The organism is Mycobacterium montefiorense (genome assembly GCF_003112775.1).
In the GTDB taxonomy this organism is placed as follows: domain Bacteria; phylum Actinomycetota; class Actinomycetes; order Mycobacteriales; family Mycobacteriaceae; genus Mycobacterium; species Mycobacterium montefiorense.
In genome coordinates, this window is the sequence record NZ_BFCH01000018.1 from 610,362 (window position 1) to 668,032 (window position 57,671).

The 57,671-nt window shown below is 64.4% G+C and carries 45 protein-coding genes and 7 pseudogenes (1 of these 52 only partly in view); 26 read left to right on the top strand and 26 right to left on the bottom strand.

All coding sequences use genetic code 11. From position 1 onward, the window contains the following. From DB708_RS15315 to DB708_RS15345, 7 genes and pseudogenes are all read left to right on the top strand, one after another. A pseudogene (locus tag DB708_RS15315) lies at window positions 1-1,366 on the top strand (ATP-binding SpoIIE family protein phosphatase); the annotation flags it as partial. Then, on the top strand, window positions 1,366-1,692 hold the full coding sequence (locus DB708_RS15320; protein ID WP_108924289.1) for an STAS domain-containing protein: 327 nt from the start codon (window positions 1,366-1,368) through the stop codon (window positions 1,690-1,692). The pseudogene DB708_RS15315 and the gene DB708_RS15320, both read left to right, overlap by 1 nt. 50 nt (window positions 1,693-1,742) lie before the next feature. Further along, complete coding sequence (locus tag DB708_RS15325; RefSeq protein ID WP_235616776.1) at window positions 1,743-2,078, top strand: hypothetical protein; 336 nt, start codon at window positions 1,743-1,745, stop codon at window positions 2,076-2,078. 112 nt (window positions 2,079-2,190) lie between these two features. Beyond that, window positions 2,191-2,931 carry an SDR family NAD(P)-dependent oxidoreductase gene (locus DB708_RS15330; protein ID WP_108923148.1) on the top strand — a complete coding sequence of 247 codons (741 nt, stop codon included), beginning with the start codon at window positions 2,191-2,193 and terminating at the stop codon, window positions 2,929-2,931. A 347-nt stretch (window positions 2,932-3,278) separates the two neighbouring features. After that, window positions 3,279-4,595, top strand: coding sequence for a cytochrome P450 (locus DB708_RS15335; RefSeq protein WP_235616777.1), 1,317 nt, complete (start codon window positions 3,279-3,281; stop codon window positions 4,593-4,595). A gap of 71 nt (window positions 4,596-4,666) precedes the next feature. Then, on the top strand, window positions 4,667-6,136 hold the full coding sequence (locus DB708_RS15340; protein WP_108923153.1) for an MFS transporter: 1,470 nt from the start codon (window positions 4,667-4,669) through the stop codon (window positions 6,134-6,136). Between the two features lie 93 nt (window positions 6,137-6,229). After that, a pseudogene (locus DB708_RS15345) lies at window positions 6,230-7,251 on the top strand (epoxyqueuosine reductase). Here DB708_RS15345 and DB708_RS15350 read toward each other — a convergent pair. Further along, a pseudogene (locus DB708_RS15350) lies at window positions 7,248-7,941 on the bottom strand (DUF899 domain-containing protein). The pseudogenes DB708_RS15345 and DB708_RS15350 overlap by 4 nt on opposite strands. 238 nt (window positions 7,942-8,179) lie before the next feature. On the opposite strand from DB708_RS15350, the gene DB708_RS15355 reads away from it, so the two are divergent. Beyond that, window positions 8,180-8,944, top strand: a complete 765-nt coding sequence (locus DB708_RS15355; RefSeq protein ID WP_108923155.1) for a class I SAM-dependent methyltransferase — start codon at window positions 8,180-8,182, stop codon at window positions 8,942-8,944. A 376-nt stretch (window positions 8,945-9,320) separates the two neighbouring features. On the opposite strand, the gene DB708_RS15360 is transcribed toward DB708_RS15355, so the two are convergent. Continuing rightward, window positions 9,321-9,992, bottom strand: coding sequence for a cysteine peptidase family C39 domain-containing protein (locus DB708_RS15360; RefSeq protein WP_108923157.1), 672 nt, complete (start codon window positions 9,990-9,992; stop codon window positions 9,321-9,323). Between the two features lie 393 nt (window positions 9,993-10,385). Between DB708_RS15360 and DB708_RS15365 the strand changes: the two genes are divergently transcribed. Beyond that, a complete protein-coding gene (locus DB708_RS15365) occupies window positions 10,386-12,563 on the top strand; it encodes a glutamine synthetase III family protein (RefSeq protein ID WP_108923159.1) in 2,178 nt (725 codons plus the stop codon). 168 nt (window positions 12,564-12,731) lie between these two features. Continuing rightward, window positions 12,732-13,862, top strand: a complete 1,131-nt coding sequence (locus tag DB708_RS15370; RefSeq protein ID WP_108923161.1) for a hypothetical protein — start codon at window positions 12,732-12,734, stop codon at window positions 13,860-13,862. On the opposite strand, the gene DB708_RS15375 is transcribed toward DB708_RS15370, so the two are convergent. The 3 genes from DB708_RS15375 to DB708_RS15385 form a co-directional block, all read right to left on the bottom strand. Continuing rightward, a complete protein-coding gene (locus tag DB708_RS15375) occupies window positions 13,863-15,422 on the bottom strand; it encodes a serine/threonine-protein kinase (RefSeq protein WP_108923163.1) in 1,560 nt (519 codons plus the stop codon). A gap of 283 nt (window positions 15,423-15,705) precedes the next feature. Further along, window positions 15,706-17,517: a serine/threonine protein kinase PknE gene (locus tag DB708_RS15380; RefSeq protein ID WP_108923165.1), complete on the bottom strand. Its 1,812-nt coding sequence runs from the start codon at window positions 17,515-17,517 to the stop codon at window positions 15,706-15,708. A 175-nt stretch (window positions 17,518-17,692) separates the two neighbouring features. Next, window positions 17,693-18,031: a hypothetical protein gene (locus tag DB708_RS15385; RefSeq protein WP_108923167.1), complete on the bottom strand. Its 339-nt coding sequence runs from the start codon at window positions 18,029-18,031 to the stop codon at window positions 17,693-17,695. A 347-nt stretch (window positions 18,032-18,378) separates the two neighbouring features. Between DB708_RS15385 and DB708_RS15390 the strand changes: the two genes are divergently transcribed. Beyond that, entirely contained in the window at window positions 18,379-18,864 is a 486-nt protein-coding gene (locus DB708_RS15390; RefSeq protein WP_108923169.1) for an SRPBCC family protein, read from the top strand. A 41-nt stretch (window positions 18,865-18,905) separates the two neighbouring features. Here the strand turns inward: DB708_RS15390 and DB708_RS15395 are convergent, their stop codons facing one another. The 3 genes from DB708_RS15395 to DB708_RS15405 all read right to left on the bottom strand — a co-directional run bounded on the left by DB708_RS15395 (window position 18,906) and on the right by DB708_RS15405 (window position 21,399). Next, window positions 18,906-19,625, bottom strand: a complete 720-nt coding sequence (locus DB708_RS15395) for a pyrimidine reductase family protein (RefSeq protein ID WP_108924293.1) — start codon at window positions 19,623-19,625, stop codon at window positions 18,906-18,908. Between the two features lie 35 nt (window positions 19,626-19,660). Then, window positions 19,661-20,101 carry a flavin reductase family protein gene (locus DB708_RS15400; RefSeq protein ID WP_409347612.1) on the bottom strand — a complete coding sequence of 147 codons (441 nt, stop codon included), beginning with the start codon at window positions 20,099-20,101 and terminating at the stop codon, window positions 19,661-19,663. 170 nt (window positions 20,102-20,271) lie between these two features. After that, window positions 20,272-21,399 (bottom strand): FAD-dependent oxidoreductase, encoded by a 1,128-nt coding sequence (locus DB708_RS15405; protein WP_108923173.1) that lies wholly within the window; start codon window positions 21,397-21,399, stop codon window positions 20,272-20,274. Between the two features lie 232 nt (window positions 21,400-21,631). Between DB708_RS15405 and DB708_RS15410 the strand changes: the two genes are divergently transcribed. The 3 genes from DB708_RS15410 (at window position 21,632) to DB708_RS15420 (ending at window position 23,847) form a co-directional block, all read left to right on the top strand. Beyond that, complete coding sequence (locus tag DB708_RS15410) at window positions 21,632-22,351, top strand: C39 family peptidase (RefSeq protein ID WP_108923175.1); 720 nt, start codon at window positions 21,632-21,634, stop codon at window positions 22,349-22,351. A gap of 120 nt (window positions 22,352-22,471) precedes the next feature. Further along, entirely contained in the window at window positions 22,472-22,930 is a 459-nt protein-coding gene (locus tag DB708_RS15415; protein ID WP_108923177.1) for a DUF1003 domain-containing protein, read from the top strand. Window positions 22,931-22,995: 65 nt separating this feature from the next. Then, window positions 22,996-23,847, top strand: a complete 852-nt coding sequence (locus DB708_RS15420) for a hypothetical protein (protein WP_108923179.1) — start codon at window positions 22,996-22,998, stop codon at window positions 23,845-23,847. Here DB708_RS15420 and DB708_RS15425 read toward each other — a convergent pair. The 4 genes from DB708_RS15425 to DB708_RS15440 all read right to left on the bottom strand — a co-directional run bounded on the left by DB708_RS15425 (window position 23,844) and on the right by DB708_RS15440 (window position 30,713). Beyond that, the gene (locus DB708_RS15425; protein ID WP_108923181.1) at window positions 23,844-24,767 is read right to left on the bottom strand and encodes a TIGR03564 family F420-dependent LLM class oxidoreductase; all 924 of its coding nucleotides are present in this window, start codon (window positions 24,765-24,767) and stop codon (window positions 23,844-23,846) included. The two genes, DB708_RS15420 and DB708_RS15425, sit on opposite strands and share 4 nt — an antisense overlap. 32 nt (window positions 24,768-24,799) lie before the next feature. Then, window positions 24,800-28,309 carry a carboxylic acid reductase gene (car, locus tag DB708_RS15430; RefSeq protein WP_201263550.1) on the bottom strand — a complete coding sequence of 1,170 codons (3,510 nt, stop codon included), beginning with the start codon at window positions 28,307-28,309 and terminating at the stop codon, window positions 24,800-24,802. Window positions 28,310-28,441: 132 nt separating this feature from the next. Continuing rightward, a complete protein-coding gene (locus tag DB708_RS15435; protein WP_261859448.1) occupies window positions 28,442-29,491 on the bottom strand; it encodes an alkene reductase in 1,050 nt (349 codons plus the stop codon). A gap of 301 nt (window positions 29,492-29,792) precedes the next feature. Beyond that, entirely contained in the window at window positions 29,793-30,713 is a 921-nt protein-coding gene (locus DB708_RS15440) for a TIGR03619 family F420-dependent LLM class oxidoreductase (protein WP_165839826.1), read from the bottom strand. 210 nt (window positions 30,714-30,923) lie between these two features. On the opposite strand from DB708_RS15440, the gene DB708_RS15445 reads away from it, so the two are divergent. Next, window positions 30,924-31,535 carry a PadR family transcriptional regulator gene (locus tag DB708_RS15445; protein WP_108924297.1) on the top strand — a complete coding sequence of 204 codons (612 nt, stop codon included), beginning with the start codon at window positions 30,924-30,926 and terminating at the stop codon, window positions 31,533-31,535. On the opposite strand, the gene DB708_RS15450 is transcribed toward DB708_RS15445, so the two are convergent. Next, window positions 31,532-33,235, bottom strand: coding sequence for a 3-ketosteroid-delta-1-dehydrogenase (locus tag DB708_RS15450; RefSeq protein WP_108924299.1), 1,704 nt, complete (start codon window positions 33,233-33,235; stop codon window positions 31,532-31,534). The two genes, DB708_RS15445 and DB708_RS15450, sit on opposite strands and share 4 nt — an antisense overlap. 101 nt (window positions 33,236-33,336) lie before the next feature. Between DB708_RS15450 and DB708_RS15455 the strand changes: the two are divergent. Continuing rightward, window positions 33,337-34,466 (top strand): annotated as a pseudogene (locus DB708_RS15455) (Rieske 2Fe-2S domain-containing protein). Then, complete coding sequence (locus tag DB708_RS15460) at window positions 34,466-34,771, top strand: ferredoxin (RefSeq protein WP_108924301.1); 306 nt, start codon at window positions 34,466-34,468, stop codon at window positions 34,769-34,771. The pseudogene DB708_RS15455 and the gene DB708_RS15460 overlap by 1 nt, the downstream one beginning before the upstream one ends. A 10-nt stretch (window positions 34,772-34,781) precedes the next feature. Here the strand turns inward: DB708_RS15460 and DB708_RS15465 are convergent, their stop codons facing one another. Beyond that, a complete protein-coding gene (locus DB708_RS15465; protein WP_108923187.1) occupies window positions 34,782-35,792 on the bottom strand; it encodes a methyltransferase in 1,011 nt (336 codons plus the stop codon). A 230-nt stretch (window positions 35,793-36,022) separates the two neighbouring features. Next, window positions 36,023-37,369: a nucleotide disphospho-sugar-binding domain-containing protein gene (locus DB708_RS15470; protein ID WP_108923189.1), complete on the bottom strand. Its 1,347-nt coding sequence runs from the start codon at window positions 37,367-37,369 to the stop codon at window positions 36,023-36,025. A gap of 53 nt (window positions 37,370-37,422) precedes the next feature. Between DB708_RS15470 and DB708_RS15475 the strand changes: the two genes are divergently transcribed. After that, window positions 37,423-38,082, top strand: a complete 660-nt coding sequence (locus tag DB708_RS15475) for a TetR family transcriptional regulator (RefSeq protein ID WP_108923191.1) — start codon at window positions 37,423-37,425, stop codon at window positions 38,080-38,082. A gap of 10 nt (window positions 38,083-38,092) precedes the next feature. On the opposite strand, the pseudogene DB708_RS15480 reads toward DB708_RS15475, so the two are convergent. The 5 genes and pseudogenes from DB708_RS15480 to DB708_RS15500 form a co-directional block, all read right to left on the bottom strand. Continuing rightward, a pseudogene (locus DB708_RS15480) lies at window positions 38,093-38,910 on the bottom strand (SDR family NAD(P)-dependent oxidoreductase). Next, complete coding sequence (locus DB708_RS15485) at window positions 38,907-39,755, bottom strand: IclR family transcriptional regulator (RefSeq protein WP_108924303.1); 849 nt, start codon at window positions 39,753-39,755, stop codon at window positions 38,907-38,909. Before DB708_RS15485 ends, DB708_RS15480 begins: the two are co-directional and overlap by 4 nt. A gap of 143 nt (window positions 39,756-39,898) precedes the next feature. Then, a complete protein-coding gene (locus DB708_RS15490; protein WP_108923193.1) occupies window positions 39,899-41,365 on the bottom strand; it encodes an FAD-dependent oxidoreductase in 1,467 nt (488 codons plus the stop codon). Next, complete coding sequence (gene bphC / locus DB708_RS15495) at window positions 41,362-42,270, bottom strand: biphenyl-2,3-diol 1,2-dioxygenase (protein ID WP_108923195.1); 909 nt, start codon at window positions 42,268-42,270, stop codon at window positions 41,362-41,364. Before bphC ends, DB708_RS15490 begins: the two co-directional genes overlap by 4 nt. Before the next feature lie 10 nt (window positions 42,271-42,280). Further along, the gene (locus DB708_RS15500; protein WP_108923197.1) at window positions 42,281-43,465 is read right to left on the bottom strand and encodes an acyl-CoA dehydrogenase family protein; all 1,185 of its coding nucleotides are present in this window, start codon (window positions 43,463-43,465) and stop codon (window positions 42,281-42,283) included. Between the two features lie 150 nt (window positions 43,466-43,615). Between DB708_RS15500 and DB708_RS15505 the strand changes: the two genes are divergently transcribed. Genes DB708_RS15505 through DB708_RS15520 form a run of 4 tightly spaced genes read left to right on the top strand, consistent with a single transcriptional unit; the run spans window position 43,616 to window position 47,331 of the window. Then, window positions 43,616-45,214, top strand: a complete 1,599-nt coding sequence (locus tag DB708_RS15505; RefSeq protein WP_235616779.1) for a flavin-containing monooxygenase — start codon at window positions 43,616-43,618, stop codon at window positions 45,212-45,214. Continuing rightward, window positions 45,211-46,014 (top strand): mycofactocin-coupled SDR family oxidoreductase, encoded by an 804-nt coding sequence (locus DB708_RS15510; RefSeq protein WP_108923201.1) that lies wholly within the window; start codon window positions 45,211-45,213, stop codon window positions 46,012-46,014. The genes DB708_RS15505 and DB708_RS15510 overlap by 4 nt, the downstream gene beginning before the upstream one ends. Further along, the gene (locus DB708_RS15515) at window positions 46,011-46,844 is read left to right on the top strand and encodes a mycofactocin-coupled SDR family oxidoreductase (protein ID WP_108923203.1); all 834 of its coding nucleotides are present in this window, start codon (window positions 46,011-46,013) and stop codon (window positions 46,842-46,844) included. Before DB708_RS15510 ends, DB708_RS15515 begins: the two co-directional genes overlap by 4 nt. 10 nt (window positions 46,845-46,854) lie before the next feature. Next, window positions 46,855-47,331, top strand: a complete 477-nt coding sequence (locus tag DB708_RS15520) for a nuclear transport factor 2 family protein (RefSeq protein ID WP_235616780.1) — start codon at window positions 46,855-46,857, stop codon at window positions 47,329-47,331. Here the strand turns inward: DB708_RS15520 and DB708_RS15525 are convergent. The 3 genes from DB708_RS15525 to DB708_RS15535 form a co-directional block, all read right to left on the bottom strand. Beyond that, window positions 47,328-48,206 (bottom strand): alpha/beta fold hydrolase, encoded by an 879-nt coding sequence (locus tag DB708_RS15525; protein ID WP_409347600.1) that lies wholly within the window; start codon window positions 48,204-48,206, stop codon window positions 47,328-47,330. The genes DB708_RS15520 and DB708_RS15525 overlap by 4 nt on opposite strands. Window positions 48,207-48,344: 138 nt before the next feature. After that, window positions 48,345-48,794 (bottom strand): nuclear transport factor 2 family protein, encoded by a 450-nt coding sequence (locus DB708_RS15530; protein ID WP_108923207.1) that lies wholly within the window; start codon window positions 48,792-48,794, stop codon window positions 48,345-48,347. 79 nt (window positions 48,795-48,873) lie between these two features. Then, complete coding sequence (locus DB708_RS15535; protein ID WP_108923209.1) at window positions 48,874-49,056, bottom strand: hypothetical protein; 183 nt, start codon at window positions 49,054-49,056, stop codon at window positions 48,874-48,876. Between the two features lie 187 nt (window positions 49,057-49,243). On the opposite strand from DB708_RS15535, the gene DB708_RS15540 reads away from it, so the two are divergent. The 3 genes and pseudogenes from DB708_RS15540 (at window position 49,244) to DB708_RS15550 (ending at window position 52,646) form a co-directional block, all read left to right on the top strand. Beyond that, window positions 49,244-49,669 carry a PPOX class F420-dependent oxidoreductase gene (locus tag DB708_RS15540; protein ID WP_108923211.1) on the top strand — a complete coding sequence of 142 codons (426 nt, stop codon included), beginning with the start codon at window positions 49,244-49,246 and terminating at the stop codon, window positions 49,667-49,669. A 51-nt stretch (window positions 49,670-49,720) separates the two neighbouring features. Next, window positions 49,721-51,947 (top strand): annotated as a pseudogene (locus tag DB708_RS15545) (molybdopterin-dependent oxidoreductase). Between the two features lie 195 nt (window positions 51,948-52,142). Then, window positions 52,143-52,646, top strand: coding sequence for an isoprenylcysteine carboxyl methyltransferase family protein (locus DB708_RS15550; RefSeq protein ID WP_235616830.1), 504 nt, complete (start codon window positions 52,143-52,145; stop codon window positions 52,644-52,646). Window positions 52,647-52,650: 4 nt separating this feature from the next. Here the strand turns inward: DB708_RS15550 and DB708_RS15555 are convergent. The 3 genes and pseudogenes from DB708_RS15555 to DB708_RS27990 form a co-directional block, all read right to left on the bottom strand. Beyond that, window positions 52,651-53,486 (bottom strand): annotated as a pseudogene (locus DB708_RS15555) (SDR family NAD(P)-dependent oxidoreductase). Between the two features lie 170 nt (window positions 53,487-53,656). Further along, on the bottom strand, window positions 53,657-54,265 hold the full coding sequence (locus DB708_RS27285; protein ID WP_165839827.1) for a hypothetical protein: 609 nt from the start codon (window positions 54,263-54,265) through the stop codon (window positions 53,657-53,659). An 820-nt stretch (window positions 54,266-55,085) separates the two neighbouring features. Then, complete coding sequence (locus tag DB708_RS27990; RefSeq protein ID WP_261859447.1) at window positions 55,086-55,217, bottom strand: hypothetical protein; 132 nt, start codon at window positions 55,215-55,217, stop codon at window positions 55,086-55,088. A gap of 133 nt (window positions 55,218-55,350) precedes the next feature. Between DB708_RS27990 and DB708_RS15570 the strand changes: the two genes are divergently transcribed. Further along, window positions 55,351-57,671, top strand: the 5' portion of a protein-coding gene (locus DB708_RS15570) for an FHA domain-containing protein (protein ID WP_165839828.1). 391 nt of this gene lie beyond the right edge of the window; the window shows 2,321 of its 2,712 coding nt (coding positions 1-2,321); its start codon is at window positions 55,351-55,353; its stop codon lies beyond the right edge, outside the window.

The following is a 57,671-nucleotide window of genomic DNA, read 5'->3' on the forward strand; positions in this document are numbered from 1 at the left end:
CCTCCCGCACAACGGAATTCGTATCTGTTGGCGAGTTTGCGCAGTGGGCGGATCTGCCATCACAAACCCGGGAGCTGCTCGCCGCGTTGCGCGACGGTGATCTGCTGACCCCCAACACGACCAAGCCCGGGACGGCGGCCATCGCGCTGCAGCATCCCGAGGGCGTGCTCGTCGTGTGGATCGATCTGGCCGAACAACGACCATTCACTCTCGAGGACCAAACCTTGCTCACCGTGTTGGCCGGCCGCCTCGGCCAGGGCCGCAACGGGTGCATCAAGTTGACCAGCAGCGTGAGACAGCCCTGGCGCTGCAACACGCGATCCTGGGCCCCGCCGATCTGCCGCATGGCTTCGCGGTTCGCTATCAGGCCGCCACCCGCCCCCTGCAAGTTGGCGGTGACTGGTACGACCTTGTCGACCTGGATGACGGACGCATCGCGTTGATCGTTGGCGACTGTGTCGGTCATGGCCTCGCCGCCGCCACCGTGATGGGACAGGTACGCAGCGCCTGCCGGGCGCTGCTGTTCGACAATCCCAGCCCCGCGGCCGCCCTGGAGGGGCTCGATCGCTTCGCCGCGCGGTTGCCCGGGGCCCAATGCGCCACCGCTATCTGCGCAGTGCTCAACCCGGACACCGGCGAGCTGGTGTATTCCAGCGCTGGGCACCCGCCGCCCATTGTCGTCCACGCCGATCGCACCACCCAGATGCTCGAGGGTGGCCACACCATTGCCTTGGGAGTGCGACCCCATCGCCCCCGCCCAGAGGCCCACGTGATTGTCCCGGCGCGCTCGACCTTGCTGCTGTACACCGATGGTCTGGTCGAGCGACGCCGGAGACCACTAGACGACGGCATCGGCGGCGCCGCCGCCCTGGTTGCCGAGGGTCTCGGGTCATCGCTGGACGATTTGGCGGATCAGGTGATGTCCCGGCTGGCGCCAACCGGGGGCTATCAGGATGACGTTGCCCTTTTGCTCTACCGCCATCCCTCCCCGCTGGAGCTGAAATTTCCCGCCGATGCCAGCAATCTCGCTCCGGCTCGAAAAGCCTTGCGCAGCTGGTTGACCCGGGTCCGGCTGGATCCGGAGCAGACGATGAGCGTGCTCATTGCTGCCGGCGAAGCCGTCGCCAACGCCATCGAGCACGGTCACCGCGACCGGCAAGGTGGCACGATTGCCATGGGCGCGACCGCACTCGTCGACGAGGTGCAGTTGACCATCACCGACAGCGGCTCCTGGATACCTCCGCAGCCCGAGGCCAACCCACATCGCGGTCGCGGCATCACCCTGATGCGAGGACTCATGCACGATGTCACGATCGACCCCGACCCCGACGGAACAACAGTTCAGCTATCCGTAAGGATCACATGATGGCCACGTCGCTCACCCTCGACACCGTGCGCTCCGACGATGGAAAACTCGCGCTGGTCGCGGCAGGCGAAATCGATCTGAGCAACATCGAAGCGTTCGACCAGGCCCTCGGCACCGCCACGGCCGAAGTTGTGGGCAGCGGCCAATCGCTCATCGTCGACCTCAGCGATGTGCAGTATTTGGACAGCGCTGCCATCAACGCTCTGTTCACGGTGGCCGACCACATCCACGTCATTGCCCACCCGCTGCTGATGCGCAGCCTCACCCTGAGCGGCTTATCCGAACTGGCTACCGTCGAAGCCGCGCGACCGCCAGCGCAGAATTGACGCTTCGCTGGTAGTCCGGGGCGGTTTGTTGGCCGAGGTGTATCTCGCGCGTGACCTTCCCGCGACAGCGGCAAAGGACGCTCGTCATCATGGCGGTTTTTGCGGTGATCTGTGCGCTCGCGACCACGACATGCCTCGGCTACTACGTCGGTCGGCGCTCGGATGCAACGCCGTCGACCTGGCGGAAGCGTACTAGTCGGGTCGCGATAGGCAGACTCGGGATGAGCTTCGTCATGCTGGTGGCCGCACGCCGCCTTCGCCGGAGCCTTCTGGCGCAGCGCCTGCTCCGCGACGCGCTGGCCGTTTCCGGCCTGAGATCCGTTGAGCCGCTTGAACTCTTGCGAAGCGGTGTTGCTGTCGTATTGAGGCGCACCAGCCTGGTGTGAATAGCCCGGGGCCCCTGGTGGTGTGCGCTCCCGCGAGAGTTGCTTTGCTAGTCGCATGCCCCGCGCGACGCGGCAGGTGGGCGGATCGCGGTTGGAGAGGACGAGAACTGTTATGACAGCACTGCAAGGCAAGGTCATCCTCGTGACCGGCGCCTCGTCGGGTTTGGGCGCTGAAACAGCAAAGCTGCTTTCCCGGCAGGGCGCAACGGTTTTCGGGATAGCCCGGGATACCGCACGCTTGGCCGAGGTATTCGCCGACGTAGCCCGTGGTTCATATGCATCGGTGGACGTCGGCTCGGCGCAGGCCTGCACGGACGCGGTCGAGCAGTGCGTCCGGGAGTTCGGCGGACTCGACGTCCTGGTCAACATCGCCGGGAAGCACCAGATGCGCCGAACGGAGTCGATGACCGACGACGACTGGACACAGGACCTCGCCGTCAATCTGAACGGCCCGTTTTACCTGTGCAGGGCGGCGCTGCCGGTGCTGCTGAAACGAGGAGGCAACATCGTCAACGTCGCCTCCATTGCCGGCGTCGAAGGCCAGGCTTACTCGGCCGGCTACTGCGCTGCTAAGCATGGGCTGATCGGGCTGACTCGGGCTTTGGCGGTGGAGTACACCGCGGATCGCTTGCGCGTCAACGCGGTCTGCCCCGGCGGCATGCTCACGCCGCAACTCGAACAGTTCAGTGCGCCAGAGAATCCGAACTACGACCTGATCATGCGCACGGCTTCACCGCGCGGCATGATGGCGCCTCTCGACGTCGCGAACGTTGTCGCGTTCCTTGCCAGCGATGCCGCAGCCGCCGTCCACGGTGCCGTCTACCGGGTCGACAATGGCAAGGGTGCTGGCTAATCGTCATTGGCTCGTTTGAGCCTGTCGACATCGAGGCGGGCAACCACACAGCTGTGGTGTGCTCAGCGCGGCGGTGCGGTCGCGAGCCCGCTGCTCTAGTACGGAGCAGACCTGGATGTTCTCTTGGCGCTCGAAATCGAATTTGCCAATATGCTCTTCTCGTGTAGCGTTGAAACTGTTTGCGAGTCAGGGCGGTTCGGTGATGCAGCTGGCGATCGATACTCACCGGCCCAATAACGCATTCGGTCTGATAAAAGATAGTTGATCGCGCGGTATCTGCCTCTCTCTCGGGTGATAGATAATTGCCGCGGATACGCTTGTGGCGAGAGGTCTGTTACGTTTCTCTGATGGGCATGGCGGTGTCGGTCAAAGACCGTATGCATTGGCTGACGGGGGCGGGCGTTACTCGTTTGGCGGTGAAACTCGCGGCGCGTCAAGGTGATCCGGTATTGCAGCTGTTCGTTGATGAACATCGCAAGAACATATATGAATTGGTCGACGATATACGAACACGCGGGCGCATTGTTCGGTTCGCAGGTGGTGGCCTGATAACCGCGGATATGCGAATCATCCGTGAAATCTTTCGAGACGACCGGTTTCGGACTATCAAGCCACAGGATCAGGCCCCGTTTCGCCTCGTACGGTGGATCTTGGACAAGACCGATCCCAACGTACTGGACGCTACTAAACCGCCGTCGATGCTGATGTCTGATCCGCCAGAACATGCGCGGTTACGTCGCTTGGTGTCGCAGGCATTTACGCCGCGTGCGATCGAGAGGCTGCGCAGCCGGATTCAAACGATCGCCAACGGACTGTTGGACGACCTGGAAGATGCGGCCGAATGCGACCTGGTCGCCGGTTACACCTCTCGGCTTCCCATTGAGGCCATCGCTGAAGTGCTGGGAATACCGAGGGAGGAGATCTCACATCTGGATGCGGTGAGCGAGCATGCGACCCGATTGCTTTCTGGCGCAGCGCCGGCCTGGCGGGACTTTCAGGCAGCCATCAATACGGCGCGCGAATTCGAGCCGTACCTTGCGATGCATATCGAGCAGCTGCGTCAGCGTGGCAACGACGACAGCATCATGGCGGGCATTGTGCGGGCAGGCGACCTGTCCGAACGCGATGTCCGGGTGTTTGTGATGTTGTTGCTCGCCGCGGGGATCGTCACAACAACCAATGTCATGGGCAATGGTGTCTCCATACTGCTTCGGCACCCCGATCAGTTGGCTAGCCTTCAAGCACATCCTGAGGGCTGGCCCAATGCCGTGGAAGAGGTATTGCGCTACGAGACTTCCATCCCGTTGGGGGTGCGGGTCGCTACGGAAACTCTGGAACTTGGGGGTCAGAATTTTCGACCCGGACAAGCCATATTGTTTTTGCTCGGTGGAGCCAACCGTGATCCGGCGGTCTTCGAACGTCCTGGAGAATTCGATATCACCCGTGCTAATGCACGCGAACATATCAGCTTCGGCAGCGGTATCCACGCTTGCTTGGGGGCGGCGCTAGCGCGGATGGAACTGGATATTGGCTTGCAGTCGCTGTTTGCTCGTTTCCCCGATCTGGCCCTGGCCGGTGACCCCGCGCTGAATGCCAGCATGGCACTAAACGGACTCAAAAACCTACCCGTGCGCCTGCGGCCCAGCCCGCTGCTGAGTCGGTAGCTTCCTCGTTTCACCGGAGGCTACCGACGCTCGTAGCGGGTAACGCCGTACCCACCCAGAACGGACACGACATGAGCCCAGGCGTTCAAACGAAAACCATCACGACACAGGTGCCGGCGCGACTGGACCGGCTGCCGTGGTCGCGGTTTCACTGGCGCGTCGTTTTGGGCCTTGGCGGGGTATGGATCCTCGACGGACTCGAGGTCACGATGGTCGGCAACGTGTCGGCCCGGCTGACCGAGAAGGGCAGCGGCATCGAGCTCAACCCGGCGCAGATCGGCTACGCGGCGGCAATCTATATCACCGGGGCGTGCCTGGGCGCGTTGTTCTTCGGGCACCTGACGGACCGGTTCGGACGGCGCAATCTGTTCATCCTGACCCTGGCGGTCTATCTGGTCGCCACCGTCGCGACGGCATTCGCGTTCGCGCCTTGGTATTTCTTCATCACCCGCTTCTTTACCGGCGCCGGCATAGGCGGCGAATACGCGGCGATCAATTCGGCGATCGACGAGTTGATTCCGGCACGGGTGCGCGGCCGCGTCGACCTGATCATCAATGGCACCTACTGGCTGGGTTCGGCGGCTGGAGCCGCAGGCGCGCTGGTCCTTCTGGACACGTCGAACTTCCCGGCGAACATCGGCTGGCGGCTTGCCTTCGGCATCGGCGCCATCTTCGGCATCTTCGTTCTGCTTGTCCGGCGCAACATTCCGGAGAGCCCGCGGTGGCTGTTCATTCACGGGCGCGACGAGGAAGCCGAGCGGATCGTCGGCGAGATCGAAGAAGATGTGCAGCGAGAAACCGGGCAGCCGCTGCCCGAGTTACAAGGCAAGCCACTGAGGATACGCCAGCGCCAGTCGATTTCATTTCTGGAGATCGGGCGGGTGGCGTTCAAGCTCTATCCGAAACGCGCCGTGCTCGGGCTCGCGTTGTTCATCGGTCAGGCGTTCCTCTACAACGGCGTCACGTTCAATCTCGGCACGCTGTTGAGCACGTTCTACGGCATTCCCTCCGGAAAAGTACCGGTGTTCTTCATCTTTTGGGCAATGAGCAATTTCCTCGGCCCGTTGATTCTGGGGCGGCTGTTCGACACCATCGGCCGCAAACCGATGATCGCCGCGACCTACATCGGGTCCGCGGCCATCGCGGTCGTGCTCGGGGTGCTGTTCGTGAACGACACCGGCGGTGTCTGGACGTTCATCATCGTGCTGGCGGCCGCGTTCTTCCTGGCCTCGGCGGGTGCAAGCGCGGCCTACTTGACCGTCAGCGAGATCTTCCCGATGGAGACCAGGGCGCTGGCGATCGCGTTCTTCTATGCGGTCGGCACCGCGATCGGCGGGATCACCGGGCCCGTGTTGTTCGGCGAGTTGATCAATTCCGGAGATCGCGGTCAGGTGCTCTGGTCGTTTTTGATCGGGGCGATCGTGATGGCGGCCGCCGGCCTGGTTGAGCTGTGGCTGGGGATCGCGGCCGAACAACGCGCCCTGGAAGACCTGGCACTGCCCTTGACGGTGGCCGATGCGGAGAACGACGAATCCGACTGAGGCCGAACCGCTTCGGTAAGTCACACCGGACTTGAGCCGGCGATGCGTTCGTCTACGAAGCGGTCATGCTGAGTATTGTGTAGGATACTCAGCATGACCGAGAGACTCCCTGGCCGGTTGGCGGAACATCCCACGGTGCGGAAGGTTCGAACCCGTCAAACGCAGAAACCCGGCGCACTCGACGCGGATTGGCTGCGCCAGATGTGTCTGCAGGCCGGCGTCGATGACGTCGCGTTCGCCAGCGTCGACAACCCGGATCTGGCCTCGGAGGTCGAGCATGTCGAGGCCGCCTTGCCGGGCACCAAGAGCTACATCTCGCTCGTGGTCAAGATGAACCGCGACAACATTCGCTCGACGGCGCGCAGTGTCGCCAACCAAGAGTTTCACCGCAGTGGTGAGCTGCTCAACGAGGCTGCCTACCGCATCGTCCGTCGGCTTCAGGATTCCGGCTACCGGGTGCTGAACCCGTCGGCAACCTTTCCGATGGAGATGGATAACTACCCCGGCCGGATTTGGGTGGTGGCGCACAAACCCGTTGCCGTCGCGGCGGGCCTGGGCGTCATGGGAATCCACCGCAACGTGATTCACCCAAGTTCGGCAACTTCATTCTGCTGGGCACGATCTTGGTGGACGCGCCGATCACGAGCTACGGCAAGCCGCTGGACTACAGCCCATGCCTGGAATGCAAGCTGTGCGTGGCCGCATGCCCGGTAGGCGCGATCGGAAAGGATGGCAGCTTTGATTGGCTGGCGTGTTCGACGCACAACTACCGCGAATTCATGGGCGGCTTCACCGATTGGGCCCAAACCGTCGCCGACAGTGCCGACGCGGCTGACTTCCGTTCGCGGGTAACCGATTCCGAGAATGCATCGATGTGGCAGAGTCTGTCGTTCAAGCCGAACTACAAGGCCGCCTACTGCCTGGCCGTGTGTCCGGCTGGCGAGGACGTTATCGAGCCGTACCTGGACAACCGCAAGAGCTTCATGGACCTGGTATTAAAACCGTTGCAGGACAAGAAGGAAACTCTGTACGTGCTGCCGAATTCCAAGGCTAAGGAATACGCGGAACGCCGCTATCCACACAAACAGGTGAAGGTGGTCGACGGCGGGCGTTAGCCTTCTGCCCCGTAGGCGTGGGCGATGTCGGGGGAGTCGAGCCAGCCGGAGTAGGTGGGCCGCGACGGCCAACCCTCGGGCGAGTCGAGCCATTCCTCCCTGACGGCCCCAGGGCAACACGTCGATGAGCGGAAACGAGTGACTGAGTTGCTCGGTGCCACGTCCGTTCGTGTGCCAGGTGCGATACACCGTTTCGCCGTCGCGGAGGAACACGTTGACTCCGAAGCCGCCGTCCGGCGGCGCATCGACGTCGGCGCCGAACGGGCTTTGTGACGACGAGTACCACAGCATTCGATTGCCCACCCTGCGCTGGTAGGCGAGTGCCTCCTCGATCGGACCATTGGTGACGATCACGAAGCGGGCGTCGTAGTTGTCGAGAAACTCCAACCGGGTGAACTGCGAGGTGAAACCCGTGCATCCGCCGCACTGCCACTGTGCGCCGTCCGTCCACATGTGGTGGTAGATGATGAGCTGCGATCGGCCACCGAACACGTCGACCAGGCGGATGGGCCCGTCGGCTCCGATCAGGGTGTAGTCCGGCAACTCGACCATCGGCAGACGGCGCCGCTGCGCGGCGATCGCATCCAGTTCGCGGGTGGCGGCCTTCTCGCGCGTGCGCAGTTCGTCGAGCGCGGTGCGCCAGCTCTGCTGATCGACGATTGGCGGCAGGGCTTGCGTGTTCATCGACATGGGATCCACCTTCGCTCTGAAGAATTCTGCGGCTCAAAGGTCTGACTGGCGGTGTACCCGGAATTCATCGCGGAGCACGCGCCGGCAGCCGCTACGGACCGTCACAGCGATTCGGATAAGCGCCGCTCAAAGCTGGGAATTAGCTTTGAATTAGTTTGCCGGACGAGCGCTTGGGTATCCAAATGCGCAGACTTGAAGCGTCACCCGGGGGGCCCTGGGTCCGGAAAGGCACGTAATCATGACCCAGGGATTGATCCCGAACATTGACGATGTGCGGGCAAGGTACGACTTATCCGACGATTTTTTCCGGCTGTTCCTCGATCGGACCCAGACCTATAGCTGCGCGTATTTCGAGCGCGACGACATGACGCTGGAAGAGGCCCAGATCGCCAAGATCGATTTGGCGCTGGCCGAGCTGGATCTGCGGCCCGGCATGACCCTGCTCGACATCGCCTGCGGCTGGGGCACCACCATGCGCCGCGCGGTCGAGAAGTACGACGTCAACGTCGTCGGCTTGACATCGTCCAGTGATCAGGCCGCCTACGTGCAGAAGTTGTTCGACGAGATGGAGACCCAGCGCAGCAAGTGGGTGATGCTGCAGGGTTGGGAGGAATTCGCCCAACCCGTCGACCGGATCGTGTCCATCGGGGCGTTCGAGCACGGCTACGCCCGCTATGACGACTTCTTCGAGATGGCCTACACCGTCCTGCCCGCCGATGGCGTGATGTTCTTGCACACGATGGCCGGTTCGCCGTCCGCTGACCCGATGGAGCAGCACGCGACAGAGGCGGGCTTCATCCTGACCCAGTGCGAGCGGCTGCAGCCGCATTACGCCAAGACCCTCGACCTGTGGACCGAGGCGCTCGAGGCGCATAAGGCCGAAGCCATCGAGATGCAGTCCGAAGAGGTCTACGAGCGATACCTGCACTACCTGACCGGCCGGGCCAACGCGTTCCGCACTGGCCAGATCGACGTCAACCAGGTAACCCTCGAAAAGGACTGATCGTCGACCCGCGATTGCGAAGACTACGACACGGTCAACGAGTCGATAACGATTGACACCTCACCCTGGTTTGCCACCTTGGCCAATGGGAGGGTGGTGCCCGTGAGTGTTCATGTCGACGAACTGGCGCATGCCTCGCGCACGCAATGGATGGACAGACCACCACAACGGTGTGCACGTGGTCACTGGCTGTTGCCGGGACACATGATCGTGGCCAGCATTCCGTGTTCCTGCGGCAGACACGTCTGCTGGGAATGTGAGTGCGGTGCGGCCACCTATGGACCTGAATTGACCGAGTCGTGCAGCTTGTCCACTGGGCGTCGCGGATCCGCGGTGATCGAGTCGGACTCGACGAAAAGCCTGACCTGAACCGGGCTTAACCTGACTTCGTCACGATAGCGGAGTTGTCGTTGGGCGCCCACGCCCGCTCGAAGGTCGCCAGCGGAATCTGCTCATCGCGGCCGGCGTTGATACCGCTGTCGTTGAGATGTACGACTCCGGATTTGGTGTCGATGCCGGTGACCACGACGAAGTGGTTCGCGGCGTCACGATTGCCGGCCCGGTTCCAGATGGTCTCGGCATTGACGAGGGCGATCACCTTGCGCTTGTCCGCGAGAAACTGCTCCAAGGCGATGGTATTGGTCGCGACGTTGTCCGCCCGAATCCAGTAGTGCCAGAGCAGCATCGGCAAATCCCTGATGTCGGTATCACCGGGCGGCTTCCATATCGGGCCGGAACCCGTTGCGCCCGAGATATTTTCGGCAACAACGGTGATTTGCCGTTCGGTGGGCTGCCGGCCGGTGATCTCACCGACGACGTCGGCAACCGCCATCTCCCCACAGTCGGAAGCGTGTTGCCGGCGCCAGAAGGGTGCGGCTGCCGCGGGGTCGCCGTACATCCCCGCCTCGTGGTCGGCGTCCGGGACGGGAGGGCCCGGGGCGGCGTGGGAAGCGCCGGCCCAGGTGACCGATGACGCAGCGGTCATTGCGCATAACACCGCGACGACGCGCGCAGCCGCGGCGACCTTGGTCGTCAGGGTGCGGGCCATCGGTGTCCTTTTCTCGAGCCGCGGTGGCGGCGCGCTGCTGTATTGAGAAAAGGGTCACGGGTCGCCCTCTGCGGAGCATTTAACGCGAAGCCGGTGAAATCGTGGACGAAAACGCGGAAATGTTGCCGTCGTGAGACCGCGCCGTCCGTGCAGGCACCGACCGGTGTCCGGCTCTTTGCATCACCGTGACTTTTGCGCCGCCCCTGCAGTGGCGGGCCGGGCACCATGGGCGCAAGCAGGCGAAGGCCGCGGTCTGAGTTCGTCGTGCACTTGCGACGCTTGGAGCGAATCGTTGACGCGCGCGTAACAAGTTTGGCATCGAAAGTTCCTAGGGTAGGGCGGTCCACCTTCGGCAATGGAAGGTCGTGGACCCCCTCAGCGATAGGAACACCATTGAGCGGAAACGCAGCGCGCCTGCAGGCGATCAACAACGTCGAGGCGTACGTCCCTCCGGCCATTAGCTTCGTCGCCGGTGAGGCTCCCGGCGAGATCTTCGGGGCCAACGTCTTCACCAAGGCCGAGATGCAGGCGCGGCTGCCCAAGTCGGTGTACAAGTCGGTGGTGGCGACGCTCGAAAAGGGCGCCAAGCTCGACTCCGCGGTTGCCGACGCGGTCGCCGTCGCGATGAAGGACTGGGCGCTGGAGAAGGGCGCTACCCACTACGCGCACGTGTTCTATCCGATGACCGGCCTGACCGCCGAAAAGCACGACAGCTTTCTGGAACCCGTCTCCGATGGCCAGACACTCGCCGAGTTCGCGGGTAAGACCCTCATCCAGGGTGAGCCCGATGCCTCCAGCTTCCCGTCGGGCGGGTTGCGGAGCACTTTTGAGGCGCGCGGCTACACCGGGTGGGACGTGACCAGCCCCGCCTATGTCCTCGAGAATCCGAACGGAAACACGCTGTGCATTCCAACGGTTTTCGTGTCGATGACCGGTGAGGCGCTGGACTACAAGACGCCGCTGCTTCGCAGCCAGCAGGCCATGGGTGTGCACGCCGAGCGAATCCTGACGTTGTTCGGTCACAAGGAACTCAACAAGGTCGTGTCCTTCTGCGGGCCGGAGCAAGAGTATTTCTTGGTCGATCGCCACTTCTTCTTGGCGCGGCCGGATCTGCTGAACGCTGGTCGCACGGTGTTCGGCGCCAAACCGCCGAAGGGACAGGAGTTCGACGACCACTATTTCGGCGCGGTGCCCGAGCGTGTCCTCGGCTTCATGATGGACACCGAGCGCGAGCTGTTCAAACTCGGTATTCCGGCTAAGACTCGCCACAACGAGGTTGCGCCCGGCCAGTTCGAGATCGCGCCGATGTTCGAGCGAGCCAACATCGCCTCCGACCACCAGCAGTTGCTGATGACGGTTTTCAAGACGATCGCCAAGAAGCACGGCATGGAATGTCTGTTCCACGAGAAGCCGTTCGCCGGCGTCAACGGATCAGGTAAGCACGTCAACTTCTCGCTGGGAAACTCCGAGCTGGGCTCGCTTCTCGTCCCGGGCGACACCCCGCACGAGAACGCCCAATTCCTGGTGTTCTGCGCGGCGGTGATTCGCGCCGTGCACAAATTCTCCGGCCTGCTGCGGGTGTCGGTCGCGTCGGCCATCAACGATCACCGCTTGGGCGCAAATGAGGCGCCGCCGGCAATCATCTCGATCTTCCTCGGCGAGCAGCTCGCCGACGTGTTCGAGCAGATTGCGAAGGGCGCGGCCACGTCATCAAAGGGTAAGGGCACCATGATTATTGGTGTTGATACGCTGCCGCACCTGCCCACGGATGCCGGCGACCGCAACCGCACCAGCCCGTTCGCCTTCACCGGCAACCGGTTCGAGTTCAGGGCGCCGGGCTCGGGCCAGACCGTGGCCGTGCCGTTGATCGTGCTGAATACGATCATGGCCGACTCGTTGGACTACATGGCCACGGCTCTCGAGCAGGCTGTTGCCGATGGCGAAGGATTCGACGCAGCCGTGCAGAAGATGCTCACCGATATCATCACCGAGCACGGTGCGGTGGTGTTCAACGGGGACGGCTACTCCGAGAACTGGCAGATCGAGGCGGCCGAGCGCGGCCTGCCGAACCTGAAGACCACCTTGGATGCCATTCCGGAGCTGATCAAGCCGGACGCGGTCGAACTCTTTGCGAGGTACGGGGTGTTCAACGAACGGGAGTTGCACAGCCGCTACGAAGTTCGCCTAGAGCAGTACGCGTTGACGATCGGGGTCGAGGCGAAGCTGGCGCTGGAGATCGGGAACACGATCATCCTGCCCGCCGCGGTTCGCTACCAGACCGAACTCGCTCAGAACGTAGCGACAATGAAGCAGGCTGGTGTACAGCCCAGCACCGCTGCGTTGGAAGCGGTTTCGGTCCCACTGGCTGATCTTTCGGCGGCGCTGACCAGTTTGAAAGCAGCCCTGTCGGATCATTCGGGGGAGTCGGCATTCGAAGAGGCAACGCATGCCCAAGAGGTTCTGCTGCCGGCGATGGAGGCGGTGCGTACCGCTGCCGACGAATTGGAATGTGTTGTAGCCGATGACCTGTGGCCGTTACCCACGTACCAGGAGATGCTCTACATCCTCTGAGGGACCAGGTCACCAGTGGATTGGTTAGCAACCGAGCTCAGTCGAGGCAAGGCGCTCATCACGGTCGGCCACCGCATCGCAGATACCGGCACCTAAGCGTCACACTGCGCATGCCGTACCTGACACGTTAAGTTCTGAAGGACGGAGGTCACCCGGTCAGGGGAGAGCATGGGGCCATTTGACGGCGGCCAGCGATGGGCCGCGGCGCTGGAGGCGTATCACGCGCTGTGGAACCTGTGGCGCTCCTCGCAACAGACGTCGGCGGCCCTGCAGAATTGGGAGTCGGCCTGTCGGATGCTCGAAAGTTACTACACCGTTGGCAAAGCCCGCGACGACGCCGACGTCTGTGAGATGCGCCTGCGGTACTTGGAGATCGCCGAGCCGATGCCCCGGCTCGCGGACTTCGTCCAACGGCCTGCCTACGACCGACTGCCCGATGCCCAGCAGCTGCTGACGCAAGCCCGCCACCGATATCAGCTCGCCCGTCGCTGGCACCCCGTGCGTGAACAGCAGCGCCGCAGAGAACTCGAGACGACGAAGGTGCTCTATGCGACGGTGCAGGCCGCCCAGGCCAGAGCCAGGGCTGCCGAGATAGCGCGCCAACGCGAGTGGCAGTCGGGCCGCTGGCCCAAAGGCGTTGTCCTGGACAGCGAAATTTACAACCTCGCTGGCATCGCCGACCAGGTGGAACGGCAGAACGCGAAAATCGAATCCCAGGTGGCCGCCCTGACCGTTCTGTTGCGAACGGGTTTGCGGCACCTCAAAGAGGTGCCGCAGTCTGCTCCGTCCGAATTGGTGGCAAGCGTCGAACGGGAGCTGACGGCGATGCCGTTGCCGTGCAACATCACCCCCGCACTCACGGTTGACTACTCGCCGGCCACCCGCCGATTGGTGCTCGAGTATGAACTGCCCGTGGTGAGTGTCGTCCCGCACGCCAAGGCGTACCGGTACGTCAAGAGCCAGGAGACGGTCGTCGCGACCGCGCGGCCGGTGGGTCAGCTAAAAGCGTTGTACGCGCGCATCATTGCGCAGCTTACGCTGCTATCGCTGGCGACTGCTTTCCGAATCGACGGCGGCCGCGGATTCGAGGTGGTGATCTTCAACGGTGTGGTCGAAACGACGGATCCGAGCACTGGTCAACCGACCCGGTCGTGCTTGATCGCGGTGCGCGCCGACGCGGACACCTTCGCCGGTATCGACCTCGAAGACGTCGATCCATCCGTCTGCCTGAAACGTCTGGGGGCGAAGGTGTCGACGGATCCGACAAAGTTCGTGCCAGTGCCGCCACTGGTCGAATGATCAGCCGTAGGCATCCCACCACGTGTGCAAGTCTTCGACGGTGGCCGGGTCGCCGGCAACGTCGCTGAGCATCAGCTTTTCCTCGTTGGTCCAAATCACGATGGGGTGGCCGTTGTAATGGCCGCACGCGACCAAACCGGCCATCTCGTTGGGGGTTTGGTCGTAGTGCCAGCTCACGGGCGAGGCTTCCTCGCCGGGGCAGTTCACCAGGCTGACGTTGCCGATGTCGTCGGTGAAGGCCTTCTTCAGCCGATTCGGTGTCGGGAACAGCCCGTAGGTGGCATGACTGGGGCCGCCGGGCTGGGTGTTCTGCCCGCATGTCACCAATGCCACGGCACTGGTCCAAATGCTGCCCGATTCCGGCGTGGCCGGTGTGCAGGTGCCGGCAAGGTAGCCCTGCGGTAGCAGGCTGAATAGGCGGGCTTGATCATTGTTGGGAGCTTGGCTGGACGGCACCGGAGTTTTCACCCCGCCAGCCTTCGACGCTTGCTGGCCGGCGGGTTTCACCGTCAGCCAGATGCCGACTACCGCGATGACGACCACGACGACGACGCCGGCTGTCACCAGGATCGGCCAGAGGTTGCGTCGGCGCGGCGTTCCCGGTTGGTCAGGTCCGACGATGCCTGGCGCGGTCAACGGCGGCGGTGGACCGCCTGGTTGGGTGAATTGCGGCCTCGCCGAGGTGTCGCTGCGGCGCAGGATGGTGGCGGCACGGTCGCGTTCCGGTCTGGAAAGCGCGTCGTGCGCGGACTCGGCCAGGTCGCCGGCGCTGGCATAGCGTTCGATCGGGTCCTTGGCCATGCCGACCGCGATCACGTTATCGAAAGCCTGGTCCACCCCGAGGCCTTCTGCGCTGGGCCGCGGGATGGGTTCCATCATGTGGGAGGTGACCAGCATGGCGGCGGTGTCGGCGCGGTATGGAGGTTCGCCGGTCAAGCATTCGTACAGCACACAGGCCAACGCGTAGACGTCAGCACGGGGTGTCACCTCGTTCTCCGAAAACCGTTCGGGGGCCATGTATTTCCAGGTGCCCACCGCGGTACCCAGTTGAGTGAGTTTCTCATCGGTTTTCGCGCTGGCGATTCCGAAATCGACCAGATACGCGAAGTCGTTGCCGGTGATCAGGATGTTCTGCGGTTTGACGTCGCGGTGTGTCACCCCGGCGGCGTGCGCGGCATCCAGCGCCGATGCGATCTGATGGATGATTGCCACTGCCCGGGGCGCGGGCAGTGGCCCGTCCCGCTCGAGCAGACTGCCCAGATCGATGCCCTCGATCAGGCGCATCTCCAAATACAGTTGCCCGTCGATTTCGCCGTAGTCGTGGATTGGGACCACGTGAGGCTCGAGCAGGCGCCCAGTGATGCGGGCCTCGCGTTCCATCCGCTTGCGAAACACGGGGTCCTGGCTGAAGGCCACCGACATCAGTTTGACCGCCACCGTCCACTTTTTGACGGTGTGCTCGGCTTCGTAGACCTCGCCCATCCCGCCGCGGCCCAGCAGTCGTTTGAGGTAGTAGGGACCGAACATCGTCCCCAACCGCGAGCCCTGCGCGCCGGTCATCGCTGACTCCTATTCACGGTCTGGCAACCATCACGGTATGGCGCGACCAATCCTCACCGCTCGAAAACTACAACATCGCGGTGGCGCCTGCGCGAGCGTGCTACCCCAACTTTGCCGGACGGCGCAGTGGCGCATGACGCGGTTGAGTGAGACATGTTCTGCCACAAGAAAGTCCATCAGGATCCTCCGTGTGAGGATTTTGCGCTTCCGGAAATGTGTGGGGGACCGTCGAATTGAGTTGTCAAGCACACCGTCGGTGCAAGAGCACACAGGCGACCTCGGACTACCCGAGAAGCTTGGTCAGCCAGGTCGCGTCTTGGTAGTTGAGGGACTTGGTACCGTCCCAGACGAACGGCGTCCCAGAGGCATTGAACCCGGCCAGCGTCGTGTCGCCGGACTCCGCTTTTGCCTTGGCGGTGGCCATGTCCCCGCCGGATTTGATGCAGTTGATCGCGTCGGCGTCGACGCCGCCGGTTTTGGCCAATTGCGCTAGTTCGCCGTCGGTCCGATCTTCCGCGGCACCCTCTTGCGGCTGGAAGGCGCTGGCGAAGATTCCCGAGTAGAAGCTCATGTAGAGCTTCGGGTCGTTCTGGGCCGCGACGCAGTAGGTTGCCGCCACCGCGCGAGTCGAGTAGTTCTGACTGTGCGACTTGTCGTCGAGGAAGTTCAGCAGGTGGTAGCGCACCGCGAGTTTCTTGTTGTTCACCGCGGTTTCGATGTCGCCCGCATTCGACCGGATGAAGCTGCCGCACGGCGGGCAGATGGGCTCGTTGAAAATATCGATCGTCACCGGTGCGGCCGAGCTGCCGACCAACACTCCGTCATCGAGGACGCGGAGCTCGACCGCGTCGCTCGCCGCGGGCGGTTTCGACCCGCCCGGCCCCGACGACCGCCAGGGTTGGGCGACAACGAGGACGGCGCCCACCACCGCGACGACGACAAAAGCCGCAAGGCTGACCCATAGCCAAGCGTTACGCGATGCACGGGGCGCCGGTTGCCCCCACGACGGCGCCACCACGCTGCCGGCATCGCCAGTACCCCAGCCGGGAGCGCCCGGCCATCCCGTCTGTGCGGGGATCGGCCCGCTCGGCGGAAACGGTGTCCCGGTTGCCGACGCGGGCCAACCCGGGCCCTGGGGCGGTGTCTGGCTCGCCATGGCGGGGGGAGCGGGCGGAAAGCCGGTGGGCGCCTGACCCGCGAACGCGGCCGGTAGTTCGGCGGCCTGGCTGCGCTGCAGAATGTCGGTTGCCCGATCCTGGTCGGGCGTGGCCAGGGCGGCGTACGCGGCCGCCGACAGGTCCCCGCAGGTGGGATAGCGGTCCAGCGGGTCCTTGGCCATGCCGCGCGCGATCACTTGGTCGAAGGCGGCCGGAATGCCTGGCCGCGCGGCACTGGGTCGCGGAATCGCCTGGTGCAGGTGCGTGCTCATCACGCTGATCTGATCGCCCTGGTAGGGCGGAGATCCGGTCAAGCACTCATACAGAACGCAGGCCAGCGCATAGATATCGGCTCGGTAGGTGACGTCGGAGTCGCTGAACCGTTCCGGGGCCATGTATTTGAAGGTGCCCACCGTGGTGCCGAACTGGGTCAGCTTCTCATCGGAGGTGGCGCTGGCGATACCGAAGTCGACCAAATAGGCGAAGTCGTCCCCGCTGACCAGAATGTTCTCCGGTTTGACGTCGCGATGCATCACGCCGGCAGCGTGCGCGGCGTCGAGTGCGGAACCGATCTGGCGCAGGATCGCGACCGCGCGTGGCGGTGTCAGCGGTCCGTATCGGCTCAAGATCGTCGCAACGTCCCGGCCGTCGATCAGGCGCATGTCCACATAGAGCTGTCCGTCGATTTCGCCGAAATCGTGAATCGGGACGACGTGTGGTTCCTGCAGCCGTCCAGCGGTGCGGGCCTCGCGCTGCATGCGGGTGCGGAAGACCGGGTCGCTGGACAGCGTCTGCGACATCAGCTTCAGCGCGACGACCCGCTCGCGGACCGTGTCCTCGGCCTCGTAGACGTCGCCCATCCCGCCACGACCCACCAGTCGCCGTAGCAGATAGGGCCCGAACTGCGAGCCCTCCCGCGAACCCGCGGTGTCACCCATTGCCGACTCCTCCATGCCAGGCATAAGGCTAATAGTTTGGGCCAGCCGGGGGCACGGTGAATAGAGAGAATGCCGGTGATTTCAATATTCCGGGCTTAAGGCACCGGTGGCGGTGGCAAAGCCGCCCGCTAATCGCGGCCGTAATGCGGATCACCCGGCGTCGGTCAATTCCTGCTCAGCGGTGCTCTTCGTCGCCTGTTCGGCTTTCACGGAGGCCCTCCCTCGACAACGCCCTGAGAAAGCCGTATGCGTGCATCCCGGTTTTGCCGGGATTCCGCACGATCCATTCGTTGATGCTTCCCAGCGCCGTGGCTAAATGGTCGCGTTTGATCCGCACCAGGTAGGTCTGTCGATCGTCGTCGGGATCGTCGCTGGATTCGGCTACCGCAACGGGATTTTTGAACGCGTAGGCAATGCCGTGCACGGAATCATGATTGAGCGCCCAGTGAAGTTCGTTGGGCCGCAGTCCGTTCACCGCAATGTTGCGGTAGCCGTCGTCGTCTGAATTGCTCACCTGGCCGATGGTCCTCCTCCGGAAACGCGAGAAAGTAAATGACGGTGGGCGCAAGATGAAGTCGCACAGGCAATTCGACGACCGTTTGAACGTGTGTCACCGCACCGAAACCGGGCGCTTGCCTGGGTGTCGTCGGTGGCACGCCGAATCGGGGCATGGGCCCCGACGTTCTGCCGGGAATTGCACCGCCTCATCTATCCACCGTGGCACAGCACCGTGGTCGGCGCCATCGGAGCGCAACAGCGCAGGCGGCGATGCAACCGTTGCGGGGCATCCGGTTTCGCACCTCAGCGGGCGCGAGCGTCGTAGAGTAGCCCGCGACCCATCACCGTTTGCTGGGAGGACGCATGACCGAACGTATCGAGATTCAGCGCACGATCCCGGCACCGGCACCCGATATCTTCGGGCTGTTGTGCGATCCGCAGGGCCACGTGGCCATCGACTCGACGGGGATGCTCCAAGACGCCGACGGCGACCCAGTAGGCGCGGCCGGCGACAGCTTTGTCGTCCATATGGACCGTGCGGCACTCAACGACTATCCACAGCTCGGCAGGTACGACGTCACGGTCGAGATCAAGGAGTTCGAACCCGACCGACTGATCTCGTGGACGGTTCTCGGCCAGCTTCGCCCCCAGATCGGTCACGTCTACGGGTTCCAGCTTGAGCCGGCCGAGGATGCGGCGGCCACCGTCGTCACCTCGTTCTACGACTGGTCGAAGATCGACCCGAAGTGGCGCGAAGCCGGAATTTTCCCGGTGATCTCCGAGGGCGCCCTGCGGGCGACGCTGGGCATTCTCGACCGCACCGTGCGCCGGGGATACCCGCGGGGTTAACCGGCCGGGCCGCATCGGCGCCCGCCCAAAACGGTTCGCAATCAGCGGCGATACTTCAAGAACAGGTAGTCGTCATAGACCAATGCGTGTTTGAGGCGCAACGTGGCAGGTAGCGGCAATCGCGACGGCTGCTGTCGGTGGTCGATCGGTTGGCTAGCCGCCAGCTTGGGAGCCAGCGTTACGCAGACCTCCACCACGACGTCGGCGTCCACGAGCTCGTCGAGCAGGGTTGGCCCGCCCTCACAGAGGACTCGGGACAGTCCGTGTGAGCGCAGCAGGGCAACAGCGCGCCTGACGTCCACGGTGTCCTCACCCGCCACCAAGACGCCGCATCGTTGATCGCTGCTGCTGTTGTGCCGCGCGGCAGTCTCCGCGCAGGTCACCAGCAGGGGTGGCTGGCCGGGGTCGCTGACCAGTATGGTCGGCAGTTCGCCGGTTTGGCTGATCACGGCAATGGGGGGCGGCTTGCTCTTGCCGTCCTGTTGGCGTTGGGCAAGTTGTGCGTCGCTGAGCCGCACCGGACCGTAATTCTCGGCGCGCGCGGTGGCCGCGCCGACCAGAACGACGTCGGCGAACCCTCGCAGGATCTTCAGCAGTTGTTGGTCGGTCTGACTCGACAACGGCCCGGCGCGACCGCCGAACACGGCGGCACCGTCGGCGCTGTAGATCATGTTGACGCGCACGCCCTCTGGGGGCTCGGCATAGAACGACGCGAGTTCAAAGACGTCGTTGACCGTGCCCACGCGCGGCGAATCGTTCACCGTGTCCGCTTGGCGGCGGTAACGATCGGATGCGGTCATGCCTCGTGGCCCGGGTCAAGCGAGCGCACATCTTCGAAGGACACCCATTGCTCCTCGTCGGTCGGTGGGTCACCGTCCAGCGGTTCCAGCAGATGCCCGACGTGATCGCCGAGCGGAACCCGATCGACGATCTTGCCGACGAACCAGGCGGCCGCATCGTCGAGGATGGGCAGCTGTGCTGGGCCGCGATGCCACCGGCAGCGGTCGAATTTGTTGGTTTCGTCTCCCGTCTGGCTGCCGAACAGTTCGACGACATCGATGTGTTCGATATCGAACACATGTACCGCCAGATGCGTGGCGTTGGCGGCCACCCGGAAGGTGTGGTTCTGCAGGGACAGACCGACCAGAAAGCGCGGCGGAGAGATGCTGGCCTGGCAGGCGAAACCCACCAGGCAGCCAGCCGTGCTGCCGTTGGCCTGCGTGGTGACGACGAACATCGGATAGTTGAGCAGCGCCACCAACTTCTCAAATGCGCTAACCCCCGGCTCGCTCACCCGCTCACTATTCCCCTTCGGCGCGAATTGGAATCACACCGACGGGGATAGCCGTCGCGGCGCCGCTGGACAGGATAGATCGTCACCCGTTCAGTATCGCGAAACCGGCGCTGTTACTTCAGCGGGTCGTTTTCTCGCACTCCGCGATACATGCCCCAGCGGACAACCCCCGGCATCACTATCCGTTGGACTGACCACGCGGGAAGCCGGAACGCTTGCCCGGTGGGTAGGAAGACCTCCAGCCCGTCGGCCTGGATCCCCACCAGTGAACCCCACCGCCGTCCCGGCGTGCGGTAGGTGCGCAGCCGGCGGCCCGTGAACTCGGCACGAATGTTGTGTGCTACCAGCGAATCTCCACGATTGCGCGCCGAGCTGCGCAGCGGGTCGCTCGCCGCGACATCCCCGACGGCGAAGACACCGTGATGGCCGGGAACTTCGAGCTCCGGAGTCACTCGCACGAAGCCGTTCTCGTCGAGCAGGTCGGGTGGCAGCCAGTCGGTGTTGGGTTGTACCCGGCCCACCGCCCAGAGCACGGCGTCGGCGGTGGCCGGCGGTTGTCCGGTGCTCCAATTGATGGGCTCACTGGTGATCTCCTGACCGGCGGAGCCGTTCGAGATCACCGCACGGTGCCCGGGGTGCACGCCAACACCCAATTCGCGGAGCCGACCGCGAATCCGGTTCCAGATCCGCGGGTGATACCCGCCCAAAGCCGCCTCGCCGGGGAAGTACAGGTCGATCCGCTTGTCCGGCCACGTGTTTGCGATGTTCACGGTGCTGCTGACTGCCGCTGCGCCGCCGCCGACGACGATCACCGAGCCGGCGGTGGCCAATTGGTGATGCGCAGCCTGCAGGCCGGCGCCGATCTCATCGGCTGATTGCATGGTCGGTTGCCGCCAGAAACCGTTGGTGACCCCGGTCGAGATCACCAGTGCATCGAACTCCTCGGCGATGGTCTGGCCATCGCCACTGCGCCCGAACACCGTTCGGGCAGCGAAGTCCACATTGGTCAGCGTGGCCTGAATCGTGCGCACTCGATCCAAGCCGCGGAATCGGGCGAACGGAATCCAGTAGTCGCGTGCCCAATCGGTGGGGCGGGAGAGCCGGACGCCGAGCTCCTGGCCACTTACCAGCGCGGACTTGACCGAGATTCCGACGACATCGGCGTGCCGGGACAGGCGGATCGCGGTCAACAGCCCCACATCTCCCAGCCCCGCGACGACGACGCGCTTGCGCGGCGCCATTTAGGCCGAGTTCCGTTGTGCTGCAAGGACGTTTTGTGGCGATGGCCGTGTCGGGCTGCCGACGGTGGAATCCATGTGAGCCTCCTCAGACGCAACGTCCGGCTGCCCTGGCGCTCGGTCGCGGTCGGCAAAACTGTAACACGTTCTATTGAGTGCTCCGGGGTGCCGCCGTCGATTGCGGGGAACCCAGGCGAGGCATGCGAATTGGTGGTTCACTAGCCCGATCAGCACCGTGTTCAGCTCCCGGATCGCTACCGCCGCGCGTACGGCCGCGGTGGTCGCTTTCCTTGGCGTGGCTGGTGTGCCCGTGGTCTCGGGGTGTCATTCGACGACGGCATCTAGGCCATCGTCGGCGATCACATCGGTGGCCGCCAGCGCCGGCGTGTACGGCGACCCCGCTGCGGCTGCCAAGTATTGGCGGGCGCAGTCGCTCGAGGACAACTGCGGGCTGATGTCGGTGGCCGACGTGGTCGGTGAGATCACCGGAAACGAGCCGACGGAACAGCAGATGATCATGCTGGCGCAGAACACGCCGTCGGGCAGCAATCCAGGGCCGATTTATGCACCTTCGGCCGATCCGAGCCACGAAAACGGCAACGGCGGTGTCGAAATGGCGGACTTGATCGTGCTGCTCGACCACTACGGCATCAAATCCACCATGTACTGGACGGCGCACCCGGAGACCACCGGCATGCCCGCGTTGCAGCAGTACCTGCGTGACGGGCGTAAGGCGATCGCCTGGGTCAATTCGGCGGTCATCTGGAACACCAGCGACCAGCGCACCAAGGCCGATCACTATCTTGTCGTCACTGGAATCGATATCGATAAGCAGCTCGTTCACTTGAACGACCCCGGCGCCGACCATGCCGACGAGCAGGTCAGCGTCGCCACCTTCACCGCTGCCTGGCAGCCCGGCGAGGAATCGATCGTCGTCACCGCGCCAGGCCGCTGAGCGTCGACGTCTTCACCGTTTCACGGCGCTTTGGCCACTAGCATTAGCCAGCGGTCCCGTGCACCCGCCGCGGCGGTCGAGGTGACGGATCACCGTGGCAGAGGAAAGGAACGGCTCGCGATGACGACACCAGCCGACGACCATCGACACAACCCGCAATTGATTCCGCGGCGGCTGCTGCGCGGCGGACAGCTCCATCACCCCGCCGTACTGGAGGAAGCCAAACGGCGCAGCGACAATCTTCAGTTGCGCTTGGCAGACCGGATCACAGCGTTTGCCGGGTCGATGAATTTCGTCTGGCTGCACGCGGCGTTGTTCGGCGTCTGGATGGTGTTCGTGGAACGCAATCCTTGGCCGACGCTGACCCTGGTCGTGTCCCTCGAGGCGATTTTCCTGTCGACCTTCGTGATGATCGGCCAGAACCGTCAGGCTGCTTTCCAGCAGGCCAGGGCCGACCACGACTTCCAGACTCAGGAGTTGGAGCTGAAGACCAACACCGAGCTCACCCGCCAGATTCACGTGCTCACCGAGGAATTGCACCGGCGGTTCATCCAGTCCACGCCCGAGCGCCCCGTTTAGTCGAAGAACCGAAAAGGATTGGTAGGGCAGGTGGTTGTACGGACCGCCATTCGCGCGGTGGACAGATGGTCGAGTTAGAGCAGGCGGTGCGCCCTCGGGTGCGCGCCGTCCTCCGTACGGTGGCGCGTGCGTCGGCACCGCGTCCCACCGCGGCCAAACATGCCGCCAAGGATTTGCGCCGAGACCTATGGCCGGCAGTGGTCGCGGAGATCCGCTGGGCGTTCACTTCGCCGCGCACCTGGCTGATGGGCGTGGTGGCCAACTTGGTCTTCGCCGTGGGGTGGTTGGTGGTGCAGCCACTAACGCTGGGCCGCCATCAGGATTGGGTGGTCCTGGTCGGAACCTACTTCTCCTCGTGGATCCTCGCTGACGTCACCACCACCAACCTGCTCGGCGCCGATCACTATCGCGTTGTTCAAGCCGTGTCCGACGGGGTGCCGTTCTGGCGGGTGCTGTTGATCAAGAACCTGGCCCTGTTGGTGATCGTCGGGCTGCCGACCTTGGTGACGGCGGTGGTGTTGACCCTCTGGCTGGAAACCCCGGAGCGCCTGGCCATTACGATCCCCACGGTCGCGGTGCCCATCGTGTCGTGGCTCGGAGTAGGCAACGTGTTCTCGGTGCTCCACCCGGTCAGCGTCGAGCCGCTGACGCGGCGGTGGCGGCAGCGCGGAGACCGTCGCCGCACTCGCGGCTGGATCGGCGCACTCACGCTGCCCTACGCGCTGTATTACTTCGCCGACCCGATGAACGGGGTAGAGCATCAGTTGTTGTGGACAAAGCTGCCTGCGTTGATCTGGCCGGTATTCGGTCGCGACACGAAAAGCTTTGTGCACCTGGCGATTGCACTGTCAGTGTGGGCTGGGGGCAGTGTCGCGGCGGTGCTCTGGGTGCGCAAGCGTGGCCTGCGGATCCGCTAAACGGCGACCTTGCGCAACACCGCCCGAGTTCGGGCGCGGCTTTCGTCGTCGCCGAACAGATATCCGGCAAATTCGTCCACGCCGGCGCTTCGTATCTCGTCGATACGGTCGGCGACGGTGGCTTCGTCGCCGATCAGGGCGAGCTCTTCGGGACCGGTCACGCCCTCTCGGTCCAGCATCGCGCGATAGGACGGCAGCGTGCCGTAGATCGCGAACTGTTCGGCGGCCTGGGCCCTGGCGCTTTGCGCGCCATCGGTGACACAGACGGGCAATCCGGCCACTACCTTGACCGCTCCCTTCGGTCGTCCGGCCGCGGCCGCCTCGTCCTGCAGGGTCGGGACGACATGAGTTGCCAGCGTCTTGGGCCCGGTCATCCAGGTGAACGTCCCGGCGGTGCGCCGAGCCGCCACGCGCAGCATTTGTGGGCCCAACGCGGCGATGTACACCGGGGGTTCCGGGATCCCGGATACCTGCAGCGACCCGCGAGTCGTTACCGTCTCGCCGATTGCGTGCGCCGCTTCGCCGGCGAGCAGTGGTTGTAAACCGTCGAGGTACTCGTTCATCCGCCGTATCGGCTTGTCCCACTGAACTCCCCAGTATTCCTCGCTCATCTGCGGGTGATTGACCCCGAGCCCGAGCTTGAACCTCCCGCCGGAAAGTGCGCTGAGGGTCAACGCGCGTTGGGCGGTCAACATGGGATGTGCGACCTGGATGGGCAGCACGCCCACCGCCAGACTGATACCTGGGACTTCGCGCAATGCAAGTGCTTGCATGGCCAGTAGATCGATTTCCCACGGAAGTTGGGCCGACCATAGAGTGGTGAATCCCTCTGCGGCCAAGCGTGAAACCTCGTCGATATACGCGGCCACGACGGACGGTCCGTCACCGTCGCCCAGGCTGTTGAAGATGCTGATCTCCATCACGCAGTCCTTTCTTCGATTGCTTCCCGCTCTCAGCCGAGTAACGACAGCTGGCGCAAGTTGTCGGCGTATTTGTCGATCAACTCCGCGGAGATGTGCGGGATGTCGTTGTCCGGCCCGACCTCGCCCGCGCACACCGCGGTGTGGAATGCCGCGGTCGGTGCGGCCGCGCCTCGGAGTGGTTTTTCCGGCTTGCGGAACGCGTGCAGCAGCGGGAGGATCGACTGCTGACGTTGCCGCTCAGGCAATCCCGTCAGCGCGGTCTGGAACCGGGCCAGCCAATCGTCGTAATCAGCGATGCGCTGGATCTTGTTGCCGGCCCGAATCAGCCAGTCCACGAACACATCCAGAGAAATGCCGTCGTCGTACGGGTTCATCACGTCGAACGAGCTGTAGCCTTCGGTGACCCTGGAGCCGATCGTGGTGATCGCCTCGGCGATGAAGTCGACCGGAAGGCCGTCGTAGTGCGCGCGAGCCCGGCTGCCCACGCCCTCGCGTTCGTAAAACGAATGCGGGGCAATGCCGGTCACCAGCAAGCTGAAGATCAGCCGGGTGAACATGTCCGGCACATTGAGCTGCCCACGGTATCGGGTGTGTGCGAGGATCATGTCGGACCGGAACACCGCGACCGGCAGTCCGCACACGTCGTTGGCTTCCCGGAGCAGCACCTCACCGGCCCACTTGCTGTTTGCATAGCCGTTGGCGTAGTCGTCGTTGAGTGGGCGATTGGGGCTCACCTGCCGGATGTCGCCGTCCTCCTGGAATTGGCCTTGCGGCACGGTCATTGCTACAGCGATGGTGGACAAGTAGGTGATGGGCTTGATGTGAGTGGTGATCGCCAACCGGATAAGTTCTGCGGTTCCAACAACATTCGGCCCGAACAGCTGGTCGTAGGGCAGCACATGGTTGACCAGTGCGGCCGGGTGCACGATCAGATCGACGGTGTCGGCGAGCCGTTGCCAGGTTGCGGGGTCCAGCCCTAGATTTTGGTCGGCGATATCGCCCGGCAGCACCTCGAGGTGTAGGGCGGAAAGCTCGCGGAACCGGTTCAGCAGCTCGGGATCGCCGCTGTCGAACGCCGTCTCCAGTCGTGTCCTGGCCTCCTTGGCGTCGCTGCCGCGGACGATAGTGACCAGCTTTCCGCCCCGCTTGGTGAGTCGTTCCAGCCACTCGAGGGTCAAGAATCGCCCGAGCCATCCGTTCGCGCCGCTCAGCAGAACGGTATGCGGCGCGCCGGTGATGTGCGGCAATGACGTTGCGGTGGCTAATGTTTGGGCGCCCACGAACTTGTCCAACGTCAGGTCAGCGGCTGCAATACCCCTCGCGTCTTGCCCGTGAACAGTACTGAAAGTCGGGCGTTGGATGCCAGTACCGCGCTGAGTCTCGATGTAGTCGGCGATTTTCCCGATGCTGTTAGCCGGGCTGGTGATCACCGAAACCGGAACCTCGACGCGGAAGATCTCCTCGAGCAGGTGCGAGAAAGTCAACGCGGACAACGAATCTCCACCGAGGTCGGTGAAATGCGCCTCGGGGCCGGCGGCAGAGGTGCCGAGCAGGGCGCGGCATGCTCCGGCCAGTGTCTCTATCACGGGTCGGTCGGCAGCAGTCTCGCGTAGCACCCGGATCTCGTCGACCTGCGCGGCCGCAATTTCGGTGTACAGCTCCTCAAGGCGTTCGCCGTAGCGCTCCTTCAGTCTGGGGCGCAGTTGCTTACCCAAGCCGGAGAGCAATCCGTTCTCGTCGGTGAAAGGTTTCGTTTCCAGGATGAAGTCGACGGGCACTTCGTACGACTGCAGCTGCGCGGCCGCGGCACTCTGCTGAAGCGACTGATGTATCGCCGCTTTCAATGCCGGACTGTTGCCGTATTCGGCCAGCGCTTCGGGAGTGGGCACGATGACAGCCAGCAGACTGGGCCGTTCGCTGTTGCCGTACACGAAGATCTGTTGCACCAGTGGAGCCCCGGCGTAGATGGACTCCAGATTCGTCACCGCGACGAACTCGCCCTGAGCAAGCTTGAGGACGTTGTTGCGGCGATCGACGTAGACGAGGTGGTCGGCTTCGATTTCTGCCATCACGTCGCCGGTCTTGTAGAAGCCGTCTTCGTCGAAAACCTGGGCGGTGATGTCCGGTCGCTTGTAGTAGCCCGGCGTCATCGTGTCCGTCTTGACGAGCAATTCCCCACGCGGATACGGCCGGTCGGTGAGGAAGTAGCCGAGCTCCGGGACGTCGACCAGCTTGTAATCGATGACCCGCTTGCGACTGATCACGCCGTCTCGGGCCAGGATGCCGGTCTCGGTCAGACCGTAGCCGTCCACGATGTGCGCACCCAGCGTCCAATCCAGGAATGTCTTCATCTCTGCGGCCAGCGGAGCGCTGCCGACGAAACCGCCAAGCACCCGGCCGCCCAAGACATGCTCACGCACCTCGGTCGCCGCGTCCTGCTCCGCGGTTGCGGGATCTGCCCCCTCCGCGATCCCGCGATCAATCGCGCCGCGGTAGTGCTGGTACAGCATCTCCACCACGCGGGGAACCACTCCGAGTTCGGTGGGCCGTACCAATCCCCAGTCTTCGAACAGGGTGGACAGATCGGACTCGGGGACGAAATAGTTGGTACCGCCGGCGATGAATGCCGATGCCACTGGCAGTCGGCCGCCGAGGTGGTTCAGCGGCATGAAATTCACGTTGAGCACTGGCATGCCGGGGTTGAGGAAGAACCCTGACGTCCACACCCTGGCGATCGTTCGCTCGGTGTACATGGCCCCCTTGGGAGTCCCGGTGCTACCGGAGGTGTACATGATCATGGCCAGGCGCTCGTCGCTGCCCTCGGTGAAGGCCGGGCCGGCGGACCGTTGTTGGCCGCGCTCCACGACGTCGTCGACCGTGGTGACGACAACCTGAGCCCCCCTGCCCTGCAAGCGAATGCGGCTCTGTTCGAAGTTCTCCCGCTGCTCGTCGACCTCGGGGTGGTAGTCGAACACCATCAGCTGCCGTAACGACGAGCTGGTCAGCACGGACTCCACGGCCAGGTCGAGATACTCGGCGCTGACCGCCACGATCTTCGGCTCGCATTCCTCGATGATCGGGCGGAGTCCGGTCACCGGAGCGTTGTGCTGCAGCGGGACGGTCACCAATCCGAGATAGGCACACACCATGTCGACGACCAGATAATCGGCGCTGGAGAATCCGACGGTCGCGACGACATCCCCAGGCGTGACCGGGTTCTCGGGGTCATGGCGCCAGGCACTGGCGATGGCACGCACTCGGTCCCAAACGTCTCGGTAGCTGATGGTCTCGAAACGCGGCCGCAGCTGCGCGGACGTGCGGCCATCGGCGTCGGTGACCATTTCGCGGGTGCGCTGCCCGAGAGCTGGGCGATCGGCATAGCCCGCGACGATCGTCTCGAACACCTCAACGAGCCGCAGGCCGGGTGTGCAGGCCGCCTCGACCACCTCCGGAAGGGGGGCCGCCGCGCGAAATTGGGGATCCTTGTCGAACAACTCGGCCACCCGCTGCGCCGCCCGCTCATCTCGGTCGTCGCCCATCTCGGCCAGTTGCGTGCCGTGCAGTGATCCGCTCGTCATGGTGTGTCCTTCCATCTTTATCTGTTCTTCGAACCAGAACACCGCCCGGACGACAACGGGGTGGCCCCACTCGGATGTGACCTTCGTTACTCGTCAGCGCCAGGATGGGTAATCCGTATAACCCTGTGCGCCGCCGGTGTAGAGAAATTCGTTTCGTGGCGCATTGAGTTGTGCCCCGTAGGTCCATCGCCGCACTAAATCCGGATTCGCCAGATATGCGCGGCCAACGGTCACGGCGTCCGCGGTGCCGGTCTTGACGAAATCGACGGCTTGCTCACGGGAGGTCGTCTTTCCGAACCCGCCGTTGAGCAACAGGCGGTCCGGCCATCGACGACGCAGCCACGAGTAGATGGGTCGTTCGGGTGGGACTCGCGCATGCAGATACGCCAATCCCAATTCGCGGGCGTTCTTGGCGAGAATCAAATGCGCTTCGAGGTCCGGTTCGTGGATGTGGTTCTCCGGATTGCCCGGAGATATGCGCAACCCCAAGCGTTCGGGGCCGATCACATCGGCGACCGCGCCAATGGCCTCGGTCGGAAATCGGGCGCGATCCTGAGCAGACCCGCCGTAGGCGTCACGCCGGTAATTCGCGTCGTAGGACAGAAATTGACTCAACAGGTAGCCGTTCGCGGCATTGATCTCAACGCCGTCCGCCCCGGCCGCTCGCGCGCGACACGCTGCGGCGACGAAATCAGAAATCACCGAACCTATTTCGTGGACGGTCAGTTCGTGCGGAGTGACAAGGGGCTTCTCCCCAGCGGCGGTGTGAACCGTGCCGGCGGGCCTGATCGCCGACGCTGCGACGGGCTGTTGGCCGCCGAGGATTTCGGGATGGGACATGCGGCCAGAATGCATGAGCTGCACCACAATTCGGCCACCCGCTGCGTGGACGGCTTCCGCGACCCGTGCCCATCCGGCTTGCTGTGCGTCAGTGTGCACACCGGGCTGTTTGGGGTACGCCTGGCCCCGCGCCGAAGGGAACGTGCCCTCGGTGATGATCAGCCCCGCAGTTGCCCGCTGCGCATAGTAATCAGCCATCAGCTTGGTCGGCACGCCGTCGTCCGCGGCGCGGGTGCGCGTCATGGGCGCCATCAGAATCCGGTTCGGTGCGTACATCGCGCCCAGTTGAATTGGAGCCAGCAAACGATGGCCGGGAGCTAACAGGCGCGGCGGTAGCGCGGAGCCGGCCGGGTGCGATGTGTACAGATGTTGCGATCGACCGGCAACAGCGAATCTTCGAGCCACGATTGTCCGCACCTTTCGTCCGGGAGTTGACCGCCACGACACGGACGTGGGCATTGCCCGTAAGACCGTGCGGACAACTCCATGGTGTCGTTGACATACCGCCAGGGCTACGACACGTGTCCTATCGCATAGAAGGCTTTTCCTCTTACGCGGCGACAGCCCGTGGGCTTACGCGGCGACGGCCCGTGGGCGGAGGCAGCTAACCGATGTTGGGTTTGATCTCTTCAATAACCCACTGCGCGTAATCGAGATATTCGTCGACGCCGCCGACAGCGGGAATCGGTACGGCGCTGACCGTCACACCCTGCTCGGCGAGCCAATTCAAACGGTCGATGATTTGCTGGATGCTCATGCCCGGTCGGTCGCCGGAGCCCCTGCGGATCACGTGCCCCTCGCCGACCCGATTGGTGCCCATGCCGTGCATCACGTCGAAAGGCCGACCGTCATAGCCGGGCTGGGACTTGATGTAGTCCAGCCTTTCGGCGATCTGCTCGGGAGTTGTCAGAAACGGCCACCACCCGGATGCGTATTTGGCCGCTCTGCGCAGCGCCGCATCGGCGTCGCCGCCGACCCAGATCGGGAGGTGAGGCTGCTGATCGGGCTTCGGTTCGAATGCGATGTTGTCGAACGACACATAGCGGCCATCGAACTGCGGCGTGTCGCTGGTCCACAATTCGACGATCGCCGCCAGGTATTCGTCGGCGATGCGGCCCCGCTCGTGAAACGGCACGCGCAAGAGTTCGAACTCCCGCGCCAGCCAACCGACCCCGAAGGTGACCATCATTCGGCCTCCACTCATCCAGTCGGCGGTCGCCAGTGCCTTGGCCAGGACGATCGGATGCTGCAGTGGCAGGATAGTGACGCAGGAATTGATGGCGATGTGTTCGGTGGCCCCGGCGATATGGGCCTGAGCGACCGTTGAGTGCAGATAGTGCGGCCCGGACAATTCGACATGCTCGGCGGGAATGACGAGATGCTCGGGGATGGCAATCATGTCGTAGCCCCAGCGGTCGGCACATTTCGCCATTCGCGTTTGGTCGGGTCCGGTGACCGTTGGTTCCCAGGACTGCATCGTTGCCTTGAGCCGGAGCATATGCGGCAGAGGGAAGACGAATTTCACGCAGGAACTCCTTCTCGGGCGCGGCCGACAAGGAAATCAAAGCTCACTGCGCCGTGGCCGTCACCCTGAATCGCCCACATTGCGGTGTCCCGGCCAGCGGTCAGTGCCGCTCAATCGGGTCTTTCGGGTTGTTAACCTGGCGACGTGGCGGAGACCAGCGAAAAGCCGGTGAAAGGGGCGCTTGCGGCGACCAGCTGGGCGCTGCTTGGCATGCTGTCCTATGAAGAGGAAGTCTCCGGCTACGACCTGAAGAAGTGGATCGGCTGGAGCGTCGACCTCTACTACTGGAGCCCTTCGTACAGCCAGATCTACACCGAGCTGAAGAAGTTGGAAGGCCTGGGTTTGGCCACGTCTCGCGTCGAGCATGATGAGGGCACCCGCAGCCGCCGGCTCTACAAGATCACCAAGGCCGGCATGGACGCGGTCACCGACTGGGCCACTGACACACCCGTGGATCCGCCGGTGCTCAAACACAGCGTGCTGATGCGGATGACGTTGGGGCATCTGAGTAATCCGGCCCGGCTCAAGGAAGTGCTGCAGGAGTACGTGGCCTACACCGAGTCCTGCCACCGCAAGGCACTCGAGGACGCCGAGGGAGCCGAAGCCGAACCCGCCTGGGCGTACTCGGTGATCGCGTTGCGCTGGGCGGCCAAGTACTACGCCGCCGAGCGTGAGTTCGCGCTGGAGATGATGAAGGACATCGACGCGGCCGACCGCATATTGCAGACGGCGCCAAAGGGTAGTTCCGGCAAACCGCGCACCACGCCCGGCTATTGGCGCGAGGTCGAAAAGCAGGTCGAGGCCAAGCGCGAAGCCGATTAGTCGGCGGCGGCCGCATCCCGGGCCGCGATGTAGCCGTACACGAGTCCCTGCGCGATCGTTGCGCCCGCACCCGGATATGTCGCGCCGAATGCGTTGGCGGCGGTGTTGCCGATCGCATACAGCCCGTTGATCACGGTCCCGTCCTCGCGCAGCACCCGCGCCCGGTGGTCGGCCGTCAATCCGCCGCAGGTGCCCAGGTCGCTGAGCACCATCGCGACGGCGTAGAACGGGCCTTTGGTCAGGGCGCGCAGGTTGGGGTTCGGGGAGATCGTCGGGTCGCCGTAGTAGCGGTCGTAGGCGCTGTCGCCCCGGCCAAAGTCGGGATCATCTCCGGCTGAGGCGTTTTGGTTGAACCGCGTGACCGTTTCGGTGAATTCCGGAACCGGCAGGCCGATCCGAGCACCCAGTTCCGCGAAGTTGTCGGCGCGCACCGCGATGCCCGCGTCATACCACGCCTGTGGGATGCGCATCCGCGGAAATAGTTGGGCACCAAAGACATAGCTGTTGCGATACTGCTGATCGAAGATGATCCACATCGTTTCGGCCGGGCTGCCTGACCGCTCCAGCTCGAGCACGCGCTGGCCGAACGACATGTAGTCCGACGACTCGTTGGCGAATCGGCGACCGTGCTGGTTCACGATCAGACTGCCCGGAAGCGACCGTTCGGCCAGCATCACGGCCGGCGCCTCGCCCGGAAGCGGCGCGATGGCCGGAAACCACCACGCCTGGTCCATCAGATCGATGTTGCCGCCGATTTCTTGCCCGGCGCGGATCCCGTCGCCGGTGTTGGCCGCCGCACCAAGGCTGAGATTGCTACCCAGCGACTCGGACTGGAATTTCCATCGCATGTCCATGCTGTGGTCGAAACCGCCGGTGGCCAGCACGACGCCGCGTCGAGCCGCGATCGTCACCTCGCGGCCGGCGTGCGCCAAGACCGCGCCGCGCACCCGCGCACCGTCGCCGTCGAGGCGTAGCAGGGTGGTGTCCGTCCACACTGGGATACCGGCGCGCAGCAAACCCGCGAACAGGCCGGCCGCCAGGCCCTGACCGCCCGCGGCGTAGCGCCGGCCCAGCATCCGACCGCCCACGCCTTGCGCGATCCGCTTGGCGAACGTCGGAATCCCCTTGCGCGGTACCCGCGCCACCAGATTCATCCAGCGGTAGTCGGCACCCGTCGTCGGCACCGGGACGCTGACCTCCATCAAACCGGGCTCCAACCGGGTGCGGTAGGCGCCCAGAAGCGACGTGTCGAACGGTTGACATTCACAGGTGCGGCCAGCCGCGCAGCCACCGGGCTCCTCGGGGTGGTAGTCGGAATAGTCGCGCGCCCAGAAGAATCGCAGAGGCGTGTTTCGTCGCAGCATGTCGACCGTCGCGGACAGGTGCGTCAGGAATGCCGTCGAGCGCTGCTGGGGTGCCGAGTCCGCAACCACCGAATGGAGGTAGGTGGCGGCCCGCTCCTGCGTATCGCCGGCGCCGGCCTCGGCGAGCACCGGCCCCGCGGGCAGCCACAGCGCGCCGCCGGACCGCGCGGTCGAGCCGCCCACGTGCGACGCCTTCTCCACGACCAGTACTGACAGCCCGAGTTCGTGGGCGGCCAGCGCCGCGGCCATTCCGGTGCCCGAGCCCACGACGAGCAGGTCGACGCTGGTGTCGGTGACGGGAAGTCCGGCGGGGATCGTCGCGCTGTGCAGTGCCACGCCGAGCACCGTATGCCCGGGCCGCTTGACGCAGGAATAGCCGTCCTGATGAGTGGAACAATGCGACCCAAAGGCGCGTCCCCGGGAGTTAGATCATGCGCATGCATGACACCGACGAAGTTCGGCTCATTGAGGCCCAGGCCGCACCGACCCGGTTTGCCCGCGGCTGGCATTGCCTGGGATTGATCAGAGATTTCGGCGATGGCAAACCGCACGCGATCAACGCCTTCGGTCAGAAGCTGGTGGTTTTCCGAAGCGGCGACGGCAAGATCAACGTCCTCGACAGCTACTGCCGGCACATGGGCGGCGACCTGTCCCAGGGCGAGGTGAAGGGCGACGAGATCGCCTGCCCATTCCACGACTGGCGCTGGGGTGGTGACGGGCGATGCAAGCAGGTGCCGTACGCCCGACGAGCACCCAGGCTGGCCCGCACGGCGACCTGGACCACGCTGGAGCAGGACGGCATGTTGTTCGTCTGGAACGACCCGGAGCGCAAACCACCGCCGCCGGAGGTCACGATCCCGCGTATCGAGGGAGCTACCAGCGATGAGTGGACCGACTGGCACTGGTACACCACGGTCGTGGGCACCAGCAATTGCCGCGAAATCGTCGACAACGTCGTGGATATGGCGCACTCTTCTATATCCACGGCGCGTTGCCGACTTACTTCAAAAACATCTTCGAGGGACACATCGCGACGCAGTACATGAACGGCGAAGGCCGACCTGACATGGGCAGCACCGAAGGCGCCAAGATGCTGGGCAATACCTCGGTGGCGTCGTACTACGGCCCGTCCTTCATGATCGACGACCTGACCTACCACTACGAGTACGGCGACGCGCAGTCGATTCTGATCAACTGCCACTATCCGATCGACTCGAATTCCTTTGTGCTGCAATACGGCATCATCGTCAAGAAATCGGAGGCGTTGCCCGGCGATGAGGCCATGAGAACCGCGATCCAACTGGGTGATTACGTCAAGCTGGGTTTCGAGCAGGACGTCGAGATCTGGCGACACAAGGCTCGTGTCGACAACCCGCTGCTGGTCGAGGAGGACGGTCCGGTCTATCAGCTGCGACGCTGGTATCAGCAGTTCTACGTCGACGCCGGGGACGTGCAGCCGGATATGGTGGACCGCTTCGAGTTCGAGCTGGACACCACTCGCCCCTACGAGGCGTGGATGAAAGAGGTCGAGGCGAACATGGCGGCCCACGGAGCCGGCTCGGTGTGATGTCGGCCGATTCGCCTGCACGGACGGACAATCGGCTCGACGCGATGCCGATGATGCCCGTGGCATGTCGCAGCTGCGGAGCGCGTGTGCTGGTGCGCAAGAGCACCTGGAGCCAAACCAGCGTGCAGTGGAATGCCGACGCGACGGACCGGTGTACCGAGCGCGCCGACGCCGAGGAGGTGTCGGCGCACGCCAATCGGGGTGTGTTCCTGGTGTGTTCGGCGCTGCGCGAGTCGATTCTCGATGCGGTGCGCGACGGTGAGCTTCCCATCGTCGACGACGTCGCCGACGCGACCGTCTCGTAGACCCGGCCGGTTAGGCCGGGGACGCCTCGATGAGGTGATAGGGCGGTTGCAGGGGTGTATCGCGAATCATCTTAAGGTCGGCCGCTTTTAGCAGCTGCTCGAATTCACCGGTTTCGCGTTCGCGTCCAGAAAAGGCGAACATCATCGCGATGTCCATCAAAGCCGCACTCGGCAGGTTCTGGGCGATAGTCATCTCCGCGATCATCAGACGGGCACCGGGCTTCATGGCACGGCGAATATTGCGCAGGATCGTCTGGCAGGCTTGGTCATCCCAGTCGTGCAGCACGAATTTGAGCAGGTACAGGTCGGCGGCGGGAATCTCGTCGAAGAAGTCGCCCTCGACTCCCGTCATGCGATCCCCGACTCCGTGTCGGCGTGCCTCTTGCTCCACGCCGTGCATCGCCGACGGCAGATCGAGGACCACTCCGGTGAGCGGAGGATGGAGCTTCAGCAGCTGAGCCAGGAACGCACCGTTCGCGCCACCGACGTCGACGACCAGACGTGCATCGGCGACGTCGATGGCGGCTACCGCGTGGCGAATCACCGGTGTGGAGAGATCAGTCATCGCTGCACCGAACATCTGCGCCTCTTCGTCGTGTGTGCTCAGGTACTCAAAAGTGCTGCAGCCCAATACGTCGCTGACGAAATTCTCGCCACGGATTACTGTGTCGGGAAGTTGTAGTGCCGGAAGCCAGAAGGCTGCCGACAGTCCTGCCATCGCATAGTGCTTGAGACAGTATTGCGAATCCTCATGTAGCACTTGCAACATCGGCGTGCCCGAAAACTCCTTATCTGTCTCGTCGTACCGCAGAAATCCGAGTGCGGCACCGGCGCGCAGCAAGCGGTAGGTCATATCCGGGTCACTCGATGCGCGCTCAGCGATCTCTTCGGCACTCAATGGCCCCGATGCAAGCGCCTCGGCCACCGAAAGGCAGGCCAGGGTGCGGACTGTTTGAGCTCCCCAACCCGCCAAGATCTGCTGATACACGGTGTCAAAATCCGCTTGGGAGTTGGAAATCATCGACTGAATCGCTGCCTTTCATTTTTGGGATGTGTATCCCAGTATGCATGAAAGCCGGATGTCGGTAAGAGTCTCGGTATGACTTGTCGTCTCTCAGGCTTGGACGAAGTCCGTCGTATCGATGCTCGAAAATCGTCGCCGCGGCGACTCGAGGATGTTGGACCTCACCGCACCCGGCAACACCGCCTGGACGTGAATGTGGTCGCCATGGCCGGCCGGCCGCACCACGGTTAGCGCATTGTGCTGGCGGATGGTCGCTCGTCGCTCGTCGAGGCTTCCGGGTCCTTGGATGCCGAATGTGCAGATCGCGCGCTCAGCCGATCGACGATGTCGGCCAGGCCGTCGAAGCCGGAGGCCGCGGACATGTCGGCGGCGACACGCAAGCTGGCTTGGCGGTAGTGCGGCTGATTGAGCACCGCGAGAATGTCGCGGCGCAGGGCGCGTGGCGTGGGTCGTTCACTCCTGATTCGCCGCCCGACGCCGGACCACACGACGCGCGCACCTACCTCCGGCTTGTCCTCCTTGCCGCCCGTGGCGACGACCGGCACGCCGTGGCGCAACGCGTACTGGACGCTACCGTAGCCGCCGTTGGTCACGTAAACCGCAGTGCGCGGCAGCAATTCGTCATACGGCAGGTACGTTGCGGCGCGGGCGTTTTCCGGCAGCCGCGGCAGCGTATCCAGCGGGCGCCCGCCCGTGCTGACCACGACCAGAACGTCCTCGGCCGCGAGCGCCTGCAACGTGGGGGCGATCAATTGTTCGTAGTCGGTGTTCGCGACCGTGCCCTGGGTGACGTGGACGACGGGCCGGCCGCCATCGAGGTCGGCCCACCACGGCGGTAGGGGCGCGTGCGAACCGGTGGCCGACAGCGGCCCCACGAAGTGCAGCCCGGCGGGGGCGTCGGAGCGGGGGTATTCGAAGGAGGGCACGGTGAACTGCACGAGCGAATCTGTCCGGTGCCCCCAATGCCCGAGCCCGCCCGGCATGGGGGTGGAGTGGAACTGGCGGTGCAGGTCGTCGACGCTCCGATTCACCCGCCGCAGGACCAGTCGGATCACGTTTGACAGTGCGAAGTTTCGGGCGCGGTTGAGCACACGAGCCGGCGGCAGCCCCATCCCGAACGGTGCGGTATCGACGCTGTCGAGGTACAGCGGGATGACCCCGCAGTTGACGACGGCCGGCCGCGCCGACCGCGGGCACGCGAGCAGGAAGGCGGCGGCGAAAAAGGCCGAGTCGGCGAGGATGGCGTCGGCCGGACGGGCCGCATGGGCGGCGACGAGCGTGTCGTATTGGGCCTCGATTGGTCGGGCGAAGATGTGTTCGTAGTCGTAGGCGACGGCTTTGACGCCCTTCAGCTTGGCCCGCTCGGGGCGGTGTGCGAATAGGGAACGGTCGTCGAAGTCCGCCTCGGCGGGCAGCTGTATGAAGGTCGCCCCGGTGGCGGACACGGTGTCGGCGAAGCGCGCCCCGGTGACAAATCGGACGTGATCACCTCGGTCGACGAAGCTCTTGGCGACTGTCAGGAGCGGTGTGACGTGGCCATGGATGGGGACGCTGGCGATGATGATCGACGACACGGTGGCCTCCCGACAGGCGCTCTCATTGATCTGATCGCGTACTATTCATTGTTATGCCACCAAAGTCAATGTCGAAACCGCAGGCTCGGGCGTATCGATCCGAGCTTCGCGTTCGACAGGCGGAGGAGACACGCTCGCGGGTCCTCGCCACCGCGGGGAAGCTATTCGCCGCCAACGGATACGCAGCCACCTCCCTGGCGAAGATCGCTGCCGCGGCGGCCGTTTCCGCTCAGACCGTGCATCTGCAAGGACCCAAGGCCGCCTTGATGATTGCGGCTATGGAGTACGCCCCGGTCGGCGTGGCAGGCGAGGAGAACCTCTTCGACCTGGACATCGGCCGCGCCGTGCTGGCCGTCGACGACTACGAGGAGTCGCTGGACTTCATGGCTGCGACGCTCACGAGCGCGCACGAACGGACGGCGCGCCTGGCGCTGGCGCTCATCGGCGGAGCAGGCTCCGACCCCACGTTGGAGCGTTACCTCAACGACTTGACCGCCAGCCTGAACGAACAGAACCGGCGCGGCCTTGGTGTCTTTCGCGACCGGGGCTGGCTTCGTTCCGATGTTCCGTTCGACGAGCTCGTCGAGACCGCCAACGTTGTTTGTAGCGTGGACACCTACCTGCGCATCACCTACCACGACGGATGGAGCGTGACCGCCTACAAGTCATGGCTCCGGCGGATGTTCGCTGAAGCAATTTTCCGTGCGCCCTGAGATTCGCCACCTATTGTCGAAGCGTCGGAGGGCTCTGCGCGGCAAGTACATTCGCCCGTTCCACCATTGCTGAGCCCACATATTCCGGCTCGGTGAGCAGATAGAACCGGCCTTCGACGGCCTGTTCGAAAATCGCGGCCGCGGCCGTCCGCGGATCCATGGCCGCGGCCTTGACGTCCAGCATCGCGGCGCGCTGCGCTTCGGCGACGCCGGGGTCGACGCCGCCTGCCGACTCGAAGATGTCGGATTTCACCGCACCCGGCAGCACGGCCTGCACGTGAATGTGCTCGCCGTGCCCGGCCGCCTGCACGTCGAGATACAGGCACTCGGTCAACGCCAGCACCGCATGCTTGCTCACGACGTAGGCGCTTGCAAGGGAGCCGCCAGCACACTGCCGACCGACGACAGGTTCCACACCCAGGCGTGCTCGTCGGTGGCCATCATCTTCGGCAGGAACGTGCGCACGCCGTGGAACACCCCGCTGATGTTGATGTCGACGACGCGCTGCCAGTTGGACAGGGGCGTGTCCCACAGGTAACCGAACTGCTCCACGCCGGCGTTGTTCACCAAAAGCCGCACCGCGCCGACATCGCGGTAGGTACGTTGGGCGAGTTCCTGCACCGCGTCCGGATCGCGCACGTCGCACACGACGTCGACCGCGGATCCTCCTGCGGCGCAAAGCTCCTCACGCACGGCCGCGATGGCGTCGGCGTCGACGTCGGCCAGCACCACGGTCATTCCCAGCGAGACCGCGTGGCGGGCCAGGCCCGCGCCGATGCCCGCGCCGGCTCCGGTGATGACTGCGACGCCGCCGGCGAACGGATTCACGCGTACTGCAACGCGGGCCGCTGTGCGGCAGGCTGACGCCGGGGGAGTAGTGGGCGTAGCGGCTGCAGCGTCGGTGCGACCCGCCGTGGGCCGTCTTCGACGTTGCGCCAGATGCCCATCGCCGTCATGCGTACCGGCGCGGTGAGTCGCTGATCGAACATCATGCGATTCATCGGGCCGCAGACCGACACCGCGGCAACAGCGTCGCCCGGGCCGCCGATGGGCGCTGCGACACAACCGAATCCGAGCAACGACTCCTCGCGCTCGAACGCCACACCATGGGCGCGCACCTTGGCCAGTTCCGCGGCGAGTTGTGAGCTGGTGGACATCGAGTACTTGGTCTTGCGGACTCGCAGATCGACTTGGGCGTCCTCGTCGCAGTAGGCCAGGATCGCCTTGCCCACGGCGGTGCAATGTGCGGGCTGGCGGGCGCCGACCCGGGTGGGGATCGCGTCGGCCATTCGGTCGCCGGTCTTGTCGAGGTAGACCACGTCGGGTCCGTCCAGCACCGCGAGATGGGCCACCAGCCCGGTGGCGCGGTGCAACTCGCCCAGTAGTGGGCCGGCCGCACGCACCAGGCGGTCCTGGTGGACGGCCAGCGATCCGAGTTCCACCAAGCGCATGCCGAGTTCGTAGTCGCGTCCGCTGCGGCGCAGCCAGCGCAGCTGCACCAGGCGTTCGAGCATCCGGTGCGCCGACGAACGCGGCAAGCCGGTGCGCCGAACGATCTGGGCGAGCGTGAGGCGCCCCGGCCCGTCGAATGCGTCGAGGACCAACGAGATGCGGTCGATGACGGCGGTGGGTGTGCTTGATTCGGTCGCAACGGCGCGCACGGTCCCAGTCATCGGTTCCTCCATCAGCTGTTCGTATCTGGCCGCTATATTTCTAGTAGGAATATCTATTTTTACCATACGGATGTGGTCGCTGTCACACACGACACGAAAATCGCCGGCGGACCCAGCGGTCCGCACGGCGCGAGTGAAAAGCGTCAGGCCTTGGCTGCCGACCGTCCGGCGCGTCGGCCATAGAAGCTGCCGTCGCCGAGCGACACGCCGCTGGCATAGCCCCAGGCGGCCAGCCCGGCGGTCGACCGGCCCGCGGCGAACAGGCCCGGGATGGGCTGGCCGCTGACGTGCAGCACCTCGGCGTCCAGCGTCGTGGCCAGCCCGCCGAGGGTGAAACCGCCGGTGTTCTCGCGCAGATCGATCGCGCCGAGCGGACTACCGATCGGCTTGATCCACTCCGGCTTCTTGTGTAGCAGCGGATCCTCGCCGTGCGCGGCGCCCTCGTTGTAGGCGGCGACGGTTGCCTGCAGCGAACCGGGCGCCAGACCTATCTCACGTTCCAAGTCCGCGACGTTGTCGGCCACCCAGGTCGCCTCCCGCAACATGAACTTCGGCGACCACGACGCCATCGCCTCCTCGTTGGCATCGCTGTCGATGATCAGGTAAGCGGTGTTGTCCTGGTGGTAGAGCGTTAGCTGGCCGATCCGACCCGGATAGGTGTCCTCGGCGACATACGGCTGACCGCGGCCGTTGACCAGGATCCCGCGCACCAGCTGCTGCGGATCGATGAAGATCGCGACCTCGGTGGCGTCCATATGAGCCAGATCGGCGCCCAGCGCCTGCGCCATCCGGATCGCCTGCCCGTCGTGTTGCTCGATCGACGCGGCCGGGCGTCCCGCGATCCGCGGCGCGTAGCGCGCCACCATCGCGTCGTTGTAGGCGAAGCTTCCGGTCGCGAGCACAACCCCGCTGCGCGCCCGGATCGTCATCTCGTTGCCGTACTGGCGGGCACGGATGCCGACCACCCTGCCGTCGGATTCGACGATCAGGCACTGCACCCGCACGTCGTAAAGCGCGCGTGCGCCTGCCGCGGTTGCGGTTTCGACGAGTGGCTTCATCAGCATGTAGCCCGCGCTGGCCTCGCCCTGCTTTTTGTTCTGCATTTGCGGGACGTGCCCGCGCGGGGCGGGGGAGGCGATCGTGTTGAACGGGAATGAGTTTTCGCCGCCGCTGTACATCAGCCCCTGATCGCCCATCGGCTCCCAGCCGGGCTCGGAGAAGAACTCCGCCTTGAACGGCACACCGCACCCGACGAGCCATTCGAAGTGCGTGACGCTGCCGGCGCAGTAGTCGGCGATCCGGTTCTCATCGGCGCCCGGCCCCATCGCGACGTTGAGGAACGCAGCCATGTTGTCGACGGAATCGGTGAAACCACAGGCCTTTTGCAGCGGTGTGCCACCGCCGAGGTAGATGAAACCGCCGGCCATGGCCGCCGCGCCGCCCCAGGAACCGGTGCGTTCGAGCACCAGGACGTCGGCGCCAGAGCGGGCCGCTTCGACCGCGGCCGCCGCACCCGCGACGCCATAACCGGCGATGACGACGTCGGCCTCGTGATCCCACGCGGTGATCGACGACGCCGGCACGGGCGTGACGTCGGTGTCAGGTGTCATAGCTGCATGGCCGCGGGCATCTCGCCGACCCACTGGTGGCCCCAGTAGCTGTCAGCGGTGATTTCCTCTGCGGTGTAATAGTTTTCGTCGACCCGCATGCCTTCGGTGCCGAACTCGATGTCCCAATCACCGGGCGCCCGGACGTAGAAGGAGAGCATCTTGTCGTTGGTGTGGCGGCCGAGCGTGGACGACAACTGGAAGCCCTCGGCGTTGACCCGGTCGAGCGCCTGACCCACCGCGTCAAGAGTGTCGACCTCGACCATGATGTGCACCAGCCGGGGGTCGCGCATGTGTGCGGCGGGCACGATCGCCATGCTGTGATGGCGTTCGTTGATCCCGAGGAAGCGAACCCGCACCGGGCCGAACTCTTTCGGCAACGGCACCCGGAACGCCCCGCGGGAGCGGAATCCCAGGACTTCGGTGTAGAAGTCGAACAGCCCATTGGGATCCATTGCGGGCACCACGACGTGGCCCAGGCCCTGATCGCCGGTGACGAATCGCGCGCCGAACGGAGTGACGACCGGGCTGTGATCGAGCACCGCGCCGTGGAACACCTCGATAGTGGTGCCGGCCGGATCCTCGAAGGTGATCACCTCTTCCACCCGGCGGGCTTCGGCGTCGTCGACGGACATTTGCTTCAACGGCACCCCGGCACCGTCGAGGGCGGTCTTGACCCGCTGCAGCGCCGGGTGATCGCGCACCTCCCAGCCGATGGTGAGCACCCGATCGGTCTCGCCCGGCACCACGATCAGCCGCGCCGCGCGCTCATCCATCCGCAGATACAGCGCAGACTCGTCGGGGCCCTTACCCTCGGCGAAACCCAGCACGCCGAAGGCGAAGCGGCGCCAGCGGTCGATGTCGTTGGTCGAGATAGTGATGTAGCCAAGGCTTTTCAGGTCGGTCACCTAAGACTCCTTAAATCAACGCCCGCAGCGGACCCTCGGGGGGCTCGATGCCTATCGAACTCAGCGCCGACGCATGGTAAGTGGTGCCGGGCACATGGATGGCGTGCATCTGACCGACGTGCACGTCACGCCAGTACCGTTGCAGCGGCTTGTCCATCCGGGCGGCATTGCCGCCCGAGCGGGCGAAGATCTCGTCGACGGCCGACACCGCGCGCCACACTGCGCGCACCTGGGTGCGGCGTCCGGCGGCACGATCGGCGAACGATACCTCCTTACCGGCGGCGACCATGTCGTAGATCCGGTCGGCGTTGGCCAGCAACTCCTGGCGGGCCGCGTTGATATCAGCGGCGGCCTCACCGATCGCGTGCATGACGTACGGGTCGTCCTTGATCGCGGTTCCGGTGGCGCCGACGCGCTCGCGCTGATAGTCCAGGTGTGCGGCCAGCGCGCCCTCGGCGATGCCGATGGTCGCTGCGGAGATGCCCAGCGGGAACATCGTCGACCACGGCATCAGGTAGAGCGGCTCGGTCATGCCGGCTTCCCGCTGCGCGGTGCCGTCCATCACCTTCGTCGCATCCATCGTCCGGTAGGCAGGGACGAAGGCGTCGGAGACGATGACGTCCTTGGAGCCGGTTCCGCGCAGCCCCACCACATTCCACGAGTCCTCGACAATCTCGTAGTCCTTGCGCGGCAGGATCATGTGCAGCATCTGCGGCGGCATCAACGGGATGCCTTTCGCGTCGCCGAGCATGGCGCCCAGGATGATCCAGTCGCAATGGTCGGTGCCCGAGCTGAACTGCCAACGGCCGTTGAACAGGTAGCCGCCGTCGACGGGTTTCGCCACGCCCTGCGGCGCGTAGGGGGAGGCCATCCAGGTGTCGACGTCGTCGGCCCAGATCTCGGCGGCGACTTTCGGGTCTGCATAGGCCAACTGGTAGGGATGCACGCCGACCACACCGACGATCCAGCCGGCGGCCGGATCCAGCGCCGCGGTGGCCATCGTCGTCTCGGCGAACTCGCGGGGGTGCACCTCGAAGCCTTGGTATTGCTTGGTCTGCAGCAGCCGGATCAGGCCGGCACCCTTCATCACCTTGACGGTGTCATCGGTTAGCCGGCCGATTTGTTCGGCTTCCGCGGCCTGGTCCCGCAATTGGTCCGCCATGGCCACTACCCGGTCGAGTACCCGGTCGCTCATATCGTTGTCCTTACGTGTGTGGGCTAAGTAATGGTCTACCGCAGTCCCCGCCCGTCCCAAAGGAAATCCCGATGAGCGGGCGGAAATGCGTGTCCGGTCACCGGGAGAGTCGGCGCCTGACGATGAACGGGGCCAATAGCGTGACTGCTTGTGAATGATGCTCTCGACGTGGTCGTGGTGGGCGCCGGGTTCGCCGGCTTGTATGCCTTGCACAAGCTGCGCGCGCAGGGGCTTTCGGTGCGGGTGCTCGAGGCCGCTCCCGAGCTGGGCGGGACCTGGTATTACAACCGGTATCCCGGCGCGCGCTGCGATGTCGAGAGCGTCGACTACTGCTACTCGTTCTCCGACGAACTCCAGCAGCAATGGTGCTGGACGGAGAAGTACGCCACCCAATCCGAGATCCTCGAATACCTAAACTGGGTGGCCGCCAAACTCGACCTGCGCCGCGATATCGCCTTGGACACCCGCGTCGTGTCCGCGGTGCTCGACGAGACGACGCTGCGCTGGACGGTCACCACCGACACGGGGCTGGTGCTCTCGGCGCGGTTCGCTGTGATGGCAACGGGCCCGTTGTCGGCCGCGATGACCCCGAGCTTCCCCGGCCTGGATACCTTTGCGGGCGAGATCCACCACACCGCACATTGGCCGCTGCACCCCGTCGACTTCACTGGCAAACGGGTGGCGGTCATCGGCACCGGATCGTCCGGCATCCAATCGATTCCGATCATCGCCGAGCAAGCCGCGCACTTGTATGTCTTCCAGCGCACCCCCAACTACAGCGTCCCGGCTGGCAACACACCGTTGTCCGCCGCGGAACTCGACGAGATCAAGTCCGGCTACCCGCAGCGGCGCCGGTTGTCGTGGCGCAGCGGCGGCGGTTCGCCGCACATCACGGCCGCGAAGCCGACCATGGAATTCACCCAGGAGCAACGGCGGGCGGCATTCGAAAGACGATGGCAGCTGGGCGGTGTGCTGTTCTCGAAGACGTTCCCCGACCAGATGACCGACCTGGAAGCCAACGAAGAGGCCCGCAAATTCTACGAGGAGAAGGTCCGCGCGGTGATCGACGATCCGGCGGTCGCCGACCTGCTGATCCCCGCCGACCATCCGATCGGAACCAAGCGAATCTGCACCGACAGCAACTACTTTCAGACGTTCAACCGTGCAGATGTGTCACTGGTCAGTGTGCGTGACACGCCGATCGAATCGATCGACGCCGCGGGCATTACGACCACCGAGACATACTACGACCTCGACATGATCGTGTTGGCAACCGGTTTCGATGCGATGACCGGGGCGTTGGGCAGCATCGACATCGTCGGGCGTGGCGACGCGACGTTGCACGAGGACTGGGCGCACGGACCCCGCACCTATCTGGGATTGGGTGTCGACGGCTTTCCCAATCTGTTCCTGGTCTCGGGCCCAGGAGCGCCCGCCGTGCTCGCGAACATGGTGCTGCACGCGGAGGCCCAGGTGAACTGGATCGCCCAGGCCATCGGTTATCTCGACAGCCACGGGTGCGCCGCGATCGAAGCCACCGTGGACAGCGTCGACGGCTGGGGCGCCGAATGCGCCCGGCGTGCCGAGGCGACGTTGTTCACCAAGGCCAACTCGTGGTACATGGGCGCGAACGTGCCCGGAAAACCAAGGGGCTTCATGTTGTTCGTCGGCGGCTTCGCCACCTATAACGACATCTGCGCCGAGGTGGCCGACGCCGGCTACCGGGGCTTCGATCTAATCAAGCAATGACGGGATTACTCGACAAGGTCGTCGTGGTCACCGGCGCCGCAAAAGGCACCGGGCGGGTGCACTGTCAGCGCTTCGCCGACGAGGGCGCCGACGTGATCGCCCTGGATGTCGACACGCTGGCCGATGAGTTATCCGGTACGGCAGCCGAAGTCAACAGCCGGGGCCGGCGCTGTGTCACGGGTTTCGCCGACGTGAGCGACCTCGCGGCCGTGACGTCGGCGATCGACGGCGGTGTTGCCGAGCTGGGCCGGTTAGACGTCATCGTCGCCAACGCCGGCATCCACCTCGCGGGTGGCCCGTCCTGGGAACTCGACCCACAGGTCTGGCAGCGCACGCTCGACATCAACCTCACCGGGGTCTGGCATACCGTCCGAGCCGGTGTGCCGCACATCGGCGACGACGGTGGATCCGTCGTCCTGATCAGCTCCACCAACGGCCTTCGCGGCACCGCGAACACCGCCCATTACACGGCCAGCAAGCACGCGGTGGTCGGGCTGGCGCGCACGCTCGCCAACGAGCTGGGGCCAAGCGGCATCCGGGTCAACACCGTGCACCCGGGGCCGGTCGCAACGCCAATGGTGCTCAACGAGCAGATGTACCGGAAGCTGCGGCCCGATCTGGCCAATCCGACGGCGGCCGAAGCCGCTGAGGTACTGCAGGCACGTAATCTGCTTCCGATCCCGTGGGTGGAGCCCGTCGACATCGCCAACGCCGTCGTGTTCCTGGCCTCCGATCACGCCCGCTACATCACCGGCACCCAGCTCGTCGTAGATGCCGGCCTGACGCAGAAGACGACATGACCGGGCGCCTCGTTGGCAAGGTCGCCCTGATCACCGGCGCGGCGCGGGGGATCGGTCGCGCACAGGCGGTTCGGTTCGCCCAGGAGGGTGCCGACATCGTGGCGTTGGACGTGTGCGGCCCGGTCGAGACCGTCGCGATCCCGCACAGCACCCCAGCCGACCTCGAGCAGACGGCCGCGTTGGTCGCCGCCGCCGGCGTGCGGATACACACCGAAATTGTCGACGTGCGCGACCTCGACGGTGTGCAGGCCGCCACCGACCGCGGCGTCGAGCGCTTCGGCGGCTTGGACGCGGTCTGCGCGACGGCCGGAATCACCTCCCGCGGCATGGCGGTCGAGCTGGACGAAAACGCCTGGCGCGCGATGCTGGATGTCAACCTCACCGGCGTGTGGCACACCTGCCGCGCCGCCGCGCCACACCTGATCGAGCGCGGCGCCGGCGCGATGGTGCTGACAAGCTCCGTCGCCGGACTGCGCGGGCTGGTCGGCGTCGCCCATTACACCGCAGCCAAGCACGGCGTGGTCGGCCTGATGCGCAGCCTCGCGAATGAGCTTGCACCGCACAATGTTCGGGTCAACTGCATCAACCCGACCAACGTCGACACACCCATGATTCAGAACGACGTCGTCAGCAGCGCATTCCGGCCCGACTTGGACCGGCCGCCCACCCGAGCCGAATTCGCCGAGTCGGCGCAGGCGATGAATATGCTTGCGGTGCCGTGGATCGATGCGGTCGATGTCGCCAACGCCGCGCTGTTCTTGGCCTCCGACGAGGCGCGCTACATCACCGCGATCGTCCTGCCCGTCGACGCGGGCTGCACCCAGCGATGAGGAGACGACTGTGACGGACTTGGCAGACCTCGCGGCCCGGTTGCGCCGGCTCGAGGACGACCGTGACATCAGGCAGTTGATCGCGTCCTACGGCCCGGCGGTCGACGCAGGCGACCCGGATGCAGCCGCGCGGCTATGGGCGAGTGACGGCGTGTATGACGTTGACGGCTGGCGCATGAAGAGCCGGGCCGACGTGCACGCGATGATCCGCTCGGACGCCCACCAGAAGCTGGTGGCCAAGGGCTGCAGTCACTTCCTGGGGCCGTGCGTGGTGACGGTCACCGGCGATGAGGCCGTGGCCGTATGTGAATCCCTGGTACTCGTCCGCGATAACGACGGCTATCGGGTCTGGCGGGCCACCGCGCACCATTTCACACTGCGCCGAATCGACGACCAGTGGCGGATCACCACCCGTACCAGTCGAGTTCTCGACGGTAATCCCGACGCGCATGCCCTGCTGTTGAAAGGCCTTGCGGGAGCGCCCTAGCGGGACAGGAAGCCCAGCACCGTGCTTTCGAAAGCGGTCTTGGCTTCGATCATGGCCCAGTGTCCGGAGTTGGGGAAGATATGAAGCTCCGCGTTGGGAATGGTGCGCATCGGGATCAGCGCCATGTCCGGCGGGCTCACCCGATCGTCGCGGCCCCACGTCAGCAGCGTGGGTGCGGCCAACTTGTGCATGGTCGCCCACGGGAACGGCCGGTCCGAGGCCGCCATCGCAGTGTTCATTGCGGCGAATGCCGCCTTGCCGTACATCCGCCGTGCGGCGGCCAGCGTGACGGGGTCGGTGGCCAGCTGCCAACGTTCCTCGATCAGTTCGTCGGTCACCAAACCCTGGTCGTAGACCATCGACTTGAGCCAGTCGACCAGCCGCTGCCGGGTCGGGTCCTCGACGAATTCCTGCAACAGCCGGATGCCCTCGCTGGGGCTGGGACTGAAGATGTTGGTGCCGATGCCGCCGATAGTCACCAGCCGGTCGATGCGGTCGGGATTACCGATGGCGAAGTTGATACCGACGCCGCCACCCATCGAGTTTCCTACGATGTGTGTCTTCTCCACTCCCAGTGCGTCCAGAAACGGTGGAACGCTGCCGAATGCGGTGACCATCGGGTGACCGCCGAAGTCGTCGGTGACCCCGAAACCAGGGAATTCCAGGATCAGGCAGCGGAAGTGCTCGGCGAATGTGGGCAGAATCCCGCGGAAGTTACGCCAGCCGGTGACCCCGGGGCCCGACCCGTGCAGGAACAGCAGCACCGGGCCGGAATCCTGGCCGCAGTCGTAGTAGCGCAAAGTGCCCTTCGGGGTGGTGATTTCGCGCAGGTCTTGTTCAACGGTCGCTTGAGAGGTATTTGCCACGGCCCTCACCCTGCCATGTGTCTGTCCGCTGACGGTTTTGAGTGTGCGCTCAGGGCGAGTATTTCGCCGATTCTCCGCCCAGGAAGCGCACTCAAAACCTAGGTTGGACACTCAACCGGCGTGCGAAAGCGACTGTGCGCCATCAGCTCACGTGCCAGACGACGGCCGAGCCATAGCGGAGTTGGCGGCGGCCCAATCGGTGGACACCTTGCGATGCTTGATCAGCCAGGTGTCGGCCACGGGCACCAAGGTGTCGCGATAGCGGCCGAAATGGTCGAGCCCGATATGGGTGACGACGGTGAAATAGCAGCAGACCTGTGCCTCGTCGGGTGTCAGGCCCATGAACAGGATGTTGGCGACGTTGTGTCGAACGATCGGTTTGACATCCGCGTCGACCGCGATCTTCCCGGTGACACCGCCAAGGAATGCGGTGATCTCGGAACGGCCACGCAGTGGCTCGGCACCGCGAATCTCGACAACGCCATCCGCGCAGAATGTCTCGGCCAGTCCGTCGAGCCGGCCGGAGTCACCGGACCAGTTGTATCGGGCGAGCGTGTCGCGGATCTGCTCGCGGGCCACCAACTCCCACATCTGCATCGTCGTGACTCCTCCCCGCCCGCGCGTACCGCGTACCGCATAGCACCCTAGTCACCGCCGGGAGAACGCTGGTGCGGCCTTACTTGACGATGCGCGTCCGGAAGGCATGGACGGGTCTGGGCACGATGCCGTTCAGGTCGAAGACCGCGATCATGGCCCGCAACATCGCGGGGGACCAGTCTTCGAGTGGGTGGGCGTCGATCCGGGCGAGTACCTCATGCCTGAGGTAGTCGATGTTTGTGGGGGGCTCGTGATTAGTCATGGCCGCGCCTGTGGCTTTCAGCTCCTGGAGCAGATTTCGAGGTCGTACTCGACGCTAGGGTGGATGCGTCCGCCATGCACAGGCAACTGGTCAGATTCAAATCTCTTTTCGGGAATGGCGCGGCCGGTTACAGCCCTCGGGCTGCCCGAGCGGGAATGAATCGCGTCGTTAGGCGGTAGAAAGACGCATGGAACTCAACGATGCCGCACGAAAACTCATCGGCAAGGGTGCCGACGCCACCCTGGTGACCATCAATCCCGACGGCGGCCCCCAGGTGAGCCTGGTCTGGGTCGCATTGCAGTCGACGCCGGACGGCGACGAGTTGGTTACCGCACACCTCGCCGAACACAAGAAGGTCCGCAACGTGCGCAGGGATCCACGGGTAGCCGTGACCATCGTGTCGCTGGACCAGTCCGGTCAGGGGATGCGGCCCTACCTGTCCATCACCGGGACCGCACGAATCGCCGATGGTGGTGCGCCCGAGCTGCTCAAGGAGCTCAATCCGATTCTTGGGGACCCGAACCTGCAATTCCCGCCGGACGACGCACCGCCGGGATACCTCACCCGCATTCGCATCGACAAGGTCGGTGGCATCGGGCCCTGGGTGGCCTGACCTCAACTTTTGCCACTTCCGCTACTCGTAGTAGCGCAATACAGTGGGTGGATGAAACCAGGCGTTGACGGCACCCATATACGGACATGCCCACTGTGTGAAGCCATGTGCGGCTTGGAGATTCACGTCGAAGCCGGCACCGTCACCGGGATCCGCGGGAACCGTGACGATGTATGGAGCCGCGGACATCTCTGCCCGAAGGGCGTGTCACTGGGCGCGGTGCATCACGACCCGGACCGCATCCGCAGCCCGCTGATCAAGGTCGACGGACAGTGGCAGGAAGTCAGCTGGGAGGCGGCGTTTCGGCGTTGCACCGAGTTGTTGACGCCGGTGATCGAGAAGTACGGAATCGGCGCGGTCACCGCTTACACCGGCAACCCGCTGGCACATTCGTTCTCGCTTGCCCGGTACGCCGGCGTGCTGATGGGCATGTCCGGTATGCCGGTCACGTATTCGCCGGGCACGGTCGATCAGTGGCCGAAAAACCTGTCATCGCACCTGATGTACGGCCTGTGGTGGAACTTCCCCGTGCCAGACATCGAGCGCACCGACCTGCTGGTCATCATGGGCGCCAACCCCGCCGCGTCGCAGGGTTCACTGCTGGCCGCGCCCGACGTGATGGGCCTGATCCACGGAATTCGCAAACGCGGCAAGGTGATCGTGATCGATCCGGTACGCACGCAGACCGCGGCCCAGGCCGACGAGTGGCTGCCGATCGTGCCGGGCACCGACGCCGCGCTGTTGCTGGCGGTCGCGCACACACTCTTTGACGAGGACCTGGTCAATCCAGGCCCGCATGTGGACGGCGTCGACACGATGCGCCGGGTCGCCGCGGAGTGGCCGCCCGAGCGGGTCAGCGACGTCACCGGTATTGACGAAGACGCGATCCGGCGCTTGGCGCGCGAACTTGCCGGCGCCGAGAAATCAGTGGTGTACGGCCGGATTGGGTTGTGTAACCAGGAGTTTGGCAGCCTGGCCAGCTGGCTGGTCGACGTGATCAACATTCTGACCGGAAATTTCGACACCCCGGGCGGCGCCATGTTCCCCAAGCCGGCGGCCTGGTCGATCACTACGCAGCCGTTACCCGGCCTCGAGGGCGGCCTCCCGGAATTCGGCCGCTGGCACACCCGGGTGCGCGGGGCCAAAGAGGTGCTCGGGCAGGCCCCGGTGTCGTGTATGACCGAAGAGATCGCCACGCCGGGAGACGGGCAACTCAAGGCGCTGATCACGGTCGCGGGCAACCCGGTGTTGTCGATGCCCGACGGCGACAAGCTCGACGAAGTGTTGCCGGCGCTGGAGGCGATGATCTCCATCGATCTCTGGCTCAACGAGACGACGCGCCATGCCGATGTGATCCTGCCCGGGCTGTCGCCGCTCGAGCAGCCACACCACGACGATCTGATCCTGTTGTTCGCGATCCACAGCATCGCGAATTACTCCGCGCCTGTGTTCGATCCGGGCGACCGTCCGCACGAGTGGGAAATCCTGATCCGGCCTGTGCACTGGCACCCCGGCCGAGGACGTCGACGTCGCCGCGATCGACGACGGCTTCTTCGACTATCTGGCCTTCACCCGGGGTGTCGACGGAGCCGAGATCCGCAAACTGTACGACCACGGCGGCCCCGAGCGGATGTTGGACCTCACGCTGCGAACCGGTCCCTTCGGGGATCAATACGGCAAGAACCCCGGCGGGCTCACGCTCGACCTGCTGAAGGCCAATCCGAACGGCATCGACTTCGGGCCGATGGTGCCGCAGCTGCCGGACATTCTGGGGACGCCGGACAAGAAGATCCGGCTGGCTCCGCAGTATCTGCTCGACGACTTGCCGCGGCTGGCCGCGCGGTTGGACCGGCCCGCCGAGCCGCTGGTCCTGGTGAGCCGCCGGCACCTGCGCTCGAATAACACCTGGCTGCACAACGTGCCCGCCTTGATGAAGGGCAAGGACCGGTGCACGCTGTTGATCCACCCCGATGACGCGATGCGCTGTGGTGTGTCCGACAACGACGTTGTCACGGTGAAATCGGAGGCCGGCGAGATCAAAGTGCCGGTCGAGGTCACGGACGCGATCAGGCCCGGTGTGGTGTCGATGCCACACGGCTGGGGCCATGGCAAGCCAGGTACTCGCATGTCGGTGGCCAACAGTTCACCGGGTGCGAACACCAATGCGCTTTCCTTGCCCACATTCGTCGACGAGCCGTCGGGAAACGGTGTCCTCAACGGGATTCCGGTGACAGTGCTCGAAGACCAAGCGCGATATGAGGCCGCGCAGAGCATCTGACGCAAAACGCAGCCCCGCCAATAGTTCTGGCCCTCGCCGCGGTGATCAGTGCCGCGCATCGAGATGCAGATCATAGCCGCGTTCCCACTGCGGATTGATGCACGCTTCCAACGGTTGCTGAACCGTCCAGGGCGCAACCTCGTGGGCATAGTGGCGGCGCTGTGGGATCACGTGCACCGGGAAGGGGGCGAAGCCGTGTATTACTACCTGTTGATCGTCATCGTCGGCATCGAACGCCTGATCGGGCTCGTCGCCGCACACCGCAATGCCAAGTGGGCAATCGCCCAGGGAGGCAAGGAATTAGGGCTCGATCATTACCCGGCGATGGTCAGCATGCATGCGTTGTTGCTGGTGTCCTGTCTGGTGGAAGTCTGGGCCCTGGGACGCCCCTTCATCCCCTGGCTGGGATGGCCGATGGTTGCCGTCGTAGTGCTCAGCTGCGTGATTCGCTGGCGCTGCGCTGCCGCACTGGGCAGACACTGGAATCCCCGGCTCATCGTGATCCCGGGTGCGCCGCTGGTGCAGCACGGCCCATATCGATGGGTGCGTCACCCCGACTACATCGCCGTGGTGGCCGAGGTCGCTGCGCTGCCGCTGATCCATTCAGCGTGGCTGACGGCGATGGTGTTCACCCTTGCCAACGCGTTGGTACTGCACGAGCGGATCCGCCTGGAAAACGCCGCATTGGCCTACGTCTGACCGGTCAGGGCGCTATCGGACGGTTCGTCCATTCCCGGTCGGTCCGCCTTGCTGAGCGGAACCATCCGCCTGCGGCGCCGGTGCCACCGTCGGTCGGGATCGTGTGGCCCGTGACGAACGCCGAGAGGTCCGAGGCCAGAAACAGGATCACGCGGGCCTGGTCGTCGGGCAGACCCATCCGTCCCGCCGGAACCCATTGCGGCCATTGCGCCTGCTCCTCGTCGGACAACCACTGTGAGTAGGGCACCTGTAGCGATTCGGTCACGTCGGGGCCAATTGCGTTGACCCGCAGACCGTCACGCCCACCTGAACCGCGAGGCTGCGGGTGAAATGAATGACAGCGGCCTTGAACGCGGCGTAGACCGGATCCTCGGGATAGCCGCGTAGCCCTTCGACGGAGGAGACGTTGACGATCGAGCCGCGGCGTCGGTCGATCATCGCCGGCAGGAACGCGTGGGTGACCAAAAAGACGTGGTGCAAATTGATTCGGTAGAGCTCATCCCAGAACTGCGGATCGGTATCAACGAAATTGCCCGGGTGGCGTAGCCAATGGCCGACGTTGTTGACCAACACATCGATCCGGCCAAACCGATCCAACACCGATCGCGCCAGGGCGCCCACCTGATCGGGGTCTCGCACGTCGGTGATGATCGGTAGCGCCGACCCGCCAGATGTCGCGATCCCCTGCGCGGTTCGCTCCGCGAGTTCGGCGTCGATATCGGCGATGACCACGTGGGCGCCGTGTTGGGTGAACAATTGCGCGGTTGCCGCACCGATACCGCCACCGCCGCCGGTCACCACCGCGACCCGGTCGGCCAACAGCTGTGTTGCTTGTTCCATGCTCACATCTTCGAGCACTGGCCGAAATCGATCGGCATCGAGGCCTTGGCATAGGGACATCGTTGCGGCCCACCCCAATGGGATGGGCCGCCTCAGATCTCACCTATTGGTGCAGCGCACCCTCGGACCAGTTTGAGAATGCGTTCGCTAGATCGATGTTCGTGCTTCTTTCACCAATCGGAAGACGAGTCGCTGCTGTACGAATCGGAGGACGAGTCGCTGCTGTACGAATCGGAGGACGGACCGCTGTCGGATGGACTGCTGTCGGATGGACTGCTGTCGGATGGACCGGTGTCGGATGGACCGGTGTCGGATGGACCGGTGTCGGATGGACCGGTGTCGGATGGACCGGTGTCGGATGGACCGGTGTCGGATGGACCGGTGACAGACGCATCGCGGTTCTCGTCGCCCCTCGGTGAATTGTTCCCATAATCGAGCCAATAATTGAACCAATGATCGGCCATCCCGCCAGGCAGGTCGGGGATGTCATTGTTCGACTCGTGCCAATCGTGATCGTCCAGATCGCCCGTGACCATGTGACCTTGTCGATCATCGGAATGATTATCAATCGGACCGCAGACTTGATCACGGATTGGCATTGGGAGCTGGGAATTGAGCTGATGGCAGCGCCCAGCGGCGGCCAGCGGATCTTCATCGATGTTGTCCGAGGTCGTGTAGGGGTTTTCGTCCATGTTGCCCGGATTCGCCTGCGCCGGGAATTCCACTCCCAGCGTAACGCCACCCGCGACAGCGAACGCGGCCATCTTAGCGATGGTCATAACCTTGCCTGTCCCCATTATTTGTGTCTTCCTCCCTCTGCGCTGACGCGATACGAACGGCTTGTGACAAAGCACATTTCAATTCAGAATTGCTTTCTTAACTGCGCGTTACCTAGGCTATCAGCCGAATTAAGAACGACCCGGCGACCATTACATTCGTGTTACCTGGGTCACGCAAATTTGCTTAAGTTCTACTCAGGCTTGAGCCGCATAGAAATTTCAAATAATTTGCGCGAAGCAACCAGTCAACGATCTTCCTAGCACGGAATTCAACCTCTACCGCTAATGATTGGCGGCCGACATTTGCGGGCGCGAATAAGTAATAGGTTCTTAGCATTTGGGTTGCTAAAGAGTCGGTTGCCACCGCGTCCAAGTGCGGGTTCGGGGAGGTCGCCACCGGCATTCGTGGAGGTGATGGCGGTTTAGATCGGTCGCCCATTCGGCAATGGCTTCCTCCGCGCTGCGCCGGGGTGCGCGTGGTCTGGGAGTTAGCTCTTGTAGAGGGTCGTTGAGGGGCTCGGCCAGCGCACAGTCATGCGATTGACCTGCTAATCGGGGGCGACTTGCTTTTAAATCAGCCGGTTATGCCCGTGGCGCGGGCGTTGGTGGCCAGAGGGACTCGCAGTGGGATGTCGTGGTCTATGCACATGGCTAATTGGCGAAGTTCTTGTTGGACAGGCATTCCCGCGCCGATGTCCAGCTTCCACACAGGCGGGGGAGGGCGGCTTAGCCCTACCGTGGGGTAGTCCTTCTGCTGACCGCGGGTGTTCCGAAATATCATGTGCTGCAATTATATTCGTGTTGGAGTGACGCGAAATCTCTATTGGTCTCCTGAGTCGAGCACGACCGTCTTGAGCTGGTGCTGCCAATCGGAATCGGTCGCCCACAAAGGTTCGTAAGCCTTGTCGCGACTGGCGTCGCGCTGTCGTCGGTCGAGAGATTCGCCAGTCATGCATTGCTGCTCAACGGTGTCGGTGGATCGATCAAAACCGGTCGCATCCTCGGTCCGCCACCAGCGGCAAAACGTCCCAGGGCGGTAACACGTATCGACGACCAGTCCCATTATCGGCCCCGACGCCGATACAGTGGGGCTCGTGAGCCGAGCAGCCCCACCCGTGCTGACTGTGCGGTACGAGGGATCCCAACGGACCTTTGCACCCGGCAACGATGTGGTCATCGGGCGTGACTTGCGGGCAGATGTCCGTGTCGCGCATCCGCTGATTTCCCGGATACACCTGGTGTTGCGCTTTGATCAGGGCCGGTGGATCGCCATCGACAACGGCAGCCTCAACGGCTTGTACGTCAACAATCGCCGGGTACCGGCCGTCGACATCCAGGACGGTCAGCGGGTCAATATCGGAAATCCGGACGGACCGGCGGTGACATTCGAGGTCGGTCGCCATCAGGGTTCCGCCGGGACCCCGCCCTTGACGACGTCCATCCCCATCGTCAACCCACTTACCGGGCCGGCTGATCCGCGCCTGGCCCAAGGGCGTCCACCGACCGGCTCGGTATCGCAGGGGCTGCCTCCGCAGCCATCGGCGAACCCGTCGCGGCCGATGCCGTCGTATCCACCCACTGGGCAGCAATCCGCCCCGCCGTCGGGGCCACTGCCGACGTACCCGACCGGGTCGCAGCCGATCAATCCGACCGGTTCGGTGCAGCATCACCAAACCGGGACCCAACCGGCGGGGCCAGCCAGCGGACCGGTGTCGTCGCCGCACATCTATCGGGCCCAACCCGCGAACCTTCCCCCGGCTGCGCCGGTCGACCCACCGACAGCGATGACCGGGCGCGTCGGTGGCGACGCCGCGAACCTCGCGACATCGATGATGAAGATCCTGCGGCCGAGCAAAGCGGGAATGGACACGCCGGGCGCGGTCAAGATCGGCCGGGCCAACGACAACGACATCGTCATTCCCGAGGTGTTGGCTTCGCGGCACCACGCGACCTTGATTCCGGTGCCGGGTGGCACCGAAATCCATGACAACCGCAGCATCAACGGCACTTTCGTCAATGGTCAGCGCGTCGACTCAGCGCTGCTGAAGGACAGCGACGTCGTCACGATCGGCAACATCGACCTGGTGTTCGCCGGCGGTGCGCTGGCGCGCCGCGATGCCGACACTGCAGCGCAGACCCGCCTCGGCGGTTTGGACGTGCGCGGGGTGACCTGGACGATCGAAAACACCAAAACACTGCTGGACGACATCTCGTTGGGCGCCAGTCCTGGAACGCTCACCGCGGTTATCGGCCCGTCCGGTGCGGGCAAGTCGACGTTCGCCAGGTTGGTGGCCGGCTACACCCACCCCACCAACGGCACCGTGGCGTTCGAGGGCCACAACGTTCACGCCGAATATGCCTCGCTGCGCAGCAGAATCGGGATGGTGCCGCAGGACGACGTGGTGCACGGTCAACTCACCGTGGAACAGGCGCTCGGGTATGCAGCCGAACTCCGGCTGCCACCGGACACCACCAAGGACGACCGCGAGCAAGTGGTCGCCCGAGTGCTCGAGGAGCTGGAGATGACCCAGCACCTGCACACCCGGGTCGATAAGCTGTCCGGCGGTCAGCGCAAGCGTGCGTCGGTGGCGCTGGAGTTGCTGACCGGGCCGTCGTTGCTGATCCTCGACGAGCCGACGTCAGGTCTGGATCCCGCGCTGGACCGGCAGGTGATGACTATGCTGCGGCAGTTGGCCGACGCCGGGCGCGTGGTGCTCGTGGTCACCCACTCGCTGACTTACCTGGACGTCTGCGACCAGGTGCTGTTGCTGGCTCCCGGCGGCAAGACGGCATTCTGCGGCCCGCCCGCCCAAATCGGCGCTGCCATGGGGACGACGAACTGGGCCGACATCTTCAGTTCAGTCGCCGGGGACCCCGACTCGGCCAAGGCCCAATATCTAGCGCGGACCGGTCCACAGCCGCCACCACCGCCGGCGGAGAAACCGGCCGAGATCGGCGATCCGTCGCACACCAGCCTGCTACGGCAGTTCTCCACGATCGCCCGACGCCAAATGCGGTTGATCGTCTCCGACCGCGGTTACTTCGTCTTCCTCGCACTGCTGCCCTTCATCATGGGTTCGCTGTCGATGTCGGTGCCGGGCGACGTCGGTTTCGGCATCCCGAACCCGGTCGGTACCGCGCCTACGGAGCCCGGGCAGATCCTGGTGCTGCTCAATGTCGGCGCCGTTTTCATGGGGACGGCGCTGACGATTCGCGATCTGATCGGTGAACGCGCGATCTTCCTACGCGAACAGGCGGTCGGGTTATCCACATCCGCGTATTTGTTGGCGAAGGTCTGCGTCTACACCGTGTTCGCGGTCGTGCAATCAGCCATCGTCACCGTCATCACGCTGTTGGGTAAGGGCGGACCGACGCAGGGCGCCGCGGCGCTGGGAAAGGCTCCGCT

Coding starts and splice junctions, on each gene's coding strand:
- DB708_RS15380 (WP_108923165.1), bottom strand. CDS start 17,517: ATGGGTGACACCGCGGGTTCGCGGGAGGGCTCGCAGTTCGGGCCCTAT.
- DB708_RS15500 (WP_108923197.1), bottom strand. CDS start 43,465: ATGAGCGACCGGGTACTCGACCGGGTAGTGGCCATGGCGGACCAATTG.
- DB708_RS15485 (WP_108924303.1), bottom strand. CDS start 39,755: ATGACTGGGACCGTGCGCGCCGTTGCGACCGAATCAAGCACACCCACC.
- DB708_RS15370 (WP_108923161.1), top strand. CDS start 12,732: ATGGGGCCATTTGACGGCGGCCAGCGATGGGCCGCGGCGCTGGAGGCG.
- DB708_RS15475 (WP_108923191.1), top strand. CDS start 37,423: ATGCCACCAAAGTCAATGTCGAAACCGCAGGCTCGGGCGTATCGATCC.
- DB708_RS15400 (WP_409347612.1), bottom strand. CDS start 20,101: ATGTTCGTCGTCACCACGCAGGCCAACGGCAGCACGGCTGGCTGCCTG.
- DB708_RS15355 (WP_108923155.1), top strand. CDS start 8,180: ATGACCCAGGGATTGATCCCGAACATTGACGATGTGCGGGCAAGGTAC.
- car (WP_201263550.1), bottom strand. CDS start 28,309: ATGGGCGACGACCGAGATGAGCGGGCGGCGCAGCGGGTGGCCGAGTTG.
- DB708_RS15340 (WP_108923153.1), top strand. CDS start 4,667: ATGAGCCCAGGCGTTCAAACGAAAACCATCACGACACAGGTGCCGGCG.
- DB708_RS15510 (WP_108923201.1), top strand. CDS start 45,211: ATGACGGGATTACTCGACAAGGTCGTCGTGGTCACCGGCGCCGCAAAA.
- DB708_RS15360 (WP_108923157.1), bottom strand. CDS start 9,992: ATGGCCCGCACCCTGACGACCAAGGTCGCCGCGGCTGCGCGCGTCGTC.
- DB708_RS15420 (WP_108923179.1), top strand. CDS start 22,996: ATGGTCGAGTTAGAGCAGGCGGTGCGCCCTCGGGTGCGCGCCGTCCTC.
- DB708_RS15425 (WP_108923181.1), bottom strand. CDS start 24,767: ATGGAGATCAGCATCTTCAACAGCCTGGGCGACGGTGACGGACCGTCC.
- DB708_RS15375 (WP_108923163.1), bottom strand. CDS start 15,422: ATGACCGGCGCGCAGGGCTCGCGGTTGGGGACGATGTTCGGTCCCTAC.
- DB708_RS15320 (WP_108924289.1), top strand. CDS start 1,366: ATGGCCACGTCGCTCACCCTCGACACCGTGCGCTCCGACGATGGAAAA.
- DB708_RS15415 (WP_108923177.1), top strand. CDS start 22,472: ATGACGACACCAGCCGACGACCATCGACACAACCCGCAATTGATTCCG.
- DB708_RS15540 (WP_108923211.1), top strand. CDS start 49,244: ATGGAACTCAACGATGCCGCACGAAAACTCATCGGCAAGGGTGCCGAC.
- DB708_RS15490 (WP_108923193.1), bottom strand. CDS start 41,365: ATGACACCTGACACCGACGTCACGCCCGTGCCGGCGTCGTCGATCACC.
- DB708_RS15465 (WP_108923187.1), bottom strand. CDS start 35,792: ATGATTTCCAACTCCCAAGCGGATTTTGACACCGTGTATCAGCAGATC.
- DB708_RS15445 (WP_108924297.1), top strand. CDS start 30,924: ATGCTGTCCTATGAAGAGGAAGTCTCCGGCTACGACCTGAAGAAGTGG.
- DB708_RS15390 (WP_108923169.1), top strand. CDS start 18,379: ATGACCGAACGTATCGAGATTCAGCGCACGATCCCGGCACCGGCACCC.
- DB708_RS15335 (WP_235616777.1), top strand. CDS start 3,279: ATGGGCATGGCGGTGTCGGTCAAAGACCGTATGCATTGGCTGACGGGG.
- DB708_RS15515 (WP_108923203.1), top strand. CDS start 46,011: ATGACCGGGCGCCTCGTTGGCAAGGTCGCCCTGATCACCGGCGCGGCG.
- DB708_RS27990 (WP_261859447.1), bottom strand. CDS start 55,217: ATGACTGGCGAATCTCTCGACCGACGACAGCGCGACGCCAGTCGCGAC.
- DB708_RS15460 (WP_108924301.1), top strand. CDS start 34,466: ATGTCGGCCGATTCGCCTGCACGGACGGACAATCGGCTCGACGCGATG.
- DB708_RS15530 (WP_108923207.1), bottom strand. CDS start 48,794: ATGCAGATGTGGGAGTTGGTGGCCCGCGAGCAGATCCGCGACACGCTC.
- DB708_RS15535 (WP_108923209.1), bottom strand. CDS start 49,056: ATGACTAATCACGAGCCCCCCACAAACATCGACTACCTCAGGCATGAG.
- DB708_RS27285 (WP_165839827.1), bottom strand. CDS start 54,265: ATGACCATCGCTAAGATGGCCGCGTTCGCTGTCGCGGGTGGCGTTACG.
- DB708_RS15405 (WP_108923173.1), bottom strand. CDS start 21,399: ATGGCGCCGCGCAAGCGCGTCGTCGTCGCGGGGCTGGGAGATGTGGGG.
- DB708_RS15330 (WP_108923148.1), top strand. CDS start 2,191: ATGACAGCACTGCAAGGCAAGGTCATCCTCGTGACCGGCGCCTCGTCG.